Source organism: Solibacillus sp. FSL H8-0538, from assembly GCF_038003525.1.
In the GTDB taxonomy this organism is placed as follows: Bacteria; Bacillota; Bacilli; order Bacillales_A; family Planococcaceae; genus JBBOPI01.
The window spans coordinates 2,477,543-2,535,213 of sequence record NZ_JBBOPI010000001.1; the positions used below are offsets into that span (position 1 = coordinate 2,477,543).

General features: G+C 39.1%; 55 protein-coding genes and 2 other annotated features (1 of these 57 cut by a window edge). Of the genes, 4 read left to right on the forward strand and 51 right to left on the reverse strand.

Annotated elements, in window-relative coordinates:
- Positions 1 to 39 precede the first annotated feature (39 nt).
- Positions 40 to 1,545, forward strand: a complete 1,506-nt coding sequence (locus tag MHH87_RS11805; protein ID WP_340749503.1) for a putative polysaccharide biosynthesis protein — start codon at positions 40 to 42, stop codon at positions 1,543 to 1,545.
- Here the strand turns inward: MHH87_RS11805 and MHH87_RS11810 are convergent.
- The 8 genes from MHH87_RS11810 to MHH87_RS11845 all read right to left on the reverse strand — a co-directional run bounded on the left by MHH87_RS11810 (position 1,525) and on the right by MHH87_RS11845 (position 8,492).
- Positions 1,525 to 2,166: a DUF421 domain-containing protein gene (locus MHH87_RS11810; protein ID WP_340749504.1), complete on the reverse strand. Its 642-nt coding sequence runs from the start codon at positions 2,164 to 2,166 to the stop codon at positions 1,525 to 1,527. The two genes, MHH87_RS11805 and MHH87_RS11810, sit on opposite strands and share 21 nt — an antisense overlap.
- Before the next feature lie 95 nt (positions 2,167 to 2,261).
- Positions 2,262 to 2,525 carry a preprotein translocase subunit YajC gene (yajC, locus tag MHH87_RS11815; protein WP_340749505.1) on the reverse strand — a complete coding sequence of 88 codons (264 nt, stop codon included), beginning with the start codon at positions 2,523 to 2,525 and terminating at the stop codon, positions 2,262 to 2,264.
- A gap of 135 nt (positions 2,526 to 2,660) precedes the next feature.
- Positions 2,661 to 3,806, reverse strand: coding sequence for a tRNA guanosine(34) transglycosylase Tgt (tgt, locus tag MHH87_RS11820; RefSeq protein ID WP_340749506.1), 1,146 nt, complete (start codon positions 3,804 to 3,806; stop codon positions 2,661 to 2,663).
- 69 nt (positions 3,807 to 3,875) lie between these two features.
- Positions 3,876 to 4,913: a tRNA preQ1(34) S-adenosylmethionine ribosyltransferase-isomerase QueA gene (gene queA, locus MHH87_RS11825; protein ID WP_340749507.1), complete on the reverse strand. Its 1,038-nt coding sequence runs from the start codon at positions 4,911 to 4,913 to the stop codon at positions 3,876 to 3,878.
- A 15-nt stretch (positions 4,914 to 4,928) separates the two neighbouring features.
- A complete protein-coding gene (gene ruvB, locus MHH87_RS11830; protein ID WP_340749508.1) occupies positions 4,929 to 5,936 on the reverse strand; it encodes a Holliday junction branch migration DNA helicase RuvB in 1,008 nt (335 codons plus the stop codon).
- A gap of 18 nt (positions 5,937 to 5,954) precedes the next feature.
- Complete coding sequence (ruvA, locus tag MHH87_RS11835) at positions 5,955 to 6,575, reverse strand: Holliday junction branch migration protein RuvA (protein WP_340749509.1); 621 nt, start codon at positions 6,573 to 6,575, stop codon at positions 5,955 to 5,957.
- A 226-nt stretch (positions 6,576 to 6,801) separates the two neighbouring features.
- Positions 6,802 to 7,731: a phosphotransferase gene (locus MHH87_RS11840; protein ID WP_340749510.1), complete on the reverse strand. Its 930-nt coding sequence runs from the start codon at positions 7,729 to 7,731 to the stop codon at positions 6,802 to 6,804.
- Positions 7,635 to 8,492: a LysM peptidoglycan-binding domain-containing protein gene (locus MHH87_RS11845; RefSeq protein ID WP_340749511.1), complete on the reverse strand. Its 858-nt coding sequence runs from the start codon at positions 8,490 to 8,492 to the stop codon at positions 7,635 to 7,637. The genes MHH87_RS11840 and MHH87_RS11845 overlap by 97 nt, the downstream gene beginning before the upstream one ends.
- Before the next feature lie 142 nt (positions 8,493 to 8,634).
- Here MHH87_RS11845 and MHH87_RS11850 point away from each other — a divergent pair, with 142 nt between their 5' ends.
- Positions 8,635 to 9,165, forward strand: a complete 531-nt coding sequence (locus tag MHH87_RS11850) for a transcription repressor NadR (protein ID WP_340749512.1) — start codon at positions 8,635 to 8,637, stop codon at positions 9,163 to 9,165.
- A 79-nt stretch (positions 9,166 to 9,244) separates the two neighbouring features.
- Here the strand turns inward: MHH87_RS11850 and MHH87_RS11855 are convergent, their stop codons facing one another.
- The 26 genes from MHH87_RS11855 to MHH87_RS11980 form a co-directional block, all read right to left on the reverse strand.
- The gene (locus MHH87_RS11855) at positions 9,245 to 10,150 is read right to left on the reverse strand and encodes an ABC transporter ATP-binding protein (protein ID WP_340749513.1); all 906 of its coding nucleotides are present in this window, start codon (positions 10,148 to 10,150) and stop codon (positions 9,245 to 9,247) included.
- Positions 10,143 to 11,195, reverse strand: coding sequence for an ABC transporter ATP-binding protein (locus MHH87_RS11860; protein WP_340749514.1), 1,053 nt, complete (start codon positions 11,193 to 11,195; stop codon positions 10,143 to 10,145). Before MHH87_RS11860 ends, MHH87_RS11855 begins: the two co-directional genes overlap by 8 nt.
- A 14-nt stretch (positions 11,196 to 11,209) precedes the next feature.
- Positions 11,210 to 12,145 (reverse strand): ABC transporter permease, encoded by a 936-nt coding sequence (locus MHH87_RS11865; protein ID WP_340749515.1) that lies wholly within the window; start codon positions 12,143 to 12,145, stop codon positions 11,210 to 11,212.
- Positions 12,145 to 13,074 (reverse strand): ABC transporter permease, encoded by a 930-nt coding sequence (locus tag MHH87_RS11870; protein WP_340749516.1) that lies wholly within the window; start codon positions 13,072 to 13,074, stop codon positions 12,145 to 12,147. The genes MHH87_RS11865 and MHH87_RS11870 overlap by 1 nt, the downstream gene beginning before the upstream one ends.
- Before the next feature lie 107 nt (positions 13,075 to 13,181).
- Complete coding sequence (locus MHH87_RS11875; RefSeq protein ID WP_340749517.1) at positions 13,182 to 14,843, reverse strand: peptide ABC transporter substrate-binding protein; 1,662 nt, start codon at positions 14,841 to 14,843, stop codon at positions 13,182 to 13,184.
- 730 nt (positions 14,844 to 15,573) lie between these two features.
- Entirely contained in the window at positions 15,574 to 15,963 is a 390-nt protein-coding gene (locus MHH87_RS11880; protein ID WP_340749518.1) for a thiol-disulfide oxidoreductase DCC family protein, read from the reverse strand.
- A 10-nt stretch (positions 15,964 to 15,973) separates the two neighbouring features.
- On the reverse strand, positions 15,974 to 16,846 hold the full coding sequence (gene pheA / locus MHH87_RS11885) for a prephenate dehydratase (protein WP_340749519.1): 873 nt from the start codon (positions 16,844 to 16,846) through the stop codon (positions 15,974 to 15,976).
- Between the two features lie 94 nt (positions 16,847 to 16,940).
- Positions 16,941 to 17,396: an ACT domain-containing protein gene (locus MHH87_RS11890; protein WP_340749520.1), complete on the reverse strand. Its 456-nt coding sequence runs from the start codon at positions 17,394 to 17,396 to the stop codon at positions 16,941 to 16,943.
- A gap of 21 nt (positions 17,397 to 17,417) precedes the next feature.
- Positions 17,418 to 18,707: a GTPase ObgE gene (obgE, locus tag MHH87_RS11895; RefSeq protein WP_340749521.1), complete on the reverse strand. Its 1,290-nt coding sequence runs from the start codon at positions 18,705 to 18,707 to the stop codon at positions 17,418 to 17,420.
- Between the two features lie 5 nt (positions 18,708 to 18,712).
- Positions 18,713 to 19,237, reverse strand: coding sequence for a Spo0B domain-containing protein (locus MHH87_RS11900; protein ID WP_340749522.1), 525 nt, complete (start codon positions 19,235 to 19,237; stop codon positions 18,713 to 18,715).
- Between the two features lie 232 nt (positions 19,238 to 19,469).
- Positions 19,470 to 19,769, reverse strand: coding sequence for a 50S ribosomal protein L27 (gene rpmA / locus MHH87_RS11905; protein ID WP_340749523.1), 300 nt, complete (start codon positions 19,767 to 19,769; stop codon positions 19,470 to 19,472).
- A complete protein-coding gene (locus MHH87_RS11910) occupies positions 19,766 to 20,122 on the reverse strand; it encodes a ribosomal-processing cysteine protease Prp (protein ID WP_340749524.1) in 357 nt (118 codons plus the stop codon). Before MHH87_RS11910 ends, rpmA begins: the two co-directional genes overlap by 4 nt.
- 19 nt (positions 20,123 to 20,141) lie before the next feature.
- The gene (rplU, locus tag MHH87_RS11915; protein WP_340749525.1) at positions 20,142 to 20,450 is read right to left on the reverse strand and encodes a 50S ribosomal protein L21; all 309 of its coding nucleotides are present in this window, start codon (positions 20,448 to 20,450) and stop codon (positions 20,142 to 20,144) included.
- Positions 20,451 to 20,464: 14 nt separating this feature from the next.
- Positions 20,465 to 20,545 (reverse strand) — a sequence feature (ribosomal protein L21 leader region).
- A 45-nt stretch (positions 20,546 to 20,590) separates the two neighbouring features.
- Complete coding sequence (locus MHH87_RS11920) at positions 20,591 to 21,199, reverse strand: site-2 protease family protein (RefSeq protein ID WP_340749526.1); 609 nt, start codon at positions 21,197 to 21,199, stop codon at positions 20,591 to 20,593.
- Between the two features lies 1 nt (position 21,200).
- Complete coding sequence (locus MHH87_RS11925) at positions 21,201 to 21,734, reverse strand: hypothetical protein (protein WP_340749527.1); 534 nt, start codon at positions 21,732 to 21,734, stop codon at positions 21,201 to 21,203.
- A 193-nt stretch (positions 21,735 to 21,927) separates the two neighbouring features.
- Entirely contained in the window at positions 21,928 to 22,725 is a 798-nt protein-coding gene (gene minD / locus MHH87_RS11930; protein WP_340750982.1) for a septum site-determining protein MinD, read from the reverse strand.
- Positions 22,726 to 22,812: 87 nt separating this feature from the next.
- The gene (locus tag MHH87_RS11935) at positions 22,813 to 23,481 is read right to left on the reverse strand and encodes a septum site-determining protein MinC (RefSeq protein WP_340749528.1); all 669 of its coding nucleotides are present in this window, start codon (positions 23,479 to 23,481) and stop codon (positions 22,813 to 22,815) included.
- 30 nt (positions 23,482 to 23,511) lie between these two features.
- Positions 23,512 to 24,039 (reverse strand): rod shape-determining protein MreD, encoded by a 528-nt coding sequence (gene mreD / locus MHH87_RS11940; RefSeq protein WP_340749529.1) that lies wholly within the window; start codon positions 24,037 to 24,039, stop codon positions 23,512 to 23,514.
- Positions 24,039 to 24,953, reverse strand: coding sequence for a rod shape-determining protein MreC (mreC, locus tag MHH87_RS11945; RefSeq protein WP_340749530.1), 915 nt, complete (start codon positions 24,951 to 24,953; stop codon positions 24,039 to 24,041). Before mreC ends, mreD begins: the two co-directional genes overlap by 1 nt.
- Before the next feature lie 12 nt (positions 24,954 to 24,965).
- Positions 24,966 to 25,982 (reverse strand): rod shape-determining protein, encoded by a 1,017-nt coding sequence (locus MHH87_RS11950; protein ID WP_340749531.1) that lies wholly within the window; start codon positions 25,980 to 25,982, stop codon positions 24,966 to 24,968.
- Positions 25,983 to 26,301: 319 nt separating this feature from the next.
- Positions 26,302 to 27,000: a RadC family protein gene (gene radC, locus MHH87_RS11955; RefSeq protein WP_340749532.1), complete on the reverse strand. Its 699-nt coding sequence runs from the start codon at positions 26,998 to 27,000 to the stop codon at positions 26,302 to 26,304.
- Positions 27,001 to 27,016: 16 nt separating this feature from the next.
- The gene (locus MHH87_RS11960) at positions 27,017 to 27,604 is read right to left on the reverse strand and encodes a Maf family protein (protein WP_340749533.1); all 588 of its coding nucleotides are present in this window, start codon (positions 27,602 to 27,604) and stop codon (positions 27,017 to 27,019) included.
- A gap of 94 nt (positions 27,605 to 27,698) precedes the next feature.
- Positions 27,699 to 28,307, reverse strand: a complete 609-nt coding sequence (locus MHH87_RS11965; RefSeq protein WP_340749534.1) for a translation initiation factor 2 — start codon at positions 28,305 to 28,307, stop codon at positions 27,699 to 27,701.
- Between the two features lie 131 nt (positions 28,308 to 28,438).
- On the reverse strand, positions 28,439 to 29,692 hold the full coding sequence (locus tag MHH87_RS11970; RefSeq protein WP_340749535.1) for a bifunctional folylpolyglutamate synthase/dihydrofolate synthase: 1,254 nt from the start codon (positions 29,690 to 29,692) through the stop codon (positions 28,439 to 28,441).
- Complete coding sequence (locus MHH87_RS11975; protein ID WP_340749536.1) at positions 29,689 to 30,975, reverse strand: bifunctional folylpolyglutamate synthase/dihydrofolate synthase; 1,287 nt, start codon at positions 30,973 to 30,975, stop codon at positions 29,689 to 29,691. Before MHH87_RS11975 ends, MHH87_RS11970 begins: the two co-directional genes overlap by 4 nt.
- A 325-nt stretch (positions 30,976 to 31,300) precedes the next feature.
- The gene (locus MHH87_RS11980; RefSeq protein WP_340749537.1) at positions 31,301 to 33,952 is read right to left on the reverse strand and encodes a valine--tRNA ligase; all 2,652 of its coding nucleotides are present in this window, start codon (positions 33,950 to 33,952) and stop codon (positions 31,301 to 31,303) included.
- Between the two features lie 61 nt (positions 33,953 to 34,013).
- Positions 34,014 to 34,246: a binding site (T-box leader), on the reverse strand.
- A gap of 76 nt (positions 34,247 to 34,322) precedes the next feature.
- Here MHH87_RS11980 and MHH87_RS11985 point away from each other — a divergent pair.
- Positions 34,323 to 34,514: a hypothetical protein gene (locus tag MHH87_RS11985; protein WP_340749538.1), complete on the forward strand. Its 192-nt coding sequence runs from the start codon at positions 34,323 to 34,325 to the stop codon at positions 34,512 to 34,514.
- On the opposite strand, the gene MHH87_RS11990 is transcribed toward MHH87_RS11985, so the two are convergent.
- From MHH87_RS11990 to MHH87_RS12065, 16 genes are all read right to left on the reverse strand, one after another.
- A complete protein-coding gene (locus MHH87_RS11990) occupies positions 34,491 to 35,108 on the reverse strand; it encodes a hypothetical protein (RefSeq protein WP_340749539.1) in 618 nt (205 codons plus the stop codon). The two genes, MHH87_RS11985 and MHH87_RS11990, sit on opposite strands and share 24 nt — an antisense overlap.
- A gap of 448 nt (positions 35,109 to 35,556) precedes the next feature.
- Positions 35,557 to 36,846: a glutamate-1-semialdehyde 2,1-aminomutase gene (gene hemL / locus MHH87_RS11995; protein ID WP_340749540.1), complete on the reverse strand. Its 1,290-nt coding sequence runs from the start codon at positions 36,844 to 36,846 to the stop codon at positions 35,557 to 35,559.
- A gap of 1 nt (position 36,847) precedes the next feature.
- Positions 36,848 to 37,828, reverse strand: coding sequence for a porphobilinogen synthase (gene hemB / locus MHH87_RS12000; protein ID WP_340749541.1), 981 nt, complete (start codon positions 37,826 to 37,828; stop codon positions 36,848 to 36,850).
- The gene (locus MHH87_RS12005; RefSeq protein WP_340749542.1) at positions 37,825 to 38,580 is read right to left on the reverse strand and encodes a uroporphyrinogen-III synthase; all 756 of its coding nucleotides are present in this window, start codon (positions 38,578 to 38,580) and stop codon (positions 37,825 to 37,827) included. The genes hemB and MHH87_RS12005 overlap by 4 nt, the downstream gene beginning before the upstream one ends.
- A complete protein-coding gene (gene hemC, locus MHH87_RS12010; RefSeq protein WP_340749543.1) occupies positions 38,570 to 39,502 on the reverse strand; it encodes a hydroxymethylbilane synthase in 933 nt (310 codons plus the stop codon). The genes MHH87_RS12005 and hemC overlap by 11 nt, the downstream gene beginning before the upstream one ends.
- 18 nt (positions 39,503 to 39,520) lie before the next feature.
- Complete coding sequence (locus tag MHH87_RS12015) at positions 39,521 to 40,348, reverse strand: cytochrome c biogenesis protein (protein WP_340749544.1); 828 nt, start codon at positions 40,346 to 40,348, stop codon at positions 39,521 to 39,523.
- A 126-nt stretch (positions 40,349 to 40,474) separates the two neighbouring features.
- Complete coding sequence (gene hemA, locus MHH87_RS12020; protein WP_340749545.1) at positions 40,475 to 41,833, reverse strand: glutamyl-tRNA reductase; 1,359 nt, start codon at positions 41,831 to 41,833, stop codon at positions 40,475 to 40,477.
- Positions 41,834 to 42,030: 197 nt separating this feature from the next.
- A complete protein-coding gene (locus tag MHH87_RS12025; protein WP_340749546.1) occupies positions 42,031 to 45,006 on the reverse strand; it encodes a vWA domain-containing protein in 2,976 nt (991 codons plus the stop codon).
- Between the two features lie 11 nt (positions 45,007 to 45,017).
- Positions 45,018 to 46,445, reverse strand: a complete 1,428-nt coding sequence (locus MHH87_RS12030) for an S-layer homology domain-containing protein (RefSeq protein WP_340749547.1) — start codon at positions 46,443 to 46,445, stop codon at positions 45,018 to 45,020.
- Between the two features lie 155 nt (positions 46,446 to 46,600).
- The gene (locus MHH87_RS12035; protein WP_340749548.1) at positions 46,601 to 48,247 is read right to left on the reverse strand and encodes a phosphate ABC transporter ATPase; all 1,647 of its coding nucleotides are present in this window, start codon (positions 48,245 to 48,247) and stop codon (positions 46,601 to 46,603) included.
- Between the two features lie 201 nt (positions 48,248 to 48,448).
- Positions 48,449 to 48,622: a YjfB family protein gene (locus MHH87_RS12040; protein ID WP_340749549.1), complete on the reverse strand. Its 174-nt coding sequence runs from the start codon at positions 48,620 to 48,622 to the stop codon at positions 48,449 to 48,451.
- Positions 48,623 to 48,752: 130 nt separating this feature from the next.
- Entirely contained in the window at positions 48,753 to 49,334 is a 582-nt protein-coding gene (yihA, locus tag MHH87_RS12045; protein WP_340749550.1) for a ribosome biogenesis GTP-binding protein YihA/YsxC, read from the reverse strand.
- A 5-nt stretch (positions 49,335 to 49,339) separates the two neighbouring features.
- The gene (lon, locus tag MHH87_RS12050; protein WP_340750985.1) at positions 49,340 to 51,637 is read right to left on the reverse strand and encodes an endopeptidase La; all 2,298 of its coding nucleotides are present in this window, start codon (positions 51,635 to 51,637) and stop codon (positions 49,340 to 49,342) included.
- 202 nt (positions 51,638 to 51,839) lie between these two features.
- Complete coding sequence (gene clpX / locus MHH87_RS12055) at positions 51,840 to 53,108, reverse strand: ATP-dependent protease ATP-binding subunit ClpX (protein WP_340749551.1); 1,269 nt, start codon at positions 53,106 to 53,108, stop codon at positions 51,840 to 51,842.
- A gap of 203 nt (positions 53,109 to 53,311) precedes the next feature.
- A complete protein-coding gene (gene tig, locus MHH87_RS12060) occupies positions 53,312 to 54,601 on the reverse strand; it encodes a trigger factor (RefSeq protein ID WP_340749552.1) in 1,290 nt (429 codons plus the stop codon).
- 106 nt (positions 54,602 to 54,707) lie between these two features.
- Positions 54,708 to 55,703, reverse strand: coding sequence for a hypothetical protein (locus tag MHH87_RS12065; RefSeq protein ID WP_340749553.1), 996 nt, complete (start codon positions 55,701 to 55,703; stop codon positions 54,708 to 54,710).
- A gap of 478 nt (positions 55,704 to 56,181) precedes the next feature.
- Between MHH87_RS12065 and MHH87_RS12070 the strand changes: the two genes are divergently transcribed.
- A complete protein-coding gene (locus tag MHH87_RS12070) occupies positions 56,182 to 56,640 on the forward strand; it encodes a hypothetical protein (protein WP_340749554.1) in 459 nt (152 codons plus the stop codon).
- A gap of 166 nt (positions 56,641 to 56,806) precedes the next feature.
- Here MHH87_RS12070 and MHH87_RS12075 read toward each other — a convergent pair whose 3' ends face one another.
- Positions 56,807 to 57,671, reverse strand: the 3' portion of a protein-coding gene (locus MHH87_RS12075) for an S-layer homology domain-containing protein (protein WP_340749555.1). The gene runs 539 nt beyond the window's last position; only the last 865 of its 1,404 coding nucleotides appear in the window; the start codon falls outside the window, past its right edge; its stop codon occupies positions 56,807 to 56,809.

Sequence of the window (57,671 nt, forward strand, 5' to 3'; positions counted from 1 at the left end):
TGTATATGAAATTTCGGTAAATGAGAAGGGATTGAACGAGTGGGTTCATTCATAAAAGGAACTATTTTTTTAATGTTCGTAATTTTTTTATCAAAATTATTCGGATTTGTGTACCGTATGCAGTTTATGCGGATTGCGGGGGAAGAAGCGGTTGGCCTTTATATGACTTCTTACCCGACCTTTATTTTTTTTATTTCGCTCATCCAATTAGGTGTTCCAATTGCAGTAGCTAAAATAATTGCTGAGTATCGTGCAAAAGGACAAGAGGTAAAGATTCAGGCCATCATGAAAACTTCCCTTCGCATCTCTTCTATCGCTATTTTAGTGTTATTACCTATTATTGCACTAGGTATTCCTTTTATTGCGGATACACTTTTGCATAATCATGCTATCGTCTATACACTTTATATTGGACTCTGCACCGTTCCAATCGTCATTTATTCAAGTTTGTTTAAGGCCTATTTACAAGGGCTTGCGAATATTGCTCCAACTGCTTGGGCGCAAATGTTTGAGCAGCTTGTCCGAATTGCACTCATTATGTGGATGCTTCCATACATCGTTTCGCCAACTAATCCAGCTCTTACAGCTGCTTATGCTATGGCTATTACCGGCGTTGGTGAAGTCTTTTCTTTGCTCTTTTTGTATTGGCATTATATTAAGGCAAAAAGAAAGATGCGCAAATCATCGTCTGAAAGCTACCCTGCTAAACCGATTTTCGCCATCGCTATCCCTTCTGCAGGCAGTAAATTATTCGGTACGTTTACATGGTTTTTAGAACCAATAATTTTTTTAAAGGCACTCACTGTATCTGGAATCGCTGCCTCAGCGGCTACAACGTTATATGGCATCATTTCAGGCGTTCACATTCCACTATTGCTGTTTCCAGCTTTTATTCCCAGCGCTCTTGCTATCGTGTTAATTCCAGCCGTTAGCGATGCCGTAGCCCGAAAAAACTATAATTTATTAAATTCGCGAATTTCTTTGTCTCTGCGGCTATCTTCATTAATCGGCTGTATCGCGGCTACATTCTTTTTCCTACACGGAGATGAATTAACAATGACACTCTTTCATTTAGAAGAAAATCGAGGATATATGAAAATTTTAGCGCCCATTTTTTATTTTTATTATATTCAAAGTCCGTTACATTCGATTTTACAAGCAGTGGACGAGGCGCGTGCAGCGATGATGAATTCTGTTTACGGAGGGATTGGCAAGCTCTTTATTTTATTCGTACTTGCCTCTCAACCATTTATTCAAGAACGTGGGGCTATTATCGCAATCGGGTTTGGCGTATTAATTACGTCCTTTTTGCATATTGCTTCTATTCGCCAACACCAACGCATTTCGATTGGGTTCCGCATTTTCGCCGTTCCGTATTTTATCTTTATTGTTACTAGCTATATTCAACCGTTTTTGACAACAGAGATGACACTAGTGATGAGTAGCTGTATGACGTTAGCCATTCTCTCACTGCTCTTACTTGCTACAAGACAAATCCGGTTGGAAGATTTGCGCTACTTGCGTTCAATTTTTTCGCGCCTTTAATTGGACATGGAGCTGACCATTTTCATAGCTACAGTAAAAAATTTGAGCTACATCATAATAGCCAATAGCGTGCAACTCCTGTTCAAGCCATTCTTGGTCTCGTCGCAGCAGCTTTAAATGCCGAGCATCCACATAGCCATCAAGTATAAGTGGGAGAACATACGGTGAATCATCTTTTAAATAAACCGACAGCTTGCCAGACTGCTCTAAAAAGGCACAAGCAACGGATTGCACCGAACTCACTCCTTGCTCGCGTAGTTGCTGAAATAAATCGTCTAAATTATACCGCTGTTTTCTCATTTCGTGCTCAAGTATAAGCCCATTTTCTACAATCATGGAGGGGTCACCGTCAATAATATCTCGTAGTTTTTTGATTCTCAATAATAGGACTGAATTAATATATTGGATCCCAAATAAAATAAGAATCGGTAAAATATCCTTCCAAAAATTTTTATGTACATCATCAAGTGCAAATGCAGCAACCTCTGCCATGAGCACAAAGACTGCTAAATCTAAAATACTTAATTCGCCTACTTCGCGTTTGCCCATTAGCCGAAACACAAGCAGCACAATAATATATACAAATACTGTACGAGAAATAATAAGCATATAATCATTCATCGTTAGCACCTCTTTTTACTTCATTGTGGGCAGTTTTCTGAATCACTATGCAGGTAAAATAAAAAAGCTTACCACTAATCGGGTAAGCTTCTTTATTATGCGTTATCTAAAACGCGTCCTATTGCTTGACGCTCGAATTTCAAACGTGTATTTCCTTCAACTTTAATGTAAATTACTGTATCTTCTACCGCATCTACTTCTCCGTGAAGTCCACCTACTGTTACAACGCGGTCACCACGTTTTAAACCAGTTTGCATAGCAACCGTAGCTTTTTGACGTTTTTGTTGTGGACGGATGAGGATAAACCACATCGCAATAAACATAATAATAATAGGAGCAAAGCCTAATATTTGATCCATAATTGAATTTCCTCCTTTCTCTTTCTCACTACATAAGTATAGTATAAATGACTTCTAAAATGCGATGGAATCATGAATTTTTTTGTAAAAAAATCAAAAATTTCTACGCAATGACGAAATTCACTATAAGATGCATTAGAAATTTTTAGCATTCGGTAAATTGTAGCCATATTTCTCGAAGAATTCTTCTTTGAAATCACCTAAACGATCTTCACGAATTGCTTGACGTACTTCTTCCATTAACTTAATTAAGAAGCGTAGATTATGATATGACGTTAGACGTAGACCAAAAGTTTCTTCTGTACGTATTAAATGACGTACGTATGCACGCGAATAATTTTTACAAGTGTAGCAATCGCAGTTTGGATCGATAGGGCCGAAATCACGCGCATATTTCGCATTTTTGACAACCAAACGACCTTCAGATGTCATTAATGTACCATTACGTGCAATACGTGTTGGTAATACGCAGTCAAACATATCAATACCACGAATAGCACCGTCAATTAATGAGTCAGGAGAACCTACGCCCATTAAGTAACGAGGCTTGTCTGCTGGCATTAATGGTGCAGTAAAATCAAGCACCTTATTCATAATGTCCTTTGGCTCACCTACTGATAAGCCACCAATTGCATAACCTGGGAAATCTAATTCTACTAATGCTTCAGCAGAACGTTTACGCAGTTCTTCAAATTCTCCACCCTGGATAATACCAAATAATCCTTGGTCGTCTGGGCGTGCATGTGCTTCTTTACAACGTTTTGCCCAACGAGTTGTTCGATCTACAGATGCTAGCATATATTCATACGTTGCTGGGAATGGTGGACATTCATCAAATGCCATCATAATATCTGAGCCTAAGTCATTTTGTATTTCCATTGCTTTTTCAGGGCTTAAAAAAAGCTTATCCCCGTTTAAATGATTACGGAAATGAACGCCCTCTTCTTCAATTTTTCGGAACTTACTCAAAGAGAATACTTGGAAGCCACCTGAATCTGTTAAAATCGGACGATCCCAGTTCATGAATTTGTGTAGGCCGCCTGCTTCTTTTACGATCTCATTTCCTGGACGTAGCCATAAATGATATGTGTTCGATAGAATAATGCCTGCATCCATTTCTTTAAGCTCTTCAGGTGACATTGCCTTTACAGTTGCCTGTGTTCCTACTGGCATAAATGTAGGTGTTTCAAAAGAACCGTGTGGTGTATGGACAATCCCAAGACGTGCTCCTGTTTGTGCGCAAGTTTTAATTAGTTCGTAACGAATTGCTGGTTGTGTCATATTTATTAAATTTCTCCTTAGATGAAGTAAAAACAGTACTTCTATTTTTTTTGTAGGTTTCCCCGATTGTTAACGCTTTGGTCGAATGAACATCGCATCTCCAAAGCTAAAGAAGCGGTACTTCTCTTCAACTGCTTTATGATAAGCATTTAAAATGGTATCTTTCCCCGCCAATGCACTTACTAACATAACTAACGTCGACTTCGGTAAATGGAAGTTCGTAATAAGCCCATCAATTGCTTTGTAGTCATAGCCTGGGTAAATAAAAATATTTGTCCATCCTTGTGCCGCAATGATTTTTCCATCGTTATTAGATGCAACTGTTTCTAATGTACGTGTTGAAGTCGTACCAACTGAAATGACCTTGCCGCCGCTATTCTTTGTCCGATTGATTACTTCAGCTGTTTCTGCCGTAACACTGTAAAATTCTGAGTGCATATCATGCTCTTCAATCGAATCTACACTTACTGGACGGAATGTACCAAGTCCAACGTGTAATGTGACAAAGGTAACTTCCACACCTTTTGCGCGAATGGCTTCAAGAAGTGGCTCTGTAAAGTGTAACCCTGCTGTAGGCGCTGCTGCTGATCCACGCTCTTTTGCATACACAGTTTGATAACGTTCCTGGTCTTCTAATTTTTCACGAATATAAGGAGGCAGTGGCATTTCACCAAGCTGCTCTAATATTTCATAAAAAATACCGTCATAGCTAAATTTGAAAAGACGGCCACCGTGATCAAGCTCTCCCGTACAAGTAGCAGTTAGTAAGCCTTCACCAAATGTGACAACTGTTCCTATTTTTACACGTTTCGCAGGCTTGACAAGTGTTTCCCACTCTTCATCAATAGTTTGCTTTAATAATAGTAGTTCAATGTTGGCTCCCGTTTCTCCCTTCACGCCCATTAGACGTGCTGGTAGTACACGTGTGTCGTTTAAAACGAGGCAATCACCTGCATTTAGTTCATCTATAATATGACCAAAATGATGATGCTCCAATTCCATTGTATGTGGATTCACAAGCATTAAACGGCTCGCTGTACGGTCCAATAATGGTGTCTGTGCAATTAATTCCTCTGGTAAATGAAAATCAAAATCTTCTACTTTCACAATAAAAACTTCCTTCTATTCATTTTGTGATGGCAATTCATAGCCAAAATGCGAATAACATAAATCTGTTGCAACTCGACCTCTTGGCGTACGTTGAATAAAACCAATTTGCATTAAGTAAGGCTCGTACACATCTTCAATCGTAATGCGTTCTTCACCGATAGAAGCCGCTAGTGCATCTAAACCGACTGGACCGCCACCGAAACGTTCAATCATTGCTTGTATCAGCTTATGGTCAATATGGTCAAGCCCGCGTGGATCCACTTGCAGCAGCCCAAGTGCCTGCTCCGCTAAGCCGAGCGTCACAGAACCGTCGCCAAGCACCTGTGCATAATCACGCACACGCTTCAGTAAACGGTTTGCAATACGCGGTGTCCCACGAGAACGGCGGGCAAGCTCATACGCCGCCTGCGCGTTGATTTCCACCTCAAATAACTGCCCTGTACGCATTACAATATTAGCTAAAGCCTCTTCATCATAATATTCTAAGCGTGCTAACACACCAAAGCGGTCACGTAGCGGAGCAGAAAGCGCACCTGCACGCGTAGTGGCACCGACTAACGTAAAGGGGGGCAAGTCCAAACGAATCGAACGTGCTTCTGGACCTTTTCCGACAACAATGTCTAAACAGAAATCTTCCATTGCTGCGTACAATACTTCTTCAATGGCACGCGGTAGACGATGAATTTCATCAATAAATAATACATCACCCGGCTCAAGTGAACTAAGAATCGCTGCTAAATCTCCAGGACGTTCAATTGCAGGGCCGCTCGTCATTTTGACGTTGACGCCCATTTCATTGGCGATGACAACAGCTAACGTTGTTTTTCCTAATCCAGGTGGTCCATAAAGAAGTACATGGTCAAGACTTTCCTGACGAAGTTTTGCGGCTTCAATAAAAATTTTCAAGTTTTCCTTTACCTGATGCTGTCCAATATATTGCGAAAGACGTTGCGGACGAAGGGAAAGCTCCAACTGCTCATCTAATTGATCAGCCTCACTTGAAAGTACGCGGTCTGCCATTTTGTATTACTCCCTTCTTTACTTCATTTTCAGTAATAGCTTTAAAGCGTGTTTCATATACGCATCTGTTGTTGTAAGGGTGTCGTCCTCATCTAGTTGCCCTTTAATTTTCACTAATTCTCTTTCTGAGTAGCCAAGTGCTGTCAGAGCAAGCATTGCTTCTTCAAGCTCATGCTTGTTCGGGTTTACACCAAATAGTGGTAGCTCTTCTTCCGTACTCGGTAATAAGACGGCATCAAGTAGCGTTCCTAGCTTGCCTTTTAAATCGAGGATCATTTGGCGCGCTGTTTTCTTCCCAACACCTGGGAACTTCACTAAAAACGTCTCGTCTTCCATTTCGATTGCAGTAATGACCTGGGACGGATTACCACTTGCTAGTATTGCTAGTGCACCTTTAGGACCGATGCCAGATACTTGAATTAACTTGCGGAAAAGCTCGCGCTGTTCTAAATTCATAAAACCAAACAATTGCTGTGCATCCTCACGCACATGCATATAAACAAAAATTTGCTGCTCGTTATTACTAGCACGAAACGCAAATGGATTTGGCGTATATAGCTGCCACCCAATTCCCTGCTGCTCTAAAACGATATATTCAGGCGTAATACGCGTTACTTGTCCTTTTAAATAATCATACATAAAAATCCCCCACATTCACCGCTTTTGATTATAGCATACTGTTTACCTAAATCCCCGAACAACGCTGATTTTTGCCATTAGAAAGACACATCTCGCCACAAAACAGGGCGAGATGAAGTACTTTATTATGTGATGAAGAAAAAATACTTTCTTAACCACTAAAAGAAAGACCGCCTCATACGAAGACGGTCACATTTATTTTACCATAAATATAGGGCGTTTCCTATCACACGGACACCGATTGGATGGCATACTGCAGCCTTGACCAATTTGCCAGTGCTTCTTTTGTGAACGGTAGTAAAAACTGACATAGTGGCTCACGCTGCTCCTCCTCTACCCTCAAAACGTATAACGCCTCTCGCATTACTTCATTTGGATACAATAAATACGGAAGCTTTGGCTTTGTAATACTTAAGTACTCATGCTCATTCAGCAAACTTTTTAATTGATAGCCTACATTTGGCAAAGCACGCTGTAACCATAAAATCATTTCGTCCGATGCATGCCCTAATGCCGCCAAGTCAAAATCAATCAACTTCGGCACATCAGTCTGACTTAGTAATATATTATGATGCACAATATCTCCGTGTAATAGCGTTAGCTTTTCAGCTGGTGGTCGGAGCTTGCGAATTTCCTTTAATGACAATAACGCAATATTCACAATCATTTCATAATCTCTACCTAGAAGCGCAGTAAGCTTCGCTTCATGCTGGATAAACCGATTTAACCGCACTGTCCATTTCTCGATTAATGAATAGCTCGGAAGTAGCGGTTCTTTCTCCCAGTTAATTGGCTCATTTGTTTCATGTAATGCTTGTAAGCACAGAATTGCTTGCAATCGGTCGCCTCGGTCATCATAATTTGCACTTGTCGCTATGTGCCAAGGTTGAATGATTGTCTGCTTATCTTGGTTTGGTTGCAAGGGAATACTGTACGGAAAATCAATACTGGTAAGACGTTTATGAATCATGCGCACTTTTTCCGCAACATGTTGATGATTATAATATTTTACAAAATACGCACCCTTTTCACTGTCCCACTTCCAACAGTTCTCTTTAATTAACAGTGCCATTGCTGTGAGTGTGGAGGCATCATGTGCGGAGGCATTGGCATCATGTGCATAGGATACGGGCTCATTTGAGGCATTTGGTGGCAAGGATTTGTCGCGTGTTCAATTTGGCGGATTTCATTATAATAATTTTGCACTTGTTGTTCTTTGTCAGAGCATTTTTGGCAACCTGTAGACTCTTCTCGCTGAAGTGGTGCTACATACTGCGGCTGCTCGTCTGTCCGTATCCCGTGACAGCAGGAGCAAAAATGCATCGGCATCGGCATCGGCATTGGCATTGGCATTGGCTGCGGATAAAACTGTGGATGCATGGCTGGTTGCTGAATATATATATGCGGCATTTCAAATTGCGGCTGCATTTGGGGCATCATTTGCGGTTGTGGTTGTGGTTGCACTGGCATTGGAGGTGGCATCATCGGCTGTGCTGGTGCCTGCATGATAGACTGCTCAATGGTTGGCGCGAAATTAACATGCGTTTGCTGCCATTGTGGCATTTGTTGTGGCATTGGCATGGGTTGTGGCATTGGCATGGGTTGTGGCATTGGCATTGGCTGTGGCATTGGTGGCATCTGTGGCTGAAAATAAATATCCCCTTGCCAAGTAGGCATTTCTGGAGTGAAACTCGGTTTCATCTCCTCCTTTACAACATGTGGAGTTTTTGGAGCTTCCTTCACTTTCTCCTTTTTAGCAGCCGCTGCCGCCTCAGGTAAAAAAATTTCCATGCCGGGTACAATATAATCCGGGTTTGCTAAATGATTGTTTAAACGTTTTAATTCATCAAAGCCAATGGAATACTGCTTGGCAATCTTCCATAATGTATCGCCCTTTTGTACAATATGAATACGCACGAACTTCCCCCTTTTCTCGCTTTATCATATGTAGGAAAAACGAAACGGACACAAAACTTTTCGCCGATTCATTTCACCCTATGTGATACACTATGTTTACAGAAGTTGTCTATATACACGGAAATCTACATGAGGTGATCAAATGAAGAAAATGTTAGGGGAAGAACGTCGATACGAGCTGCTCACATTATTAAAAAATGCTGGTCGCCCTGTTACTGGAACAGATTTGGCTAAGCATACTAATGTATCGCGTCAGGTGATTGTTAATGATATGAATTTATTAAAAGCACGCAATGAGCCGATTATCGCAACAAGCCAGGGCTATTTATATATGAAGCTAGAAGATACAAAACAGATGTTTGAAAGAAAAATTGTTTGTATGCATACAGCTGAACAAGCAAAAGAAGAGATGTATATGGTTGTTGATTGTGGTGTTACGTTAAAAAATGTCATCGTTGAGCATCCGGTTTATGGAGAAATTACCGCGTCCATTATGGTCTCGAACCGATTAGAGGTAGAAAACTTCATCCAACGTGTAGAGGAAACGAACGCAAGCTTCCTATCTGTACTCACACAGGGTACTCATTTACACGTCATTTCTGCACCTTCAGAGCAACTGTTGGATCGTGCCGAGAGATTACTACGTGAAAAAGGTTTTTTAATTGAAGGGTAAAGTAAAAAGGGGATATTCGAAAAATTCGAACATCCCCCTTAATTATTGACATGGTCGAACCAATGACCTTGTCGATTTTTTATTTCCAACGAGCGATTTGACTTTGCGAACCGAATACAAAATGATTCGGCGAAACTTCATAAGAGATACACTCTTCTGTTGTCTCTTCATGATTATATGGAATACGCTGACGTTGACGCTCTGACATAGGATCAGGCAATGGCACCGCAGATAATAATGATTTCGTATATGGGTGTACAGGTTTATTGTAAATCTCATCAGCTGGGCCAAGCTCCACAATTCGTCCACGGTGCATGACAGCTATGCGGTCACTAATATATTTGACCATCGATAAATCATGCGCAATAAATAAGTATGTTAAATTACGTTCTTTTTGTAACTCCTTTAATAAATTGACGACTTGCGCTTGAATCGATACATCTAGTGCAGAAATGGGTTCGTCCGCAATAATGAAGCTTGGATTTAAACTTAATGCACGTGCAATCCCAATACGTTGGCGCTGACCGCCTGAAAATTCATGTGCATAACGAGTTGCATGCTCCCGATTTAATCCAACTGCCTCTAACAGCTCCCCTATTTTTTTTTTACGCTCCGCTTTGTTTTTATAGAGACCGTGAATTTTAAACGATTCACCAATAACTTCACCCGCTGTCATACGCGGGTTCAATGATGCATATGGATCTTGGAAAATCATTTGCATTTCTCGGTTAAACTGCTTCAATTCTTGTTTCGATTTTGACGCGTGAATATTTTGCCCTTTAAACAAAATTTCACCTTCTGTAATATCATATAACCTTATAATGGATCGACCTGTTGTTGACTTACCGCATCCGGATTCTCCGACAAGTCCTAGCGTTTCTCCTTCATAAACATCAAAGCTAATGCCATCTACAGCTTTAGTCGGTTGTTTAGTGGAGCCAAAATATTGTTTTAAACCTTTTACTTCTAAAATTTTATTAACCATGCACGCCTACCTCCTTTAAATAGCCATCAATGCGTTTTAATACCTCTTGCGGAATTGGAATTTGAGGCGCGTCCGGATGTAGTAACCATGTTTTCGCATAATGCGTTTCTGATACTTTAAACAAAGGAGGCTCTTGCTCGTAATCAATTGCTAAAGCAAATTCATTTCTTGGGGCAAACGCATCTCCTTTTGGCGGATCAATTAAGTTCGGTGGCGAGCCTGGGATTGTACGTAATAGCTCATTTGAATTATTATTTAAATCTGGCATTGATCCAAGCAGTCCCCATGTATAAGGATGACGTGGATTGTAAAAAATCTCGTTAACGGTACCATACTCCACAATTTGACCCGCATACATAACGGCAACACGGTCAGCTACATTTGCAACAACTCCTAGATCATGAGTAATGAATATAATCGATGTATTACGCTTTTTTTGAATCTCTTTCATTAGTTCTAAAATTTGCGCTTGGATCGTTACATCTAACGCAGTCGTCGGTTCATCGGCTATTAACAATTTTGGATCTGCTGCAAGCGCAATGGCAATGACAACACGTTGACGCATCCCACCTGAAAATTCATGTGGATATTGCTTATACCGTTTTTCTGGGAACGGAATCCCTACTTGATCCAGTAACTCGATTGCACGCGCTTTAGCTTCTTCACGCGAAACTTTTTTATGTTTTAAAATGACTTCCGTAATTTGACTTCCGACTTTCATGGTCGGGTTTAACGCCGTCATTGGATCTTGGAAGATCATCGCCATTTCATTCCCGCGAATTTTCATCATTTCTTTTTCTGTAAACGGAATAAGGTCACGTCCATTAAATATAATTTCACCTTCTGCATAAACGCCTGGCGGTTGTGGTATTAATTTGATTAACGCGTTACTTGTAACACTTTTTCCCGAGCCGGATTCACCAACAATCGCAAGCGTTTCTCCTTCGTAAACTTCGAAGTTTACACCACGAACAGCTTGAACAACCCCTGCATAGGTTTTAAAGTTTATTCTTAAATTTTTTACCTCTAGTATTTTGCTCTTCATCATGTACACCTTCTTTATTTACGTAGTTTTGGGTCTAATGCATCACGTAATCCATCACCTACAGCATTAAACGCGAAAATTGTTAATGAAATAAATACTGCTGGGAAAAATAAACGCCATGGGTAAGCAACAAGTGCTTTGTTCCCTTCAGCTGCCATTGTCCCCCAACTTGCCCTTGGTGCTGGTACACCGAGACCTAAATAACTTAAAAATGCTTCTGTAAAAATAGCAAGCGGAATCGTTAGCGTCATTGTTACTAAAATCGCGCCCAGTGCATTCGGGATTAAATGGCGAATAATTAAATGGCTTGTATTTGCACCAAGTGTTCTCGCAGCAAGAACGTATTCTTGGTTTTTAATCGATAATACTTCCCCGCGAACAATACGAGCCATGTTCACCCAACCTGTAATGCAAAGCGCAATAATCATCGGTACTAAGCCTGGCTCCATAACAACTACTAATATAATTACTACAAGTAAATATGGAACCGCTGTTAATACATCCGCAAACCGCATCATAATGTTATCTACACGTTCACCAGCTAAACCTGAAATACTGCCCCATAAAACGCCGATAATTAAATCAATAACCGCGGCTGTAATCCCGATAAATAGGGAAATTCGTGCCCCTGCCCACACACGAACGAACATATCGCGTCCTAAATCATCGGTTCCAAACCAGTGGGCTGCAGAAGGTGCTGCATTATAAATACCTAATTGCTCTTTATAGCTATACTGTGACAACATTGGTACAAAAGTAGCCATCAGTGTAATAATTACTAATAGGATAACCCCAATTATGGCTAATTTATTTTGCGAGAAGCGAAGAATAACTTCCTTCCAAAACGATACGGACTTTTTGCTAAGTTTATCATTTTCCTCATGGCGAGGCCCCACGACATTAAACATCTCTGGTGCAAATTTAGATAATTCTATTTTGTTCTGCGTCATTATTTTTTCGCCCCTTTCAGCTTAATGCGAGGATCAATGACACTGTATAAAATATCGACAATAAATACCGCTACTAATAGAATGATTGAGTAAAACACCGTCGTTCCCATGATGACTGTGTAATCACGGTTCGTAATACTTGTGACGAAGTGTCTCCCTAAACCTGGGATCGCGAAAATTTGCTCAATAATGAAACTACCTGTCACAACTCCTGCTGTTAAAGGTCCTAAATATGTGACAACGGGCAATAGTGCATTACGTAAAGTATGTCGGTATACAGTTGTCCATTTGCCAATCCCTTTTGCACGGGCCATTTTTACATACTCACTATGGTTTTGCTCCAGCATGCTTGAACGGGTCAGTTTCGCAATAAAGCCCATATGTGTAATCGCAATAGCGAATGCCGGTAAAACACTATATTTATATCCTTTCCATCCGCTAACTGGGAATATTTTATACTCGTGAGCTAAATAATATTGAAGCAGTCCGGCTAAAATGAACGATGGTACAGAAATACCGAGTATTGCAATAACTGTTGCCGCATAGTCTGGTAATCGATTATGGTAAATCGCAGAAATTACACCAAGTAAAACACCAAGACCTATTGCCAACAACATCGCCTGTATCCCTAATGTTAAGGAAATCGGGAAGCTTTCAGAAATGATGTCATTTGTCGAACGTCCCTTATATTTCATCGATTCACCGAAATCAAACTTAGCCGTATCGATTAAATAATCCTTATATTGAATATACCAAGGATTATCCAAGCCATATTTAGCATTCAACTGTGCTTCAATTTGAGGCGGAAAATTACGTTCACTAGCAAATGGGCTACCAGGTGCTAACTTCATTAAGAAAAATGTTGCTGTTACGATGATAAAGAGCGCTAAAAGTATATATCCAAGCCGCTTAATAATATAGTTTAGCAATGGAACCCCCCCTTATATTTACTCGATTTAGGAAAAAAGGCTGCTTAGTCTCGATTACTCGATTCGTAAGCAGCCCTGGTACAATTACGCTCTAAAAACTAATGCTTCTATTTAGTGATGTCTACGTATTTTAAGTTAATATTACCAAGAGCGTCTGGTTGCATATTTGAAACGTAGTCTTTCTTGACAAAAAGGTTTGTGTAGAAATAAATTGGTGCTACTGGGTATTCCGAAACCATGATTGCTTCGGCTTGTTTTAATAAATCGATACGTGCCGCAGGATCCGTTTCAGTAATCGATTTTTTTAGCAGTGCACTATACTCTGCATTTTCCCAACCTGTATCATTGTTTCCGTTGTCAGCTGAATTGTATTGCTCTAAGAATGTATAAGCATCGTTGTAGTCAGCAATCCAACCCATACGACCAATTTGATAATCATACGTGTTTAATTTTTCTAGGTAAACTTGCCACTCCGCATTATCTAAAGTGACGTTAATACCTAAGTTTTTGCTCCAACCTTCTTGGATAAATTGAGCGATTGCAGAGTGTGCTTCGCTTGTATTGAAAGATAGTTTTAGATTAAGTTCACTTGCATTTGCTAAACCAAGTTCTTTTAAACCTAATTCTAAAGCTTTTTTCGCTTCTTCAAGATCATTGTCTTTAAAGTATCCTTCATCATCACCAAAGCCGCTAACTGCATTTGGAACAATTCCTAGAGCAACATCTTGTTGACCTTTAGTAATATTTTTAATTAAATTCGTACGGTCGATTGCTAAAGTTAATGCTTTACGGATGTTTACGTTAGCCATAAATTTATCTGTTGTGTTGAATTTGTACCAGTAAATACCTGAGTATTCCGCTGCTTGTAATGCCCCATCCGCTCGTAGACGTTCGATTGCATCAAGCGCAATTGTACCGTATGGAGTACCTAGGTAATCCACTTCACCCGCTTCGAACATCGTCATTTCAGTTGCCTCAGATTCAACCATAGCGATATTTACTTTATCAAGTTTTACGTTAGCAGCATCCCAATATTGGTCACTTTTCTCTAATGTAAGTGAACCACTATGTTGCCACTCCTTTAGAATGAAAGCACCGTTTGATACATAACCTTCTGCTTCTGTGTACCAGTTTGGATTCGCTTCCACTGTTGCACGGTGTAAAGGATAGAATGTTTTAAATGCAGTTAATTCTAAGAAGTATGGTGTTGGTGCTTCTAACGTTACTTCGATTGTTTTTTCATCGACAACGTTAATCCCTAAATCATCCGCAGAACCTTCGCCTAGATTATAAGCTTCAGCTCCTTTGATTGGATATAACATTGATGCATATTCAGAAGCATTCTCAGGATTTAAAGCGAATTCCCAAGCAAATGCAAAGTCGTCAGCAGTTACAGCATCGCCGTTAGACCATTTTGCATCACGTAAAGTGAATGTATAAGTTAGTAAATCTTCACTCACTACAACATTTTCAGCAGCTGCATTTACTGGCTCACCGTCTACCATTGTTGTTAAACCTTCAAAAATGTTTTCTAACAATGCACCCGATGTTGTATCTGTAGCTAATTGCGGATGTAATGCAGGTGGTTCAGAAGGAATTAATAAGTTGATTTCCTTTGGGCCCGTTGATTCTTCAGTAGTAGTGGTGCTAGTATCTTCTGTGTTTGTTGATGCATCATCAGTTGTTTCTTCTCCACCAGAGTTACATGCAGCTAGCAATACAGCAAATACTAGTAGCATGAAACTTAACAAAAACTTGTTATTCTTCATAAAAAACATCCCCCTTGTAATTTTCTTTGTTATCTCAGTCTTCTTAATTTTCAGAAAACCGATAACGTGTATTTTAATATATCAAATATTCTTGGAAATATAAAGAAGAAATATGAATTTACGAGAAAAACTACACAAATTGTACTACTAGTCATTATCGAAATTCTATTTTTCAAATATTGATAGTGACATGAACAGGATGTTTTTGATAGCTTAGGTGTACTTATAGAAACGATTGTAACTTGTATAATTACAAGTAGTCATGAGGTTGAAAGTTACATAGGAGAATGTTGGAGTCGGAAAGAAAGATGTCTCTGATGCAGCAGGAATTACGGTGTTGGATATTAGTGGCTCTAAGTGGGAACAAAAGCGCTGTAGAATCCGAAGTGAAGGCGCTCTTTACCTTTGCCCGTGGACTGACCGCGACCTCGAGGGGCTGGCGCTTTCGCCTAGACGTTACATTTACATAATTAAATGTTACTCACAAGGCGAAATATTATTATTTCCTTAACAACAAGCAAAAAGCACTCGATGCAATATCGCATCGAGTGCTTTTACTCATGTAAACTATGTTACAAAACAAGGCCACATTCTAGAGCCACAAATAACTTAATCTAACTAAAATCATAAAGTTTTTATCAAAGTTACCATTCACAGGTAGCTCTACTATTACCATAAAGAAAATTCAATTGATAGGGATTTTTTATTTTCACGGAAAATAACATTTATTTCATAAAAATCGACTTCGTTGCTCTGAGGATGGTATCATACAACTTTCCTTTTTCCCAAACCATCGATATCGATTGCGCGCAAAAATATTATAGGTTACATCACGTATTGCTAATGGAATAATTATCGCAACATAACAACAGCGCCAGACACCTTGTAAGCGCCGTGCAATTTTTAATGCAGCGGTTGATCTGATATAGGCATGTTCCTGTTCTATCAGTATCAAACTATCTATAGACGGGGAAATACCGTATTGCAAGACAAGTTGTCGTCCAATATCACTTTGTAAAGAAGCAAATCGAAAATAGCCAGGCGCATCACGTTTAATGATAAACTGCACGCTCGCATTACAAAAATTGCATTCTCCGTCAAATAAAATAATACCACCCATCTGCTTCACCTCATTCTGGTGTTACATATGTAAAGTATGTACCGAGCGATTTCACGGTGCAGCCAAGTGCCTGCAGCTCTTCTACAGCACCTTTCATCATCGCATCTTCCTCATCTGCTAACACGTCCACAATAAAGAAATAATCGCCTAGTCCTGTTTTTAACGGGCGCGATTCGATTTTACTTAAATTTAGTTTGCGCCATGCAAAAACAGATAGTACTTGGTGGAGCGCTCCCGAAACGTCCGTTGGTAATGTCACCATAAAAGTAGTTTTCGGCTGCCCTTGTGAATTTTCGATCGCATGACGACTGTTTTGCTTCGATAACACGAAAAAGCGCGTATGATTAAAATGGAAATCATGAATATTTTCTTGTGCAATAAATAAATCATATTTCTCAGCCGCTGATGCATTTCCAACTGCAGCGATGCATTCTTCCGGTGCTTCCGATACTAATTTCGCTGCCGCCGCTGTTGAAGAATACTGATTTAATGGAACCTTAGCGAAATTATAAAATAAATATTTATGACATTGTGCGAGCGCATGCGGATGTGAATAAATACCGGTAATACTTTGCCAATCCTCTGCATATTTTTTATGTACTAATAAATGCTGCTGAATTTTTGACAAAACTTCTGCCGTCACATATAACTCTGCCTCGTGAAATAAATAATCCACTGTTAGAGGCACAGATCCTTCTAGTGCATTTTCAATTGGCACGATTGCTAAATCTACCTTCCCTTCAGCAACTGCTTCAATACACTCTGGAATCGATGCATAGGGAACATGCCATTCATTCGGAAATAATCCCTTCGTTGCTAAATATGTAAACGACGCCTCTGGACCTAAATAGGCAATTCTTTTTTCCCATGTTTGTGCTGACATACAGGAAGCCTCCCTCCGAAATAACTACCATTTCTTAATTTTCAGTTAACTTAAATTAAAAAGAAAGAGCGTAAATTACGCTCTACTCTTTTTCCTAAAATGCACCTGAGCTAATCACTTCTGCAGATTCTACAAAATCTAAACGTTTTAACAACTGCAATAAATCATCTAAGTCAAGCGTCATACTTGTCACATCAAGTGACAATGTAACGTTCGCACGCCCCTGAATCGGAATTGTCTGATGAATTGTCAACACGTTGCAATGTGCTTCTGTAATCGTTTCAAGTAGCTTCGCTAAAGTACCTTTTCGATCTTGCAATTGAATGAACACAGTTAAAATACGCTCTTGAACAATCGAGTGAAAAGGAAAAACGGCATCACGATATTTATAGAAGGCGCTTCGCGACAAATCAACCTCTTTCACGGCATCCCAAATCGAAGCAACAGAACCGTTTTGCAGCAACAGTTTTGCTTCTAATGTTTTTTGCATTGCGTCAGTTAATACGTCTTCACGCACTAAATAATATCGTTGATTCGCAACGTCTTTCATAATTTCCCCCCTAGGTGTGTCTTAATCTACAAAGTCAAATTCGAATTCGAGTAAGCGAACTGTATCGCCATTTGTTGCCCCACGCTCACGAAGTGCTTCGTCAACACCCATTGCACGTAATTGACGAGCAAAACGACGAATACCATCTTCACGGCTGAAGTCGGTCATTTTGAATAGGCGTTCAATTGAGTCACCAGATAATATGAATGAACCATCATCATCACGTGTAACCATATACCCATCACTTTGCTTCGTATGTTTATAAAGAACTGTTGCATCAGACTCTTCTTCTTCTACATGACTTAATGAGAACTCTGGTGTTACTTCTAGTAAGTCTGCAATTTCAAATAATACAGGCTTTAACCCTTGACGAGAAACAGCTGATACAGGGAATACTTTTACATCATCGCCCACTTTTTTAAGGAACTCTTGTAAATTTTCTTCCGCACCAGGCATGTCCATTTTATTTGCTACAACAATTTGTGGGCGCTCTGTCAAACGTAAGTTGTATTGTTTTAATTCTTCATTAATAACAAGATAATCCTCATACGGGTCGCGGCCTTCCATTCCAGACATATCGATTACATGAACAATTACTCGTGTACGCTCGATATGACGAAGAAATTGCATACCAAGACCTACACCTTGGTGAGCGCCTTCAATAAGTCCTGGAAGATCGGCCATTGCGAAGCTTCGGTGATCATCCGTTTCAACCATACCTAAGTTCGGTACGATTGTTGTAAAATGGTAAGAACCGATTTTTGGTTTTGCAGCAGATACAACTGATAGTAATGTTGATTTCCCAACAGAAGGGAATCCTACAAGACCTACATCTGCTAAAACTTTTAATTCTAATATAACATCTAATTCCTCACCTGGCTCACCTTTTTCAGCTAGTTCTGGTGCTGGATTTGATGGTGTAGCAAAACGTGAGTTTCCGCGTCCACCGCGGCCTGCTTTTGCGATAATCGCTTGTTGCCCATGCTCAACTAAATCAGCAATAACTGTTTTTGTTTCTGCATTTATGACAACTGTTCCAGGTGGTACTTTTACGATTAGGTCATCTGCTCGTCTACCATGCATCCCTTTACTCATTCCGTGTTCACCACGGTCAGCTTTGAAAATGCGTTTATAACGGAAGTCCATTAACGTACGTAAGCCTTCTTCTACTTCAAATACTACGTTCCCACCACGTGCACCATCGCCACCTGCTGGACCACCATTCGGTACAAATTTTTCGCGACGGAAGGCTACCATACCGTCCCCACCGTCTCCACCTCTTACATAAACCTTGACGTGATCTACAAACATTTAATTCACTCCAGTTCTAAGCTCAAAATATATTTCCACGATGTATTCGTTTCTGCATACGTTTGAACATTTAAATTAGTAACTTCTTTATTGAAACGCGGTGCTTCCCACTTTCCTTGTAAATGGAACGTAAGCCAAAACTTCTCCGCGTCTGATTCGATTTCCACTTGTAACTGTTGCTCCGTATACGGGTCTAAATGGTCATAAACATGAATAACTGTGTTTTCTAAGTATTGTACAATTACCTCATCAAGCTGTACGTCTTGAGTAGCCGAAATATCACACGTCAGCATCATTTGTATCGCAGGAAAACGCCAACTAAACGTCTGAATCCATTCCACTGTTTGCGGCAGCTGTAAATTATTTAAACTAGAAAGCATTTTACACTGATTAGAAATATCTTGAATAATGATCTTTGCTTCATCAATTCGTTGTAAATCTAGGTTCATTTGTATTAAATGTAACTGATTTAAAAAGTCATGATTGGCAAAACGCAATACTTCACTAATGGTTAACGGCCGTTCAGTCATGTTATTCACTCCAATAAAGTTATCTTTACTAGTATAGCAAGTTTCTCATTATTTTTCCCTTAAAACGTAATACAAATGTCGTGCAATAAATACTATAGAAAATTTCAAGTATTCATACATAGGTAACAACCTAAATCCGCCATACTTTGTGGCAACGGTTGTTTGATCGTCATCACGCCGACCAATACCACATAAAAAGGACTGCAACGAATGCAGTCCTTTAAACTTAAAATTATGCTTCTTGAGCTGTTGGATAAACACTTACTTTTTTCTTGTCGCGACCCATGCGTTCGAATTTAACAACGCCGTCAACTTTAGCGAAAAGTGTGTCATCACCACCACGGCCTACGTTTGTACCTGGGTAAATTTTTGTACCGCGTTGACGGTAAAGAATTGAACCACCAGTAACGAATTGACCATCAGCACGTTTAGCGCCAAGGCGTTTAGACTCAGAGTCACGTCCGTTTTTAGTAGAACCTACTCCCTTTTTAGATGCAAAAAGTTGTAAGTCTAATGCTAATAATAATTTCATTTCGTTCCACCTCCTACTTGTTTGTAGTTGATTTGGATATACTGTCCGTAATTTTGCACCATAGAATACACTTGAGCAGTCATTACTTGGACAATAAATTGTAATTTAGAATCTACAGCTTCCTCAAGATCAGCAGGTAGGTCTACTCGTAAGTAACCGCCACCTTCTGCAGCTTGCTCGATTGCTGGTTCAATATTTAATAACGCGTAGATTGCATTAACAGTACCAATGGCAATTGTTGATGCGCCTGCACATACTAAATCTTTACCAGACTCATCGTACTCTGCATGTCCTGAAAATTCAAAAGCCGATACATGTCTAGTTTCATCATGAACAATCGTTACATTAATCACTTTGTTCACCTCACCTTAATTAAGCGTTGATAGATTCAACAACTAATTTAGTGTATGGTTGACGGTGACCTTGTTTACGACGGTAGTTCTTTTTCGCTTTAAGTTTGAATACAGTAATTTTCTTTTGTTTGCCTTCTTTAACAACTTTCGCTGTTACAGTAGCGCCCTCAACAGTTGGAGCTCCAACTTTTACTGTTTCTCCACCTACGAATAAAACTTTATCAAAAGTTACCACTTCGTCAGCTTCAACACCTAGTTTTTCAACATAGATTTCTTGACCTGCTTCAACTTTGATTTGTTTACCACCAGTTTCGATAATTGCGTACATTAAAATGCACCTCCTCTTAGACTCAGACTCGCCCGGAATTGCAGGTGACCAATCAATCGGTACTTAAAACCTGTTCAGCGCGGTTGTAGTAGCACGGGTGCTACAAACAATAACATTAAAATACTACCACACCGAAACTATCAAGTCAACCTGTTCATTACAACTTTTTGAAATGCTGAACGGTATTTTCGGATTCTCCACTCACCTATTACTTTGCTCCATAAAAAGAGACTTAACACAGCTAGGGACGCAGAGCGTGGTAGCATTAGCAATGTTACTACAACTATTATAGTAAGAAAACAAACTGAAAGCGATAAAAACGTCTCATAAACTTTCGCTTTCGGCCACAATACTAATAGTCCGTTACAAAGAATTTTCCCACCATCTAGCGGCCAAATCGGTAATAAATTTAATAACAATAATATACGCTGAATATTAAATAACGGCTGACCGACTAAAGGTGGTAGTAACAATGTTAGCAGCATCCCTAAAACTGTTGCAAGTGGACCACCTAACGCAATGATGAGCCACTTATAAGGCTCCACTGTCCCTTCATGCTCTACCGTAATTTCTCCTCCGTACGGCATAATAATACAGCGCTTCACCTTTACGTTAACGTATCGAGCCGCGAGTAGATGCCCTATTTCGTGCCACACTAACGACAGAATAATAAAGCTGTATACCGCCAAATTCCCCGTGACCGCAATGCCCATCAATACGACTAAAAACAGTGGATGGATGCGAATCATCTTAATTTGCTCTCAGCCATTCAATTGTTTGCTGTAAATTTAAATGGGCTCCATTTTGCTCAATTTCGATATACAGTTCCCCTTCATCTTTCAAACCAAGCGATGCTCCCTTAGCAACGGATGTATACGGCAGAAGCGACAGTTGGTCCACGAAGCCAAAAGTTACCGTTGTATCATCATTATAAAATACAGAAATTGTCTTTCCCGTATTCTTCGTATGACCTGTAAAAACAACAAGCCCATGTTCATACGCTATGATTGGTACTGTCTCCTCAAAAAACAAAATAAACCCTTTATAATACGGCTTAATCGACACAAACTTAGTAAGATATAAATCGCTTTGATCCTTTGTTACCTCCACAGTTTGTTGCTCACGGTCGAAAACCTCACGCAATGTTGTCCGCATCCATTGTAAATCATTCGAGTTATAGACGACCGATTGGACCATACGATCTACCTTTTCATTTTCTGTATACCGACTGCTGAAAATCGTCACAAAAAGTAAACCGGCTATAAGCCATTTCCATTTTTTCAAGCGACCATCCATTCTTTTTTTCTACTATATGTAACGAGGCAATTTCCGATTCCATTAGAATGACGTATCTCGCCACAAAAGTAGGGGAAGATGAGGTCCTTTATTATGTGGTTGAGAATATTATTATTTCTTAGCCGCAAAAAAAAGCTGAGCAAAAGTGAAAATCCACTTTTAGCTCAGCTCTGTCGTCTATTTACTTAGCAAAAATTGATTTAAATTTAGCTAGCATTCCTTTTGGTTCATCTTCTAAGATCATTAGTGGTACAGATTCACCTAAAATACGGCGCGCAATATTGCGATAACCTAACGAAGCTTTACTATTTGGATTCATGACAATCGGTTCGCCTTTGTTTGAAGAACTAATTACGTCCTCACTATCCACAATAATTCCTAAAAGATCAATTGATAAATGCGTTGTTACTTCTGTAATGTCCATTGAATCACCGCTATTCATTAAGTTTTTACGAATACGGTTAATAATTAGTTTAGGTGGTTCAATATCCTCTTGCTCAAGTAGCCCAATAATACGATCCGCATCACGCACAGCAGAAATTTCTGGTGTGGCTACGACAATCGCACGGTCAGCACCTGCTACTGCGTTACGGAAGCCTTGTTCAATCCCAGCAGGACAATCAATTAATACATAATCAAATTCACGTTTTAATTCGTCTATTAAACTCTTCACTTGCTCTGGTGTGACAGCATTTTTATCCGTCGTTTGAGCAGCAGGCAATAAAAATAGTTTCTCATCAACACGCTTATCTTTTACAAGCGCCTGCTGGATTTTACAGCGTCCTTCAATAACGTCGACAAGATCGTAAATAATACGATTTTCTAGGCCTAAAACAACATCTAAGTTACGTAGACCAATATCAGTATCTACTAAACATACTTTTTTACCTTGAAGAGCCAATGCAGTTCCAAGATTGGCAGTGGTTGTTGTTTTTCCTACTCCACCTTTTCCTGAAGTTATTACGATTGCTTCACCCACATTAGCTTCCTCCTTTTTCTTTGGAGTTGCTACAGGAGTTTGAGAATCTGCTGGCTCTTTTGAGAGTAACGTACTTTCTTCACTCACTTAGCTTCCCCCCTTAAACGTAGTTAGAGATGGTCGAATATTCCTTACTTCCTGTACACGGTCATACCTAATCTTTCCGTTTCGATCTAAATATGCACATAGTTGCTCTGTATGCTCTAGCACAAATCGATGCTCATTTATCATTACTTCTACACAATCAGCAATTAATACATGTGTTGGCTCAAAGTGTGACGCCGTAATAATGGCTTCTTTACTGCCGAAAACACCCGCATGCACAATTCCCTTTAGCTTACCTACAATGTAAATATTTCCACCCGCTTCGACACGACCATTTGGATTGACATCACCAATGATAATAATATCTCCTGTTGCACGAACGATTTGGCCTGATCTGACAATGCCTACATATATATCCGAACGTTGCTCTAATAACCGTTGATTACTTTCATCAACGGTTAATACTTCACTTTGCACTTTCGATACGAGTAAATTACCGTGGCGTTGTACAATTTGGATCAGTTCTGCTTTTTGTTCGAGTGTGCAGTAACGATTGCCTAAATGTACTTGCACATCGATTTTGCCATCAATGCTGCCTTCTGAAACTTTTCTTTCTAGTTCTTCTACTAATTCTGCGTAGGCGCACTGGTCATCTAAGCGAAGTACTAGTCCTTCTTTTGTCCCTTTAATATGGACGAGCTGTTTTTTCATAACAAAAGTGACACCTCACGCTCCATTAATTTAGGAATTATTACGCGCATGCTGCAACACGCGGGCCTGTATTAAATATTTAAATGCCCAGCCAAGCATAATTAAAAATAAAAAGTTTGCTAAAATAGTTGGAATCAGTCGATTAGACAAAAAAGAATCTAATGGCATTGCCGTAAAGTTAATTAAAAAGAAAAACTCATACAATACAAATTCCAACAGCGTCATGAGCATAATTGCAAGTACAGTGGAAAACACTAAATGCGGATGTATTCTTTTAACGCTCCAGCCTGCAATGAAGCAAACGAGCGGATATAAAACAGAATACAGGCCAATAATATCAATATAAAATACATCGTATAATATACCAAACAATAAGCCATATAAAATCGCTCGCTTACGGTTATAGTAAATCGCTATAAAGATTAAATATAAAATTAAAAAGCGAGGTACTAAAATAACTGTGTGCTCATTTATTATAATTGGAGAAAACATCGCAAATTCCGATTCAAGTAAAAACAATAAAACCGCGATCGCTGGAATAAGAATGCGTACGAACATTATTCATCACCTTCAGTTTCTTCAGATGCACCGTTCGTTAAATCGGTATTCGTTCCATCTCCATCTAAACCATCAATTGTAATGGTTTTACGCTTTGCAACAATGACGTTTTCAAGCAATGAAAAGTCCGCTGCAGGTTTTACATAAGCCATTTTTGTTAAACCGAAATCATCCGTCGTTACTTCTGTTACTTCACCTATTAAAATACCTTTCGGAAAAATACCTCCAAGGCCAGAAGACACTACTTTTTCTCCAACTTGAATATTTAAGCTCGAATCGATGCGCTTTAATAGTAATTCGTTACGCTCCTCATCATACCCTTCAATTAATCCATGAATATCTTCTTTTTCTGCTTGAACAATTGCGGATACACGATAATTTTGGTTATTCGTGTAAAGAAGCTCTACTTCAGAAGTGAATGGTGTTACAAGGATAATTTTCCCGATGAGACCGCGAGCAGTCATGACAGCCATATTTTTTTCAACGCCATCAGCTGACCCTTTATTTAAAATAATTTTCTCTTCCCATTGATCAGGGTTTCTCGCAATGACCGTCGCATGAAGTGGACTAAAATCGCTTAAGCTTTCTTCAATGTCGGCCAATTCACGTAATGAAGCATTTTCCGACTCCAAAGTATTCACTTCGGATTGTAAAACTGCAAAGTCTTCTAAACGCATTTTAAGGCGCTTATTTTCTTCATACGTATTTAACAGCGCGTCAATATTGCTAAAAATACCTGTTATGTAGTTCGTTGGCTTCGCTACAATGGATTGTGCAAAGCCAACTGTATCTTTAATAATTTGCTCGGGTAATGTTGCATTATGACGATCACGTAGAGAGAAGCTAATCAATGCCACAAGGAAAATCATGCTGACTAATAGTACGATTAATTTCTTATTTGAGAAATGTGGCATTGCGAGTCCTCCTTACTTCAATTGTTGTGAGCGAATTAAATCGATATTATCTAACGCTTTACCCGTACCAATCGCTACGCAATCCAGTGGATTCTCTGCGATAAATACTGGCATATTTGTTTCGTCACTAATCACTTTATCTAAGTTTCGAAGTAATGCGCCGCCACCTGTTAGAACAATTCCGCGTTCCATAACGTCAGCTGAAAGCTCTGGTGGTGTTTGTTCTAATGTTTTCTTCACGCCGTCTAAAATTGCCGTGATTGTTTCACGTAATGAGGCTGAAATTTCTTCTGCCGTAATTTCAATTGTTTTCGGTAAGCCCGTTAATAGGTCACGTCCACGGATATCCATCGTTTCGTTTACACCTTCTGCACGAGCAGTACCAATTTCTAATTTAATCGCCTCTGCAGTACGCTCACCGATTGTTAAGTTATACGTTTTGCGGATATAAGCAATAATTGAATTATCCATTGCATCCCCACCAACACGAACGGATTCACTAGTTACGATACCACCAAGCGAGATGACTGCAACTTCAGTAGTACCACCACCGATATCAACAACCATCGAACCTGTTGGCTCCCAAACTGGTAAGCTTGCGCCGATTGCAGCCGCAAATGGTTCTTCAATTGTGAATGCTTCTTTTGCACCAGCTTGACGAGATGCATCAATAACTGCGCGTTGCTCTACTGACGTAATGCCGTATGGTACACAAATCATCACATTTGGTTTTTTCCAGTTTGACCCAGAATTTTTCATTGCTTCTTTTAAATAATATTGAATCATCGCTGTTGTAATATCAAAATCTGCAATAACCCCATCTTTCATTGGGCGAATTGCTACGATTGACCCTGGTGTACGACCAATCATATTTTTCGCATCATTACCAACTGCTACGATATCACCTGTTTTAGTGTTTTTTGCTACTACTGAAGGCTCGCGTAAAACGATTCCTTTTCCTTTAACAAATACTAATGTATTCGCTGTGCCAAGATCAATCCCGACATCCTTACTTCCAAATCCAAACAAATTGTGTACTCCCTTTCTATATAAGCGATACTATTATTAATTAGCTGCTTAAAATCATACGCCTTATTATAGCGGATTATATCAAAAAATTATAGTGTCACATGCACCGTAATTCGACTTATGTCGAACAGAATTTTCGATTTACGCCCACTTTTTCTATTGTATTTCTATTTGACGTATGAAACAAATAAAATTATTATGTAAGTTTTTACATTTACGTAACAAACTTAAGACGAGTTGCTGCATAAAAGGTTGCCGCTTGTCATAATTGTCACAAAGAAAAACCGGTAAACGAAAGAAGCCATTTACCGGAATAACTTTAAAAATAACCTTTTTCTTTCATACTAATAAATTGATGATCACCTATGATAACATGATCTAGTAAATCCACACCAATAATTTGTCCAGCCTCAAATAAACGACTGGTCACATCAATATCTTCCGGGCTCGGTGTTGGCACGCCGCTCGGATGATTATGCGCGCAAATAATCGACGCAGCAGAACGTTTCACAGCTTCTCGGAAAATCTCCCTAGGATGCACTATAGAGGCATTTAAACTGCCTACAAAAATCGTCTGCTTATGTAGCACTTGATTTTTGACGTTTAAAAACAGACAGACAAAATGTTCCTGCGTAAGTGACGTCATTTCCGGCATTAAAAACGATGCTGCATCATCCGGCGACCTTATTGTAAAGCGTGAATCAGTCTCTTTTTGTGCTAACCTCCGCCCAAGCTCGATTGCCGCGAGTAGCTGAACCGCCTTCGCTTCACCAATTCCTTTAATAACAACTATTTCCTCTAGTGTAGCATGCTTTAGAGCATGTAATTTTTCGAAATTTGTTAACACTTTGTTAGCTAATGCTAAAACAGATTCCTGCTTTGTACCAGTACGAAGTAAAATGGCGAGTAGTTCCTGATTGGATAAACTTTGTGCACCTTGTCGGATTAATCTTTCCCGAGGACGATCTGCTTCGTGCACATCGCGGATTTTCAATTCTGGAAACGGCGTTACTGTCAATTACATCACTTCCTCTTTAAAGTTTTAGTAGATGTAAAGTAAGCAATGTTTCAACTAATGTGGCAAGTGGTAGGCCAACTACATTATTGTAATCTCCTTCAATTCGGTCTACAAGCAGTGCACCGATCGTTTGAATCCCGTAGCCTCCTGCTTTATCAAAGGGATCACCTGAATGAACATACGCTTCAATTAACGCCGCTGAAACGTCTTTAAAAACGACTGTCGTTTCTTCAACAAAAGTCGTCTCACTGCCGTTCGGTTGAATAATGGCGACCGCCGTCATTACTTGATGGCGATTATTCGCAAGCGTTTTTAGATGCGAAATGGCTTCTTCATGTGATTTTGGCTTATGCAGTAGTTTATTGTTGAAAACAACAATCGTATCAGCACCAATAACGGTTTTAGTTGGACAGTTGACCGCAACGTCCCTCGTCTTCAGCAGTGCTACCTCACGTACATACTCTTGCACGGAATCGGCGCGCACGCTTGTCTCTTCCACATTACTCGTGACGATGTCAAACGGAATGCCAAGCATGGATAGCAATTCCTTTCGTCTCGGTGATGCGGACGCTAATACAAATTGTTCTATTGTTGAAAATTTCATTACCATTCCTCCTCCCTCTAATGATAGCCGAGAGAAGCCGATTTGAAAATTGATCATAAAAATCACAAAATGAGATTTCCGTCGCTTTCCTGCATCAAAATGCTATTTTCAAGCATTCTAATTGCTCGTAATAATGCGTTAAAGCATGCAATCTCGTCACCTTCGTATCCTTCGAAAGCTTCGCCACCTCTGTAATGAGCGACTCCCAGCCTTCAGGTAAGGCTGTCATGTCTTCCGTTTTGTCAAAAGAATTATTTAACCATTTTTCATTTTTTAAAATACTCGGTAATTTTTGCAAAGACGGCTCTGGACAGCTACTAATGAATGTAAAGGACTTGGAGAAGGACGCAGGGACTGTTACCGCAATCGCATCTTCCTTTATACTTGCTATCTTCGACCACACAAAATACTGTCCTTCTACTTCTACAACGGCCGCTTTATTTAGCGTAGGAAAACCTGCCATAAACTCAGTTGCCCCTTCAAACGATGAAAAAACACCGTGCTGTGATGCATAAAAGAGTTCCTTCTCTTCAGTTACACTCACATTGTTTTGCTCATCTACAGGTATTAATTCTCCACTGTCTGTTGCTACTGGAAGTTTAAGTAATACTACAAATAATATGACACCTACTATGCCAGACAGTGTTCCGTACAGCATGGCACGTAAGACTGCACTTTTACGAAGTGAACGGATAAATAGCATTAGCAACACCTCTTTTTACTTACCGTAACAAATTATTGATAAAAAAGGACGAGACTACTGTCGTCTCGTCTTAAAAATTTTTCACTATATTACTCCTATTTTCATGCTAATTCGTCCGTATACACCAATTTTCATCGTACTATTAACTGTTTTCGAATTTCACTTAATAAATAGAGCGAACCCGTAACAATTCGAACTGTACCCTCTGACATTTGTCGATGTAACATTGGAATACAGTCTTGTACAATCTCGGTTTCCTCTGCATTACTGATTGCAAGTATTTGCTGAGCATCCATAGCACGGTCGTTATCAAAATCTACAAACGTAAATTTTCTACCTACCCGTTCGAAAATGCGTAAAACTGCTTCTACATCTTTGTCCGCTAACATTCCGACTAAAAATTCTATTCGTTTATTCGGAAATTGCTGTTCAATTGTACGTACCAGCATTTCTGCACTAGCCGGATTATGCGCCCCGTCGAAATACACATTTGGCAAAACTTCTTCAAACCGGCCCGGTACTTTCGCTGCGGCTACCCCTCGTTTAATTGCTTCCAAATCAATTGCTACCTGCAAGGTATTTGCCACTTCAAAAAAGGCGGTAATCGCAAGTGCCATATTATCTCGTTGATGTGCACCCGGGAGCTGGCGATGAAGTCCTTCAACACGAATGCTCATGTCATCATTTGTATAGCTATCACCATTTGCGGCCGTTTGCGCTTCAAACAGATCACCTAATACTAATAACGTGGCCTTTTTAGCCTTTGCCTCACTCACCATGACCGCCATTGCATGTTGCTGTAAACGCCCGACAACAACAGGTTTACCCTCTTTAATAATTCCCGCTTTATGTCCGGCAATTTCAGCAATCGTCGTACCTAAAAAATTCGTATGCTCTAGTGCGATGCTTGGAATAACGGAAACAATCGGCGTAATGACATTAGTGCTATCTTCGCGTCCACCCATGCCCGCTTCGAGTAACACGATATCTACACGTTCATTTTTAAAATGCAAAAATGCCGCGCATGTCAAAAGCTCAAAGTCCGTCAACTGCCCGCTCAGGCCCGCCTGTTGCATCGTTTGAAAAATACTATTCATTTGCATTGAAGTGATTGGTTGCTCATTAATTTGAATTTGGTCATGCACATCGATTATACACGGAGACATAAATTTCCCTACTGTTAATCCGTGCTGACGTGCGATTTGCTCAATAAATGTTAGCGTAGAGCCTTTGCCATTTGTTCCAGCTAAATGCACAACCGCCAAGTCCTGTTCCGGGTGACCTAATGCCGCTAATGCCTGCTTCATTGAATCCAATCCAGGCTTAATGATGCGTTCACTTGCCACATGCCATTGTTCCTTATAATAATCTAGCATTGGAATCATTTCATCATCTCTCCTTTTCGCAGCAAATAACTGCGTACCTCTGCAATGAAATACAACGATCCCGTAATAATAAGTAGCTCATCTTTTTCAAGCGCCTCAAGTTGCTGCTCCACAAGTTGTTGCCAATTAGGATTTGAGCGTTTTTTTACATGTTTACTTTGCGCTGCTAATTGCTCCGCCTTCGCTGCACGCGGAAGCTCAATTTGCGTAAAGTACATCGCAGTTGCCACATCATCCATTAGTGCAATACTGAGTGCATGATCCTTGTCCTGTAACGCTGCATAAATGAACTTATAACGTTTTTCTGGCTCCGTTTGCTGTAAGGTGTTGATCAGTGCAGTTGTGCCTTCTGAATTATGTGCCCCATCTAAAATAACCTGCTCGCTAAAACGTTCGAAACGTCCCTCCCAGCTTGCAGTAGCAAGTGCTTGGCGAATCGTTGCCTCCGAAATTTCAGGGGCAAAAAGGGTTGCCGCTGTAATGGCTAGTGCTGCATTATGTACTTGATGCCTACCCACCATTTTAAGCGCAAGTTGCTCGTATATTTTATTTTCAAATCGATACGTAAACATTTGTGAATCACCTTGTAACAAATCCGTTACTTGTATTTGTTTATGCAGTACATAAAAAGGCGCTTCTTCTACTTCCGCCTTCGTTTGAATAACAGCACGTGCCTCAACATTTTCAACACCAACAACAACAGGCTTCCCTGCTTTAATAATCCCTGCCTTCTCTGCTGCTATGAGCGCATGTGTATTCCCTAACATATCCGTATGCTCTAAAGAAATCGTCGTAATAATTGAAACTTCTGGAGTTAACACATTCGTCGAATCTAGACGACCGCCAATACCCGTTTCCATAATGGCTACATCAATTTCTTCCTGCGCAAAATGTTGGAAAGCAATAAGCGTCACCATTTCAAAGAAGCTCGGAAACTTTCCGTCAAGTTGCGTATTTACTATATGTGCAATGCGATTTGTATACGTTAAAAACTGCTCATCTGAAATTTGTTGTTTATTTATTGTAATGCGTTCATTTGCACGCTCTAAATGCGGGGATATAAACGCCCCTACTCGTAAGCCGTGCTGCATTAAAATTTCACGCGTAGCATTCAGCGTCGAGCCTTTGCCGTTTGAGCCGGCGATGTGAATAAATTTCGTACCTCGCTCTGGATTACCGAGTGCCTTTAAAATAATCTGCGCTAATTCTAATGGCACTCCATTATACATACTCGCCTTTAATGTAAAAATAAAATCTGTGCACTCCTTCATTGACTGAAACATTCGAAAACACTCCGTTCGTATATAAAAAGATATAATTTCCTAACCACTAGTTGTTGTAATAACTTAGCTTTTTTGGAGAGGTGCATTCACGCTAATCTGACTTTCCGCATGAGCCTTCAAGTGCATGAACACCTCCTCTTCACGTTCAAGCGGCGTGTGATGCATGAATGCGAATAGCACCAATGCAATCTAACAGACCTAACGACTTAGATAGACTCAACTCGACCTAAATAGGGCGAGTTCTTGCCCTTACTTCTGTGGATGAGAAAGGTATATTTTTTCACCCACTAAAAAAATGCCCTAGATATCTAGGGCATTACCATTATTACATATTTTTAAGCTCTGCTAAACGTTTTTCAACTGATGCGAATTTTTCTTCATAATCCGCTAGTTTTTCGCGCTCAACATTAACAAGTGCTTCTGGTGCTTTTGATACGAATTTTTCGTTTGAAAGCTTACCATTTACTAATTTTACTTCTTTCGCCCATTTCTCAAGCTCTTTTTCAAGGCGTGCGATTTCTTCCTCTACGTTAATTAAACCTGCAAGAGGTAAGAATAGTTCTGCTCCTGAAACAACAGCTGACATTGCCTGTGCTGGCGCTTCAATCCCTTCACCTATTGTTAATGTCTCTGGGTTACAGAATTTTTCGATGTATGCTTTATTTGCTTCAAGTACAGCTGCAGTTGCCGCATCTTTTGCTGAAATATATAACGGTACTTTTTTACTCATTGGCGTGTTTACTTCCGCACGGATGTTACGTACTGAACGTATAATATCCATAAGCAGTTGCATATCACCCGCTTCCGCCTTGAAGTTAAAGTCAGGATTTACAGTTGGCCATGCTGCTACTGTAATTGACTCGCCTTGATGTGGTAAGTGTTGCCAAATTTCTTCTGTAATGAATGGCATGAATGGATGTAGTAAACGCATCGTTTGATCAAGTACGTGCGCAAGTACTGAACGAGTTGTTTTCTTAGCCACTTCATCTTCACCGTAAAGTGGAAGCTTCGCCATTTCGATATACCAAGAACAGAAATCATCCCAAATGAAATTATAAAGCTCACGGCCCACTTCACCGAACTCATATTTATCAGCAAGCGTTGTTACGCGGTCAATTGTTTCATTTAAACGAGATAAAATCCATTTATCGGCAGTTGACAAGTCACCAGTTAAATCAATTTCTTCATAAGTCATGCCATCCATGTTCATTAGAGCGAAACGAGATGCATTCCAAATTTTATTCGCAAAGTTCCAAGTAGCTTCTACTTTTTCAGTTGTGTAACGTAAGTCTTGACCTGGAGAAGAACCCGTTGATAAGAAGTAACGTAATGAATCTGCACCGTACTGCTCGATTACTTCCATTGGATCAACACCGTTACCTAGAGACTTAGACATTTTCCGTCCTTCAGCATCACGAACTAAACCGTGGATTAATACGTCTTTGAATGGACGCTCGCCTGTAAACTCAATTCCTTGGAAGATCATACGTGAAACCCAGAAGAAGATGATGTCATAGCCCGTAACAAGTGTGTTCGTTGGGTAGTAGCGTTTGAATAATTCACTTTCTTCGTTTGGCCAGTCCATAGTAGAAAATGGCCATAGTGCAGACGAGAACCATGTATCAAGTACGTCTTCATCTTGTGTCCAATTTTCAGCGTCTGCAGGTGCTTCCTTGCCAACGTAAATTTCACCTGTTTCATTATGATACCAAGCTGGAATTTGGTGACCCCACCATAATTGACGAGAAATACACCAATCACGAATATTTTCCATCCAGCGAGAGTATGTGTTTTCAAAACGAGAAGGAACGAAATTCACTTTACCTTCTTCGTCTTTTTGTAATTCCAGAGAAGCATCTGCAAGTGGTTGCATTTTAACAAACCATTGCGCTGATAGGTATGGCTCAACAACAGCACCTGTACGCTCAGAGTGCCCTACTGAGTGCATATGCTCTTCGATTTTAATTAGGACGCCTGATTCTTGTAAGTCAGCAACGATTTGCTTACGGCATTCAAAACGGTCCATACCATTGTATTTACCAGCAAGCTCATTCATTGTACCGTCTTCATTCATAACTAAAATACGCTCTAAGTTATGACGGTTACCTACTTCAAAGTCATTCGGGTCATGCGCTGGTGTCATTTTTACTACACCTGTTCCAAATTCCATATCTACGTAGTCATCCGCTACGATTGGAATTTCACGGCCTACGATTGGTAGTATTACTGTTTTTCCAATTAGGTGTTGGTAACGCTCGTCATTCGGGTGAACTGCTACACCAGAGTCTCCTAGCATTGTTTCAGGACGCGTCGTTGCAACTTCTAATTTACCTGAACCATCAGCTAGTGGGTATTCCATATGATAAAACGCACCTTGAACATCTTCGTGAATTACTTCAATGTCTGATAAAGCCGTTTTTGCTGCAGGATCCCAGTTAATAATGCGCTCGCCGCGGTAAATTAAACCTTTTTCGTATAATTGAACGAAAACTGTTTTAACGGCATCTGATAAGCCTTGATCTAATGTAAAACGCTCGCGAGAATAGTCAAGTGCTAGTCCAAGTTTAGACCATTGTTCACGAATATGACCTGCATATTCTTCTTTCCATTCCCATGTTTTTTCTAGGAATTTTTCACGACCAAGGTCATAACGAGAAATTCCTTCTTCGCGAAGTTTCGCTTCTACTTTAGCTTGTGTTGCAATACCAGCGTGGTCCATCCCTGGTAACCAAAGAGCATCATACCCCTGCATGCGCTTCATACGGATTAAGATATCTTGTAATGTTGTATCCCACGCATGACCTAAGTGTAATTTCCCTGTTACGTTCGGTGGTGGAATTACGATTGAGTACGGCTTTTTATCGCTTTCTGGCTGTGCTTCAAAAAACTTCCCTTGTAACCACCATTCATAGCGGCCCGCTTCGATTGCTTGCGGATCATATTTTGTTGGCATTGATAAATCTTGATGTTCTGTCATTATAAATTCCTCCTTACAAATATTACCTGATTTTAGGCAAATAAAAACTCCTATCGTCTCTAAAAAGGACGAAGGAGTTTTAAATTATATTCGCGGTACCACCTTTATTCCGAGCACGAAAAGTGGCGCTCAGCTCTTAATTCGGTAACGGTGTTTAACCGGCTTTAGCTACTGTTAGTTCACGAAAGCTGCTCCCAGGCTACATTCAAATGGTTGCGTTGTAGAAACTTTTCAGCTACCGTTTCTTCTCTAAACAAGCAAAATCATTTTACTCTTCCTAATCTTTGCATCAATTATTTAACTGTTCATATTGTATATAACTTAGTCATATTTTTCAAGCGTCAAACCAAATTTAGAAAGGATGTGTATAATGCGCCGAAATTACAATCCGTATTTACTGCCACCTTGGCTCCGTAAAGTGCGTTTTTATTGCAAGCATATCATTATTCCACTTGCAATTTTTCAAGCAATTCGCACGCTTTTTGTTCCGACGACTGGTGACTTTATTTTACTACTCATACTTATTTTCTTTGCGTACTTATTCACGACGGACTTTATTTAGCGTAACATTCAATAAACTATACGCTTCCGCCAGCTCAGCATAAAAATCATCATGGGCATTTGCAACTTTTTCAGGCTCTGGAGCGAGTATTAATTGGCTACTACTCTCAAGGATCGCTAGTTGCTCAGGCAACTGCTCTGTTACATGATTTGACAACTGTTTTACCACCTGCTCTGGTACGATTTCCTCCACTACAGGCTGTCCCTCAAAGCGGCACGCTACTTGCCACTTAAACGTACAGCCTGATCCGTCATAAACAAAAAACGATACATCATTTACGTCTAGCGCGAGTTGATTTGTCTCCATTTTTTCTTTCGGTAAGTCCACCTCAAGCGGGAGCGCATATTCAAAATAACCATCTAAATTATTTACATCTAAATGGTCAATAAATATCCCTTCACCTGGATGTACCTCCTTCGTTGGATCAAAACGCACACTTGCCGCAATATGATAAATGCCTGTTAGCCGAACGGACTCTTCTAACTGTTGTTGCTCCCATTGCGGCGTTATTTGAACCGAAACTACTTCTTCAATCGCACCTAGCTGTAACGGAAAATCAAACTGTTCTACCATTTCCCAGGCAATTTTTTTCATAGTCTTCCCTCCTGTATTAACCTTATGCAGGAGGGAAGAAATTATGAGTAATTTAGAAAGACACATCGATTCCATATGAATAATAGAGCCATTTCGCCCACGGTTTTTAACAAGGTATAACGCATGTTCCGCCTCTTTGTAGCTATTTATAAATTGATTAACAATGAACAAAAGCGCTAAAGCGCCTGCTTAGCCCCGACAAGTGCTGGAGAGCCCGAAGTGAAGGCGCTCTCTTTGCCTTCGCCCGAGGGATAGAAGCGACCTCGAGGGGCAGGCGCTTTAGCCTAGACGTTGCATATACTTTTTTAAAAGTTGTCCACATGGCGAAATTTTATAATTTCCTTAACAATAAAAAAGACACAACTCGCCCAAAAGCGGGCGAGTTGATGTCCTTACTTATATGGATGGGAAAGTTATCCTTTCTTATCCACCAAGAAAAAATAACAATTTAGCGTGCAAGCTTTGCAAACACCTTATGGAAAGCTTCTACTGTTTTAGCGATTTGTTCTTCTGTATGTGCAGTTGAGATAAATAAGCCCTCAAATTGTGATGGTGGTAGGAAGATTCCTTCTTCCGCCATTAATTTAAAGTATTCCGCAAATAATTCTAAATCAGATGTTTTTGCTGATTCAAAATCTACTACATCTTCATTTGTAAAGAAGTAGCCAATCATTGATCCAGCACGGTTTACTGTATGCGGGATATTGTATTTCGTTGCTGCCTCGCGGAAACCAGCTTCAAGTTGGTCTCCTAACTTCGTGAAGTACATGTACGATTCTTTGTTTAAACGAGATAATGTTTCGTATCCTGCCGTCATTGCAAGCGGATTACCCGATAACGTACCTGCTTGATAAATAGGTCCAGATGGGGCAATTTGCTCCATAATTTCACGTTTACCGCCGAATGCTCCTACAGGAAGTCCACCACCGATTACTTTGCCTAAGCAAGTAAGGTCCGGCTTAATGCCGAAGTATTCTTGTGCACAGCCGTAACCTACACGGAAGCCTGTCATTACTTCATCAAAAATAAGAACCGTCCCGTTTGTTTCTGTTAATTCGCGTAAGCCTTGGAGGAAGCCTGGTTGTGGTGGCACAACCCCCATATTCCCTGCGACTGGCTCTAAAATAACTGCTGCTAAATCTTTGCCGTATTTTTCGAACACAAGTTTCGCTGACTCTAAATCATTGTAAGCAACTGTTAATGTGTTTTTCGCAATATCTGCTGGAACACCAGGGCTATCAGGTAAACCAAGTGTAGCTACACCAGAACCCGCTTTAATTAATAATGAATCGCCATGACCGTGGTATGAACCTTCGAATTTCAGGATTTTGTCTCGACCAGTATAGCCACGAGCTAAGCGTAATGCTGACATTGTTGCCTCTGTACCAGAAGATACAAAACGAATCATTTCAACTGAAGGCAGGCGGTCCATTACAAGCTTTGCTAATTTATTTTCAGAAAGTGTTGGCGCACCAAATGAAGCACCTTTTGTTGCTTGCTCCTGGATTGCTGCAACTACTTCAGGATGTGTATGACCTAAAATTAGTGGGCCCCAAGATAATACATAGTCAATATATTCATTACCATCGATATCTTTAATAACTGCACCGTGACCAGATTCCATGAAGATTGGTTCCATGTTTACTGATTTGAATGCACGCACTGGGCTGTTTACACCACCTGGCATTAAATCAATTGCTTCTGTAAATGCTTGTTTTGAGTTTTCATATGAACGCATATTATTTCTCCCCTAACCAACGCGCCACGTCTTTTGCGTGATACGTAATAATTAATTCAGAACCAGCACGCTTCATGCCAAGTAATGTTTCCATTACAACTGATTTTTCATCAATCCAACCGTTAATTGCTGCCGCCTTCACCATTGCATATTCACCTGAAACATTGTACGCAACAATTGGTAATGGGAAGTTGTTTTTCACATCTCGGATAATATCAAGGTAAGCTAAAGCAGGTTTAACAATTAAGAAATCTGCACCCTCTTCAACGTCAGACGTCGCCTCGCGAATTGCTTCCATACGGTTTGATGGATCCATTTGGTACGTTTTACGGTCACCAAATTTTGGTGCGCCATCAGCAGCTTCACGGAATGGTCCATAGTAACCCGATGCATATTTAACGGCATAAGACATAATTGGAATATGTTCAAAACCAGCTGCATCTAAACCAGCACGTATCGCTGTAACAAAACCGTCCATCATATTAGATGGTGCGATGATGTCTGCGCCCGCTTCAGCTTGAGAAATCGCAGTTTGCGCAAGAAGATTTAAAGAAGGGTCGTTTAAGATTTTCTCTCCTTCTACTACACCACAATGTCCATGATTTGTAAATTCACAAAGACAAGTATCTGCGACAACTAACAGCTCCGGGTGACGCTCTTTAATGAAACGTGTCGCCTTTTGAACGATACCATGATCATGGTAAGCGCCAGAACCAACCGCATCCTTTTCTGCTGGCAAGCCGAATAAAATAACAGCCGAAATACCTAATGTTACAACTTCATCAATTTCTTCACCTAAATTATCTAAAGAAAATTGGAAGACACCTGGCATCGAAGAAACTGGATTTTTAATATTTTCGCCTTCAATAACGAAAATCGGGTAAATTAGATCTTCCTTGTGTAAATACGTTTCTTTCACCAAGGCACGCATACCCGCACTTTGACGAAGACGGCGATGTCTTTGGAAATATAATTCTGTCATTGTTTTGTTTCCTCCAATATTAGTTGTTCAATTACCGCTTGCATTGTATACGTTTCTGGTTGAACATACACCGACACACCTACTTGTTGTAATGCGCTAGCAGTTATATGGCCAATCGCTGCGGCTTTCACTCGGTTCCAGCCAACCATTGGCACGATATTCTCATCAAAAACCTTTACTGCAGATGGGCTAGCAAAAATAACGATGGCCTCCGTTTCTTGCAATGTCCAAATAAATGGTTCTATAAACTCTCTATTTTCAACCGTTTCATAAACTGTCCATTCTACTACATCAAACGGCAAGCCTTCTTTAATTGTCGGCTTCGCTAAGCTGCCACGTAAAAATAAGCAACGCGGTGAATCGCCTGCGACTGCAGGAAACTCCTGCACGAACACATCTGCACTAAAAATAGACGGGATAAAGTGAACCGTAAAGCCTTGCGCTTCTAGTAGCGCAGCCGTTTTAGTTCCAACAGCCGCCACTTTACTATTAATATCAGCTGCTGTTATATGTGCACGATTTATTTTATCGATAAAAGCCTCTACAGCATTTTGACTCGTAAATATAAGCCAGTTGAAGCTTGCGAACTCGGTGATATGCACATCATCTTCAACCAAATGTTCCTGTATGCGGATTAAAGGGAAAACGGCAACCGTACCGCCATTTTCCCTTACTTGTTGCTTTACCTCTGTCGTTTTGGCAGAGCCTGTTAGAATAATTGTTTTACCCTTAAGCGGTAAATTAGTTGGCATCTTGCTCAGCCTTCACTTTTTGGATTAAGTCGAACGCTCCTTGCTCTGTTAACACGCGTGCAACTTCTTTCCCTACTGCATTCGCATCTGTACCTGATACTGTTTCTTTATAAGCCACTGATGCGTCTGGTGCTGCAACTAAACCTGTAAGCGTGATTTGTTCGCCTTCAACTACTGCATACCCGGCGATTGGTACCTGACAGCCGCCATCCATTGCTGCAAGGAAAGAACGCTCTGCATGAGCAGATTGCCAAGTTGAAGCATCTGTCAATTTTGCGAGCTCGGCAAGTAACTCTGCATCATCTTCGCGACACTCAATTCCTAATGAACCTTGCGCTACTGCTGGTAAGCATACATCGATATCTAAATACTCTGTTACCACTTCATCGCTCCATCCAAGACGTTTAAGTCCTGCAGCAGCTAAAATAATGGCATCGTACTCTTCTGTTTCAAGTTTTGCTAAACGTGTATCAACATTGCCGCGAATCCATTTAATTTCAAGGTCTGGACGAGCTGCAAGTAGCTGTGCGCTACGACGAAGTGAACTTGTCCCAACTACAGCACCTTGCGAAAGGTCTGCAAATTTTACATGGCCTTTTGAAATGAATGCATCACGTGCATCCTCACGTGGAGGAATACAGCCGATTACTAAGCCTTCTGGTAATACTGCTGGCATATCCTTCATTGAGTGTACAGCAAAGTCGATTTCTTTATCATATAGTGCTTGTTCGATTTCTTTAACGAATAAGCCTTTACCGCCTACTTTAGAAAGCTGTACGTCTAAAATACGGTCACCTTTTGTTACGATTTCTTTTATTTCAAAATCGAATGGGACACCCGCTGCTTTTAATTCATTAATAAACCAATTCGTTTGCGTTAATGCTAACTTACTTTTACGTGAACCTACAATAATTTTTCTCAACCAAATCCGACCTTTCTGTTAATACCATAGATGGAAATTTGATAATTTACTGCCTAGGAAGAAGTTAATGACGACGAGTAAAAATGTATAAATTTGAACCCATGCATACGTCATACCTACCAGCTTTCCATTCCGGTGAAGTAATAAAATTGTTATATAAATAACGGTTAATATAAATGAACCGATAATTTTCACATCGAATACAGATAAACCGTCTAATGTCATTAAAGCCCATTCTAATCCCAATATCAAACTAATAAATAGTAAAGGCACCCCGAATAAAATCGAATTACTCATCCAGCTACTCATTTGCTGCAACGAAGGCAAGCGGGACCATAAATTATTAAATTTCTTCTGTTTTAATATACGATATAAAATTAAATACAGTACGGAAAAAACAAACGACAATGAAAATGCAGCATAAGACACAATGGCAAAGCAAATATGAATAAATAACATTTCTGACACGAGCGAATCTACAACATGCTGTGTTGTTTCATTCGGTGCAAATAAATGGATCGTTACAAAGACGAAACCTAATACATTTATGAAAAACACCGGCAAATCTACCCGCGCAATACAATGCAGCACAATCGATAATGTTGTAAGTAACCATGCATAGAAATATACACCTTCAAATAATGATAGTATCGGGAAGCGCTTTGTCTCAAAGATAAATAATAAAAAAAAGATGGTTTGTAAGGCCCATACGACTGACACTAGCCAAAATGCGATACGGCGGGCTCTTACCTGTTTATATAAATAATCGGTAAAATAAAAGACTAAGCTAAGCGCATAAAGAACAACCATCAGTTCATATAGTCTTGCCATCGTTATTTCTGTCATAAGCAACCCTTCTTCTTAATTCTAATGAACGTTCCCCTTAAAATGAAATTGTTTATTATAAAAAAAGCGTCTTCAGTATCTATAATTTTATCATATAGATACGAAAACGCTTATTTATTATTTTAGCTAATACGATAATCTAGGCTTAACAGACGAGTTACTTTGTATAGTTTGCGTACTTTCTTTTTCAGCTTGTTGCATTAAAACTTCTTGCTGAACTGCCTCTTCAATATTAAAAATCTGTTGGAATAATTGTAGCTGTTCATTCGCTTCCGAAGAGTTTGCCATTTCCTTTGCTTGAAGAATCGGATCCTTCAACAACTGATTTATAATTGATTTCGTATGCTTATTTAAAATTTTGCGTTCACGGTCCGTTAATTCTGGCATTTTGTTTTCAATGCTAACCATTGTTTCTTCCTGTATGCGAATCGCCTTTTTACGTAATGCAGAAATGACAGGTACAACACCGAGTGTTTTAAACCACTCTTTGAACACTATCACTTCTTCACTAATCATCTTTGTAATTTCATTTGCTGCTCGTTCACGTTCTGCAAGGTTCGCTTGCACAATCCCTTGTAAATCATCGATATCATATAAAAAGACATTTGGTAATTCGCCAATTTTCGGATCTAAATCCCGTGGAACAGCGATATCAACCATAAATAACGGATCTGCTTTACGGAGTTTCGCCACATGCTTCATTAAGTCATAATCGATAACATAATTTGTAGCACCTGTTGAGCTAATTAAAATATCTGCTTCCAGAAGTGAACATTGTAGCTCGTCCATTGATTTGGCATCTCCTTCAAATTTCGAAGCGAGATTTTGCGCCTTTTCAAATGTACGATTAATAACCGTTACTTTTCCTACGCCGTTCCCATAAAGATTTTGAATCGCTAGTTCACCCATTTTACCAGCACCTAAAATCGCGACGTGCTTGTTTTGTAATGAACCGAAAATCTTTTTCGCTAATTCTACAGCTGCATAAGAAACCGAAACAGCATTTTCTCCAATGGCTGTTTCGCTATGAGCTCGCTTAGCAAAAGTCACAACTTGCTTAAATAACTGATTGTATACAGTACCCGTTGTACCAATTTCTTGCCCTTGTAAAAAGCTCTTCTTCACTTGTCCTAAAATTTGCGTTTCTCCTAAGACCATTGAGTCGATTCCTGCCGTTACACGGAATAGATGATTCAGTGTTTCATCTTCCTCACGAATATATAAGTGTGCTTCAAATTGATCCATCGGAATATTAAACCAATCTGCTAAGAATTGCTTAATGTAAAAACGACCTGTATGCAACTGATCTACGACTGCATAAATTTCAGTCCGGTTGCATGTTGAGACAATTACATTTTCTAATATACTTTTTTTCTTTTGAAGCGCAGCCATTGCATTCGGTAAGTCACTCTCAATAAACGACAGCTTTTCACGAATTTCAACAGGCGCTGTTTTATAATTCAAGCCTACTACTAATGTATGCATGAACCCCCACACCTCACACGTTCTTAATTCATAAGTTTTATTTTAACATAAAAATGCATTGTTCATTCTAATATTTGTGAACATGCTATGAAATTAACCGTTATTCATTTTATAATTATTCTAATGTAAGTATAACAAATTACGACTATATTTTCAATTAAGGATTACTCTAAAAAAACTAGCAGGTATATTACCCGCTAGTTTTTAGCATTTAGTTCCACAGTTTTTGAAGCAATGATAGTGCCGTTGTTATCGTAAGCTTGAAATTCGACATCCGTATATAAGCTAAACGGTTTAAATTCATTTACGCTACGAGTTAGACGGAATGAAGTACTACCGCGATGTTGTAGATCATATGTGACACTACCACCTGTTGTCGTAAAAATTACAGCAACTGCATAGACATTATCACAATGTGTTGCAATACGTGCATCTAATATGACATTTGTTCGACTAATAGTCACGGATGAAACAGTAAATAACGAGTCTCCTGTTAAACAACTCTTATCAGAAACATTTGTGCCACATAAAATGCCATTGATGATTGATTGGAACACACCGTGTATATTTTGCACATCGGTTACATTAAAGTATTGACCGCCCGTTTCGGTTGAAATTTTACGCAATAAATCTTCTTGTACCTCTTTATACTCTCCAACCGCAACCGTATAGATTTTTACACCTTTTTCTTGTGCTTTTTTTATAGTTTGATCTATTTTTGATTTAGATGCTTTACCATCTGTTACAAGCACAATTGCTTTCGCCGTAAATTTATCGTCACTTAATTGTATTAATGCTTGTTCTAATGCTTTCGAAATATTTGTTCCGCCACCGCGACCAACATAATCAAGTAAGCCAGTCGTTGCTGCAACTGTTTCTGCTGCCCCTTGTGTTTCTAATGTCGCATTTGTATTAAAACGATACACATAGTTTTTTTCCGCACCAACTTGGCGAATCATTTCTTTAACTTTTTGTGCAATATAGTTGTTTGGATCCGATTTACGAGTAGAACCTGAATGATCTACTACATAAGCAACTTCCGCAGCGCCCTTACAAACATTTTGCACAAATTTTGAATTAGTGAATATCTTTTGCGAAAATGATTTTCCTTTTAAATCCGCTAATAGTCGCTCATAACGCGAATCCATTGTTTTAATTTTGGCTGTTGCTATTGAATTTCCGTAAATAATATCGTCATAGTACACGACAGCAGATCCAGGGTATCCTGTATTATTATTGTAATCTGACGTATTTGTATTAAACGACACTGTACGTGTAACACCATTAAAAGTAATTTCAACATCTCCTCGGAAGTCGCGAATTACCTGACCTCCTGGAGCAACAACATTGACAATTACTTTCGTGTACCGATCCATTCCTTCTGGACGCTGAGCCAACTCTTCGCCTTGTTTTAGAATAGCAATTTTAGAAACAGCACCCTCTAGTTTACCAATATACTCTGCAAACTCTTTTTGTAACATATTTTTATCAATTTGGCCTAACTTATCATAAATCGCCTTAATTGCTTTAACGCTATCCTCATGTACTAATGTTACGTTGTCTGCTTTAGGTAATAAGTTGATTAAATATATAACCGTTGCATGAATGTTCGACTTAAACTGATTTAAAAAGCTTTCACTCATAATGTCTTGTAAATCATATGTCGGAACACCTTGTTCATTGATTGAATAGTAAACGGTAGCCTTACCGATACCGCCTCCTCCTTTTTCATCGCCTTCGATCATGTAATCTAAGATTTGTTCAAATAACCAAACCGAAATGATTTGACCACCCAATTTAAGCTCGGCACCATAATATTTGGCGTCTACCACCTTCACTTCTCCACTTACTAATCCCGTTGTTGGACTTGTAAAGTTCTCATGCTTTGTCCCATTAAATACTTTATTTTCTTCGTCAAAACTTGTAATTTGAATTAGACTATTTGGTGTCGCATCTTGTAAGGTGCTTACACCAGTAGCATTAGGCAATAATACTTGGGCTGGCGGCGCAATTGGTGGAATTGTTGGTAGTACATTACCACCTGACCAATCTGGCTGATTTGAATCAAAAACTTCATAGGTAATACGTAGCTCAGCTTTTGGCACATAGCGAACTCCTACTTCAATTACTTGACCCTTAAACGTGTAGAAATTCGGGTCATCGTTATTCACTAGCTCAAATCGAATTGTATCTTTATATGATTTTGTTAAAGCTGGTGCTGTAACGAATACGTTTAATTCAGGTCCATCGGAAAATACCGTTTTTACTTCCTCACTCTTGGCAGTTCCTGTTTCAGAAAATTTCGCATCCACTTCTGATGTTACTTTAAACTCTAGTGATGTATCATACGGAATGTCATTGCCATAGCTATCTTTTAATTGAATTGTAATTAGCGATGAATCAACACCATTTGCATTCAGTTCTTCCGTAGATACCGAAATATCTTTGACTGCTTTATAAATGCTTGGGCGATTTGTTTTATCATCTGTATTCTCACCTGGTGTTGTTGGAAGTTCCACAACACCATTTGAAGATTCTACAAAATTCGAAGGTAGCGTAATTTTATTATCGTCCTTTCCAGTAGAAGCACTCGATAGACCTTCTAATGCAATACCACCTTTCTTTGCAATACGGTACATAAATACCGCCATATCACCGCGCGTAATATTTTTGTTTGGTGAATAGTCCTCATACGTGCGCTTACCTGTAGTTCCCGTCGTAATCTCGTTAGTATATAAATATTGAACAGCTTGTACTTCTGATAAATCTAGGCCATTCATCGCAGCATAAAGACGCGCAAAATGTCCTCGTGAAACATTGGCATTACGTTTTGCAGATACAGATACACCATATAATGGGATATATAAATCACCATAGTACGCATATAACATATCTTTGTCATAGCCGAAGTGATAATTTTTATCTAACTTTGCAATCATCGTCAGCATTTGCCATTCCGTTACAAGTGTATAAGTTTGGAATTTTCCACCTGAGTATAAATTTAGCAACTCATTTTCAATTGCCCATTTTGCTGATTTGTATTTAGCATCGCTCGTTTTAATGTCCGTAATTGTAGTTGATGCTGCTTCTGTTGTCGCAACAGGCATCACCATTGTATACAAAAGAATGAAACATAAAAGTAAAGCAAAGCCCTTTTTTATCGTTTTCTTCATATAATCGCTCCTTAATCGAAGAACAGAATGTCATCACGGAAATTTTGTTTTAAGTCCGTTTCTAAGTACTCTAAGAAACGGATCATAATGGCTGATGCTTGTGCACGTGTTAATTTATCTTTTGGATTAAATTTTCCATTACTACCTGACATTAATCCTAGTTCTGTTATGACATAAATTGAATCCCGTGCATAGTCTGTAATTTTGTAATCATCTTTGTAAATTGTCTTATATCCTGGATCAGGCGCTTTTCCTTCTAATCCTAATGCACGCACTAAAATCGTTGCTGCTTGTTGACGCGTTAAAAAGCCTTCTGGTTCAAATGTTGTTGAAGTCACACCTTTAATAACACCTTTATCAACTGCTGATTTTAAGTAGTTATAATCTTTTGTCGTACTTTTTACATCTTTAAATACGCTTGTTGTTTTTTTCTTCGTCTTTTCTTCTAATACACGAAGGTCAATCGCCTTACCAACCGCTACTGCAAAATCGTAGCGTTGCATCGGTGTATTAGGCGAGAAGAAGTTAGATTGGTCATCTAAAATGCCTAATGAATATAGTTTTTCAATGCTTTCTTTTGCCCAGTTTGACGATAAATCACGGAACTTCGGCAATATTAGACGCTCAATTCGTGGCATATATTCGATATCCAGATCCACTGTACCTGAAGCAGCTGGTAATCCATATGTATATTCAGAAATCGTATCTGCTGAACTAATTACCGCATACCCACCATTAAAACTTGATAACGAAGATCCATTTTCCTCATAATTTAATGTACGTGATTTAGTTGTAGATACACGGTTCTTCACTGTACCAATTTCACCATTATTAAACACAATTTCATAATCTGTAATTTGTGTCTCTGTAGCACCCCAGAAGTTTTCGTAGCCTTCATGACGACTATCTACGTTCACTAATACCGTTTGAATATTCGGAGCCTTCCCTACTGTATACGTTTTACGGGCAATTGCATTTCCTGAATAATAATCAGAAGCGGGACGTTTATCTGTAATCGCACTTTTTGATAATTGATAGTCTGATAAAGTATATGTCGAATTACCTACTACAAATTTCTCAGTGAATTTCGTAACCTCGCCTGTAGCCGTACTTTGACCAATTTGATCATAGTTTGTTACTTCTGAAACATATGTAAAGTTACGCGTTAGTTTTTCTCCATTTGACCCTGTTAACGTAAATTTATATGTTTCTGTTAGCTTGCCCTTGCTTTCCTTCACTGTAACTGTTGCGTTTTTACTTGTACCTGTTACTTTAATTGGCTTACCTGAAATAAATACGTATTCCTCATATGTATACTCATTCTTAATACCACCATTTAAATCAATCGTTTGAGCAGAAACAAATTTAGGAATAGCTAAAATGGAAAGCAATAGAACAGTAAAAACCATTAACAACGGTATTTTTTTATAGTTTTTCACGTAGAACAGTCCCTCTTTTCCTTTAGTTTATTAGAAAGACATGCCTTGCTGAAAATAAGGCAAGTCGGCGTCCTCCTTTTGTTGTATTAAAAGTTTATACTTCTTCACAACGAAAATGGAGATGGCATGTAGGGACCCCTACATGCCTCTCTTAATTATTCGTTTACTAAAATTACATGTGTTTCAAGCTCGCTGTTCATTAGCATGACAACCCGGTCTGAACGTTTCAACTCATTAGGCTGAATGACTTTACCGTTCTTAATAATCATAACTTTTGTTAGTTCTACTTTCGTTTCACCGAAGTATGACCATTCTCCGCCGTTTATCCACTGGCTAACATCTTTTACATCAATTGAGTTATTGCCAACTTTATCAATTCGTCCTGTTAATGTCAGTTCTGTTCGTGGTTCGTCCAACATAATATGCATCGCTTGTATATGACCATCTTTCACATAGAAGTAGCCATAATCACCTTCATTAGCTACAAGCTCTGTTTCAGGGAAGATTTTGAACGGTTTTGAACCATCAACTACCACTGCATTTGTTGAGTTACTAAACGAGAACACTGGATCACCTTTATATGATTTCCAGAAGTTATTCTCAAATATCTCTAGTCCATCTAGCTCTACTCTATATGCTTCTAAGTCTGCCAAATAAATTTGACCAAAGTATAGTTTGTGAGATGATAAATTTGGTGAAGTAAAACTATCATTCGTAATGTTTACGACATGCGCAAATTGGCTACTAGTATTACCGTCCGTTAAAATATAAGCTGTCCCCTTTGAGGCTAATGATGTAGGTTCAACTAAGCGCCCGTTACGTACTAAAATGGAACCATCATGATAGTAGAAGTTGTTTTTTAAATTTGCAAGCTTAAAATAACCATATTTTGTATTCACTTCAGAAAGTGATTGGTAGAATGAACGTTCATTTTTAGCTAACACAATAATCTTTGTCACTACTTCTTTACTAAATTGCTTCAATGATACATAATATATTTCGCTATTTTTATAGTTCTTTAATTGATTTTTAGTAATTTTTTTATTTCCAACATAAATTGATGTACTGTTTGAGAAACCAAATGTATTTATATCCGTTATTACACGTTCACCAAATAACCAGTTCGTAAACGGATGTGCATTTTTTACTGTAAATTTATTCGACGTCGTATTAACTGTTTGTAAGGTTGCTTTGTATAAATTTTCAACCAAAACACCTGTTGCAATTATTTCAATTTCAGATGGAATTGACGTTGATGTGGATGAAAACTTGAGTTTCACACGATCTCCCTCATATAAAGCACTCAAATCGACTGTCGAAGAACCTTTAATAAATTCCGTATTGTTATTTATGTAATAAGTTGTATCTCTTCCTTTATCTACCTTCACTTTAACAAACATACCATTTGCATCAATTTGTGTAACAACACCTGCTTTTTGCTTACTATTCGTTGTAATCTCACCTTGCTCGACATCCGATGTACCGCGCATCTCTTTTACTTTACGTAAGTTCAATGATACAGTCACTTGCATCCCTGCTTTAAATCCATTAATTGTCGTTAAAGTATTATTAATATACAGGCGTGCACTTGAATCGATGTTAAATGTGGACGTTTTTCCTGCACTATTTTGCAATGTCACCTTGCTTAATGTTTTTTCAACTGTACCATCTTTTAGTTCAATTTCGTTGTATGTAACGTTTACAAATGTGTATGTCGTTGATGCTTCAGCTGTTTGACCAAGTGGTATTGCTGCCAAAGCAAAAATAATTGCTATTAAAATTGGTGAAATTTTTCTAAGCAATTGTTTCGCCTCCTTAATATTACTCATATGCAATAAATTATATCCAAATAATAACTACAAGTCTCCAATATAAAAGGTTTATTTACCTTCGTATTATTACGCTCATTCCCTTTCCAAGTATATCAAACTACTCATCTATAACCAAATCATCACTAAAAAAGAAAATAGAGGGAATTTTAAATTACTCATGCACTTCAAAGTTCAAGTAGAGAGGTCGACCATTTGACCAGCAGTTGGATGAGGTGCGTCAATCATTTCTACAATTTGCGCTGAACTTTGTTGCTGAAATTCCACCACCTGTTTTACGATCGTTAATGAAACATTTTGCATTAATTGTTCTTGATGTAATGAAATTGATAGTGCTGCAATATCCATAGTTGCACCTCCTAAATTTATTATCGGACAGCACTAGCATTCATCAAGGTTTTCTCCCATTTTTCGAAAATAAAAAAAGATGTTGCGACTATTTACAAAAGTAAATGTCGAAACATCTTTTCATTATAAACTACATACGACTTTCAATTTCGCCCCATGCTTCATCAAACCCAAGACCTTTTTCAGAGGAGAATACGATGAGTGGATCAGTGGAGTCCATTTCGAGTGTATCTTTAACGATTTTTTTATGCTTATCCCATTTTCCTTTAGGGATTTTATCCGCTTTTGTCGCAACGACAATTACGGGAATGTTGTAATGCTTTAAGAAATCATACATCATGCAGTCATCCCCAGTTGGTGGGTGACGGAGATCGACAATTAATACGACCGCTTTTAAAATTTCTCGTGCAGTGAAGTAACGTTCAATCATTTTCCCCCACGCTGCACGCTCAGATTTTGATACTTTTGCATAACCGTAACCTGGTACGTCAACGAAAAACAACTGCTCTTCAATTTTATAGAAGTTTAGTGTTTGCGTTTTCCCTGGCTTTGACGAAATACGCGCCATTGCCTTACGTCCGATCATACGGTTAATGAATGAAGATTTACCTACGTTTGAGCGCCCAGCAAGCGCAAATTCCGGTAGGCCATCCTCTGGGTATTGTTCTGGTCTAACGGCACTAATGACCATTTCGACGTTATGGACTTTCATTTTCCTTAAAAACCTCCATCTAGCGCTAAAGCAAGCACTTCCTCCGCTTGAGACACTAGTTTAAATGTGAGTTGCTCACGAATTGTCTCTGGAATATCATCAATGTCACGTTCATTATCTTTCGGTAAAATAATTGTCGTTAATCCCGCACGGTGCGCACTTAGTGATTTTTCTTTCAGTCCACCGATTGGTAAAACGCGACCGCGTAAAGTAATTTCACCTGTCATGCCTACTTCACGTTTAATTGCTTTACCTGTAATTGCTGAAACGATCGCTGTAGCCATAGTAATCCCCGCAGAAGGACCGTCTTTTGGTACAGCACCTTCAGGAACGTGAATATGAAGATCATGCTGGTCGAAATAACTAGCATCCACCCCTAATTTATGTGTAAGTGAACGCACATACGACAGCGCTGTTTGAGCAGATTCCTTCATGACATCGCCAAGCTTCCCTGTAAGTTGAAGTTTCCCTTTTCCTGGTGTTAATGAAACTTCAATTTGTAGCGTATCGCCACCGACTGTTGTATAGGCAAGACCGGTTGCAACGCCTACTTGGTTTTCTGTTTCAGCTTGACCGTAACGGAAGCGATGCTTACCAAGCATTTCCTGTAGCACCTTAGAACTTACTGTTACTTTCTTTTTCTCACCTGAAACAATTATTTTTGCAGCTTTACGACAAACCGTTGCTACTTGACGTTCTAACCCACGAACGCCAGCCTCACGTGTATAATAACGAATTAAATCTGTAATCGCTTCGTCCTTTATTACGATGTGTGCTTTTTTCAAGCCGTGCTCTTTCGTTTGCTTAGGAATAAGGTGATTTTTCGTAATCATTGTTTTCTCTAATTCCGTGTATCCCGCAATTGAAATCACTTCCATACGGTCAAGTAATGGCCCTGGAATTGTGCTTAAATCGTTTGCAGTTGCAATAAATAATACGTCAGATAAATTGTACGACTCTTCAATATAATGATCACTAAATGTACCATTTTGTTCCGGATCTAGCACTTCGAGCATAGCTGCAGAAGGGTCCCCACGGAAATCATTCGACATTTTATCGATTTCATCAAGTAAAAATACAGGATTGATCGTACCCGCTTTTTTCATCCCTTGAATAATTCGACCTGGCATTGCCCCAACATACGTACGGCGATGACCACGAATTTCTGACTCGTCACGAACTCCACCAAGCGAAATACGCACGAATTTGCGATCCAAGCTTTCCGCAATTGAGCGTGCCAAACTTGTTTTACCAACACCTGGAGGACCCACAAGGCAAAGAATAGGCCCGCGTAATGAATTCATTAATTGACGCACAGAAAGATATTCTAACACGCGCTCCTTCACTTTTTCCAGTCCATCATGATCACGGTCTAAAATTTCTCCAGCAACGGCAATATCAATTCGATCGGTCGTCTTCTTACTCCAAGGTAGAGATGCAAGCCATTCTACATAATTGCGAATAACGCCACTTTCAGCACTAGCAGCTGGTAATTTTTCGTAGCGGTCTAGTTCTTTCAAAGCAACTTTACGAGTCGATTCAGGCATACCTGATGCTTCGATTTTTTTACGAAGATCTGCTACCTCACCTGTTTTTCCGTCGCGATCACCGAGCTCTGTTTGAATGGCCTTCATTTGCTCGCGTAGGTAATATTCTTTTTGTGTACGTTCCATTGCTTGCTTTACTTTTGTGCTGATTTTCTTTTCTAAATTCAACACTTCCTGCTCATCATGCAAACGGATAATTAAATGGTCTAAACGCTTCTTCACATTAAATATCTCTAAAATTTCCTGCTTCTCTGCAACTTTAAAAGGCAAATGAGATGAAATCACATCTGCTAAACGCCCTGGCTCTTCAATATCAAGGACCGATTCAATCGTTTCTGTCGTAATTTTATTTGACGATTTAGCATACTTCTCAAAATACGTTAATACAGTACGCATGAGCGCCTCTGTTTCAGCATCCTTGAATGTTTCGTCTTCATGCACTTCAATGTCTACTACTGTAAAATCTTTGTCTTCACGGTAGTGTAGCATTTTTGCACGGTTGACACCCTCCACTAAAATGCGTAATGTTCCGTTCGGCAATTTTAGCATTTGTTTAACGTGGGCTAGCGTCCCTACTTTATATAAGTCCTGATTTTCTGGAGCTTCTACTCGCAAATCCTTTTGTGTTGCTAAAAAAATCGTATTATTACTCAACATCGCATGCTCTAGAGCAGCAACAGAACGATCTCGTCCAACATCAATATGTAAGACCATTGAAGGGTAAACGAGTAAACCTCTTAAAGGTAATAATGGCATATTATCTTCATTTTTTTTCACGCGGGTATTCACCTCCGTCCAAGTCTCTTTATAACAACCCGCATCTTTAGTATGTGTAAAAATAAATAGATTATTTGAAACAGCAAGATATGTATCATTTTACTTGTAAGAAAAAGCTGACTTTCGACTTGTACAAGTCTAAGTCAGCTAAGTTTAACATGTTACTCATCTAAAAATGTGATTATGCTGATGTTTTTTCATTGTCTTTGTTGTATTCTGTACCATCTTCTAGCAATAATTTTGGATTTGCTTTCTCCGTAATTGTCGCTGCTGTAATGACACATTTTTTAATATCCTCACGAGACGGTAGTTCAAACATTACATCTAGCATTGTTGATTCAATAATTGAACGTAAGCCACGTGCACCTGTTTTACGTTCGATTGCAAGCTTCGCAATTTCTACAAGTGCTGCATCTTCAAATTCAAGCTCTACATTATCTAGCTCAAGCATTTTTTGATATTGCTTGGCTAATGCATTTTTAGGCTCAGTTAATATTTGCACTAATGCATCTACATTTAACTGTTCTAATGTCGCAAGTATTGGTAAACGTCCGATAAATTCAGGAATTAGACCGAATTTCAGTAGGTCTTCCGGAATTAACTGAGACATTAACGTGCCTTCTTCTGCTTCTACTTTGTTTGGATTTGAACCAAAACCAATTACTTTTTCGCCTTGACGACGTTTAATAATTGATTCGATACCATCAAACGCACCACCCACGATAAATAAGATGTTTGATGTGTCGATTTGTAAAAATTCTTGGTGTGGGTGCTTACGTCCGCCTTGTGGAGGAACGCTCGCCACTGTACCTTCAAGAATTTTAAGTAATGCTTGTTGGACACCTTCACCTGATACATCACGTGTAATTGAAGGATTCTCTGATTTACGAGCGACTTTATCGATCTCGTCAATATAAATAATTCCTTTTTCTGCACGTTCAATATCGTAATCTGCCGCTTGAATTAATTTCAGTAGAATGTTTTCAACATCCTCCCCTACATAACCCGCTTCTGTTAAAGAAGTTGCGTCCGCGATTGCGAATGGTACGTTTAAAATACGTGCTAACGTTTGTGCTAATAATGTTTTACCACTACCAGTTGGTCCGATTAACACAATATTTGATTTTGATAATTCTACATCATCGATTTTTGAGTTTGAATTAATTCGTTTATAGTGATTGTACACAGCAACGGCTAATGCTTTCTTAGCACGTTCTTGTCCAATTACATATTCACCTAAAATCCCTAAAATTTCCTTCGGCTTCGGAATATCTTTGAACTCGATTTCCTCTTCAATGCCTAGCTCTTCTACAACGATTTCCGAGCATAACTCGATACATTCGTCACAAATATATACGCCTGGTCCAGCAACCAGTTTACGAACTTGTTCTTGTGGCTTTCCACAGAAAGAGCATTTTAAATTGCCTTTTTCATCATTAAATTTAAACAATTTGTTTCACCCCTATTCAAGCAACAATCTTACAAGATTATTCAATGTTTATCAAATAAATTGATTGAAGGATGTTGCTTTATATTGTTTGAGACCTATTATGTATAACTTTAAACTTTAGTAAATGTGATAAAACAAGGCACGGTTTATACCCGTACCTTGTTTCCAATAAACTTAACAATTGTTGCGTTCAGTATTCAATATTACTCAGAGATTTTAGCATTTTCAACTAAAAGCTCTACTGTTTTTTGAGTACGGATATCGTTCTCAAGAACAGCAGTACCGCCTAAAGCAGTAAGGATTTGCTCGTTTGTCATACCGAATTGAGCAGCCATTTTTTCAAGCTCTACGTTAATATCAGCTTCAGTTACTTCGATTGCTTCAGCTTTAGAAATTGCTTCTAAAGTTAAAGAAACGCGTACGCGGTTTTCAGCGTCAGCAGCCATTTGCTCACGTAAAGCAGCTTCGTCTTGACCAGAGAACTGGAAGTATAACTCAAGGTTCATACCTTGCATTTGTAAGCGTTGACCGAATTCTTGAACCATACGATCTACTTCTGTTTTAATCATTGCAGCTGGAATTTCCATTTCAGCATTTTCAGCAGCTTTTTCTACTAATTCATCGCGTAAAGTACCTTCTGATTCAGCTTCTTTTTGTGCTGCAGTTTGTTCTTTAATTTTTGCGCGTAAAGCTACTAATCCTTCTACTTCTGGATCGATTTCTTTAGCGAACTCGTCGTTTAATTCAGGAAGAACTTTTGTTTTAACTTCTTTCACTGTTACTTTGAAAGTAGCTTCTTTACCAGCTAATTCAGCAGCATGGTACTCTTCAGGGAAAGTAACAACTACGTCTTTTGCTTCGCCAGCTTTAACGCCAACTAATTGCTCTTCAAAGCCTGGGATGAATGAACCAGAACCGATTTCTAGTGCGTAATCTTCACCTTTACCACCTTCGAATGCTTCTTCACCTACGAAACCTTCGAAATCGATTGTAGCAGTGTCGCCAAGGACGATTGCTTCTTCTTCTTTAAGTTCTAATTCAGCTTTTTTAGCTAATTGTTCTTGGATTTGAGCTTCAACTTCTTCATCCGTTACAGCAGTTGGTAGTTTTGTAACTTCTAAGCCTTTGTAATCACCAAGTTTTGGTTCAGGTTTCACTGTTACTGTTGCAGTGTACGTGAAGTCTGTACCTTTTGCGAAGTTTTCAGTACCTTCGATTTCTGGGTAATCAACTGGATCAATACCAGCTTCATCTAATGCTGTTGGGTATGTTGTATTGATTACGATTTCTAAAGCATCTTGGTATAGCGCTTCTGCACCGTACATTTTTTCGAACATCGGACGAGGCATTTTCCCTTTACGGAAACCAGGTACGTTAATTTGTTTTACAACCTTTTTGAAAGCTTGATCTAAAGCTTTATCTACTTCTGTTGCAGGTACGTCGATTGTTAATAAACCTTGGTTACCTTCTTGTTTTTCCCATTTTACTGACATTTATATTACCTCCAAAGTTAGTTTACGTTTGTTAGACAAACCTGTCATTTATACGATTTTGACAACCATTTTAGTATATCATAGATGAGCAATGTTTCAACTTTTTTCACATATGTTGTAATTCCGTTAGTTTTTCCAACAATTGTATAAATTCAATAATATCATAATCCATTTCTTGAATTTTTCCAAACATTGACCGCACAAAATCTACATAGCTCCTTGCTACATCCTCCGTATCAAAGTCTAACCATTCAAAAGGATAAGTGACAATCGCATGTTTTGCAATTAAATATTGCACCATTTCAAGTGTGGATGGCTCCTGCTCTAATTCTTCTATAATAAGTGCCGAAATCTCCTCGAACTGTGGCATTTGAGTTGGCAGCTGAAGCTGGGCCGGATTCACCGTCTGCACACGACCAAATTTCCCCATTGTAATTTCCATTGTAACTTCCTGCTCTACTAATAAAATGAGCACTACACTTTGGATAAATGGATGTGCATCCGGTAGTTCCACAATCGACTTCAGCTCCTGGGCAATCGGACGAATATTAGTCATCGTCAATTCATGAACAATCATCAACTGTTGCTCTGGAGATTTCTCTAAAAATAACGCAAGCTCAAAGACAGGCTCATCCACTTCTCGGATATTATCTAACCCGGCTTGCAAACTTTTATTTTCAGCAATTTCGGCATTTAAATTTTTTATTCGCTCAAACTTCTCGATTTGGTCATCCGGAATTTCGCCCTCGTCTATTAAGGACTCAATAATTTTTTCCACCTGTTTAAATTGGCGGAGTTGCATGCACACCGTCAAATATAATTCCATCGCTTCAAAATACATCGTCGGACCTAAGGCAAGTAAATCTTCACAAACTTCCTTTGCCTTTTGAAAGGATTTTGCTTCATATAGAGAATAAGCATATACACTCAATGACATCTCATCACCACTTATATATTGAAAAGCTTCTTCAAATAATTTATTCGCTTCATCAAATTGATAATTTTCCGCCAACTTATGCGCCTCACCGAGTAGACGCTCCGTCGTGCCAGGAAACAACACAATATTTTCATGTTTTGTTAAATTCATTTTCTTCTTTTTCATGTTACTCACTCCATACAAGATAGATAAACGACCGATTCGCTCTCCATCAATTTTTCCTTTTTAACATATCAAGGCATATTCCAACAACAATAATAAGAAAAGCGCATTCGCGCCCGTTTGCACGCGACAGATGCTTGCGAGCCCGAAGCGAAAGTAAACGCTCCACCACTTTCGCCCGAGGGATCGAAGCGACCTCGAGCGTGCGGCGCGAATGCCTAGACATTATCAAAAAGTTATACTTTCTTATCTCTTTAGATAGGCCTATCTCCCCCCACATAGAGCGAGATTAGATGGTTAAGAACGTTATACTTTGTTAACCACAAAAAAATTTCTACTCAGTTATTTCGCTATTCAGAAAAAATGTATATAATGTTAACTAATTACATTTTATATTTTAAACATCCGTGCATTACTATTTTTATAGTTCCCCCACATTGGTCAATTAAATCATATAAATGCAATTGGAGGAGAGAAAATCATGGTTTCAGTCTCAGACAAAACATTACTTGAATTTAAATCTCGTTTTGAGCCACCTCTTCAACAGCTTCCTATAAATGTTGTTAGTAGAAGTACTGCAATTACAAAAGAAGATGAATACCCCGTACAATTCGAATTTATAACGGACACGTATGTAGATTTTAAAAAGCATCAAGTTACTACATACATTACAGAGATTCAAGGCACAATTCCAGGCTCCATTAAAATTAGTGGCTTTGAAATCATTCCCCAGCACTTACACATTAATTGTGAATATGAAATTTTAAGTATTACAAACAATGAATTACTTGCGCTCCTAAACGATGAAAATCCGATGCTCACTTATAGCGAGTGGCTGCTTGAAGCGATCGAAAATGAAATTCTTGTGTTAGAAGTAAAAGCGCAAAATAGTCAGCTCGTCGATTGGCCAGTTGGCATAAAGAATGCATATTTCTTATGATTGTCGCTCCATTAAAGCCGAGTTTTAATACTTAGAAAGACATATCTCACCCCAAAACAGGCCCAGTTGTTCTCCTTTATGACGTGGATGAGAAAGTTATACTTTCTTATCCACCAAAAAAAGCCCCCCATACTGAGAGCTTCCAACTAATTCACATCGCTTAGCTTTATTGTAAGGAGTTCGCTTTCGCTTCGGCCTTATATTCAGTGCCTTTTACGCGATATGTTTTTCCATCTGTTGTCACAATAATCGTACCAGACTGTGCCGTTGTATAAATTTTGGAATGGACCGCTTTTAAATTACTTATAACCTTTGAATGCGGGTAGCCATACTCATTGTCTTTCCCATAGCTTAAAACCGTAACGTTGGGTTTGACCTTTTGTAAAAAGGCTAGAGAATTACTTGTACTTGACCCATGTTGTCCGGCCTTCAGTACCGTCGCAGCCACATTATATTTAGCTGCAATGGCTTCTTCCACTTCCACACTAGCGTCACCCGTGAATAAAAACGACACATCGTTATATGTAACCTTCAGTACAATGGAGGCATCATTCGTACCATATGAATTTGGATTTACGTGGAGAACTTGTACATGTAAGGAAGAATCGAAATTTATTTTAGTTCCTACTTGAGCATTACTATAGCGTATTTTATTTTGAGCTACTTTATTTAATACTGCTTCATTTGTCGTTGTTAAATGCGCTTTCCCACTATTGATAAAATGGTCCACTGGAAATTCGTCAAGTATTGTCAGGAATCCACCAATATGATTGGCATCAGGGTGACTTACAACGACCGTATCAATCCTTTTTATATGTAAAGCTTGTAAATAGCGCGCTATATCGCCCCCCACTTCTTGCGTACCCGCATCAATTAACATTGTTTTTCCGTTTGGCGATTGAATGACAATGGCATCCCCTTGCCCTACATCAATAAAATGCACATTCATTTCACCAGCTTGTGTTGTCGTACGTTCACTATATTGCATAGCACGTGCTAAAAAAGTAGCGAAATGGGCACGCGTTAAATAC

What these genes read in the sequence shown, in the direction of transcription:
- MHH87_RS11810 (WP_340749504.1), bottom strand. Translation starts at nt 2,166, where the DNA reads ATGAATGATTATATGCTTATTATTTCTCGTACAGTATTTGTATATATT.
- yajC (WP_340749505.1), bottom strand. Translation starts at nt 2,525, where the DNA reads ATGGATCAAATATTAGGCTTTGCTCCTATTATTATTATGTTTATTGCG.
- tgt (WP_340749506.1), bottom strand. Translation starts at nt 3,806, where the DNA reads ATGACACAACCAGCAATTCGTTACGAACTAATTAAAACTTGCGCACAA.
- ruvB (WP_340749508.1), bottom strand. Translation starts at nt 5,936, where the DNA reads ATGGCAGACCGCGTACTTTCAAGTGAGGCTGATCAATTAGATGAGCAG.
- ruvA (WP_340749509.1), bottom strand. Translation starts at nt 6,575, where the DNA reads ATGTATGATTATTTAAAAGGACAAGTAACGCGTATTACGCCTGAATAT.
- MHH87_RS11850 (WP_340749512.1), top strand. Translation starts at nt 8,635, where the DNA reads ATGAAGAAAATGTTAGGGGAAGAACGTCGATACGAGCTGCTCACATTA.
- MHH87_RS11855 (WP_340749513.1), bottom strand. Translation starts at nt 10,150, where the DNA reads ATGGTTAATAAAATTTTAGAAGTAAAAGGTTTAAAACAATATTTTGGC.
- MHH87_RS11860 (WP_340749514.1), bottom strand. Translation starts at nt 11,195, where the DNA reads ATGAAGAGCAAAATACTAGAGGTAAAAAATTTAAGAATAAACTTTAAA.
- MHH87_RS11865 (WP_340749515.1), bottom strand. Translation starts at nt 12,145, where the DNA reads ATGACGCAGAACAAAATAGAATTATCTAAATTTGCACCAGAGATGTTT.
- MHH87_RS11875 (WP_340749517.1), bottom strand. Translation starts at nt 14,843, where the DNA reads ATGAAGAATAACAAGTTTTTGTTAAGTTTCATGCTACTAGTATTTGCT.
- MHH87_RS11880 (WP_340749518.1), bottom strand. Translation starts at nt 15,963, where the DNA reads ATGGGTGGTATTATTTTATTTGACGGAGAATGCAATTTTTGTAATGCG.
- pheA (WP_340749519.1), bottom strand. Translation starts at nt 16,846, where the DNA reads ATGTCAGCACAAACATGGGAAAAAAGAATTGCCTATTTAGGTCCAGAG.
- MHH87_RS11890 (WP_340749520.1), bottom strand. Translation starts at nt 17,396, where the DNA reads ATGAAAGACGTTGCGAATCAACGATATTATTTAGTGCGTGAAGACGTA.
- obgE (WP_340749521.1), bottom strand. Translation starts at nt 18,707, where the DNA reads ATGTTTGTAGATCACGTCAAGGTTTATGTAAGAGGTGGAGACGGTGGG.
- MHH87_RS11900 (WP_340749522.1), bottom strand. Translation starts at nt 19,237, where the DNA reads ATGACTGAACGGCCGTTAACCATTAGTGAAGTATTGCGTTTTGCCAAT.
- rpmA (WP_340749523.1), bottom strand. Translation starts at nt 19,769, where the DNA reads ATGAAATTATTATTAGCATTAGACTTACAACTTTTTGCATCTAAAAAG.
- rplU (WP_340749525.1), bottom strand. Translation starts at nt 20,450, where the DNA reads ATGTACGCAATTATCGAAACTGGTGGTAAACAAATCAAAGTTGAAGCA.
- MHH87_RS11920 (WP_340749526.1), bottom strand. Translation starts at nt 21,199, where the DNA reads ATGATTCGCATCCATCCACTGTTTTTAGTCGTATTGATGGGCATTGCG.
- MHH87_RS11935 (WP_340749528.1), bottom strand. Translation starts at nt 23,481, where the DNA reads ATGAAAAAACAGCTCGTCCATATTAAAGGGACAAAAGAAGGACTAGTA.
- mreD (WP_340749529.1), bottom strand. Translation starts at nt 24,039, where the DNA reads ATGTTCGTACGCATTCTTATTCCAGCGATCGCGGTTTTATTGTTTTTA.
- mreC (WP_340749530.1), bottom strand. Translation starts at nt 24,953, where the DNA reads ATGCCACATTTCTCAAATAAGAAATTAATCGTACTATTAGTCAGCATG.
- MHH87_RS11960 (WP_340749533.1), bottom strand. Translation starts at nt 27,604, where the DNA reads ATGAAATTTTCAACAATAGAACAATTTGTATTAGCGTCCGCATCACCG.
- MHH87_RS11965 (WP_340749534.1), bottom strand. Translation starts at nt 28,307, where the DNA reads ATGCTATTTATCCGTTCACTTCGTAAAAGTGCAGTCTTACGTGCCATG.
- MHH87_RS11970 (WP_340749535.1), bottom strand. Translation starts at nt 29,692, where the DNA reads ATGATTCCAATGCTAGATTATTATAAGGAACAATGGCATGTGGCAAGT.
- MHH87_RS11975 (WP_340749536.1), bottom strand. Translation starts at nt 30,975, where the DNA reads ATGTTTCAGTCAATGAAGGAGTGCACAGATTTTATTTTTACATTAAAG.
- MHH87_RS11980 (WP_340749537.1), bottom strand. Translation starts at nt 33,952, where the DNA reads ATGACAGAACATCAAGATTTATCAATGCCAACAAAATATGATCCGCAA.
- MHH87_RS11985 (WP_340749538.1), top strand. Translation starts at nt 34,323, where the DNA reads ATGCGCCGAAATTACAATCCGTATTTACTGCCACCTTGGCTCCGTAAA.
- MHH87_RS11990 (WP_340749539.1), bottom strand. Translation starts at nt 35,108, where the DNA reads ATGAAAAAAATTGCCTGGGAAATGGTAGAACAGTTTGATTTTCCGTTA.
- hemL (WP_340749540.1), bottom strand. Translation starts at nt 36,846, where the DNA reads ATGCGTTCATATGAAAACTCAAAACAAGCATTTACAGAAGCAATTGAT.
- hemB (WP_340749541.1), bottom strand. Translation starts at nt 37,828, where the DNA reads ATGACAGAATTATATTTCCAAAGACATCGCCGTCTTCGTCAAAGTGCG.
- MHH87_RS12005 (WP_340749542.1), bottom strand. Translation starts at nt 38,580, where the DNA reads ATGCCAACTAATTTACCGCTTAAGGGTAAAACAATTATTCTAACAGGC.
- MHH87_RS12015 (WP_340749544.1), bottom strand. Translation starts at nt 40,348, where the DNA reads ATGACAGAAATAACGATGGCAAGACTATATGAACTGATGGTTGTTCTT.
- hemA (WP_340749545.1), bottom strand. Translation starts at nt 41,833, where the DNA reads ATGCATACATTAGTAGTAGGCTTGAATTATAAAACAGCGCCTGTTGAA.
- MHH87_RS12025 (WP_340749546.1), bottom strand. Translation starts at nt 45,006, where the DNA reads ATGAAGAAAACGATAAAAAAGGGCTTTGCTTTACTTTTATGTTTCATT.
- MHH87_RS12040 (WP_340749549.1), bottom strand. Translation starts at nt 48,622, where the DNA reads ATGGATATTGCAGCACTATCAATTTCATTACATCAAGAACAATTAATG.
- yihA (WP_340749550.1), bottom strand. Translation starts at nt 49,334, where the DNA reads ATGAAAGTCCATAACGTCGAAATGGTCATTAGTGCCGTTAGACCAGAA.
- lon (WP_340750985.1), bottom strand. Translation starts at nt 51,637, where the DNA reads ATGCCATTATTACCTTTAAGAGGTTTACTCGTTTACCCTTCAATGGTC.
- tig (WP_340749552.1), bottom strand. Translation starts at nt 54,601, where the DNA reads ATGTCAGTAAAATGGGAAAAACAAGAAGGTAACCAAGGTTTATTAACA.
- MHH87_RS12065 (WP_340749553.1), bottom strand. Translation starts at nt 55,703, where the DNA reads ATGAAAAAGAAGAAAATGAATTTAACAAAACATGAAAATATTGTGTTG.
- MHH87_RS12070 (WP_340749554.1), top strand. Translation starts at nt 56,182, where the DNA reads ATGGTTTCAGTCTCAGACAAAACATTACTTGAATTTAAATCTCGTTTT.